The organism is Amycolatopsis keratiniphila subsp. keratiniphila, assembly GCF_001620365.2.
Lineage (GTDB): Bacteria > Actinomycetota > Actinomycetes > Mycobacteriales > Pseudonocardiaceae > Amycolatopsis > Amycolatopsis keratiniphila.
Genome location: NZ_LQMT02000019.1, coordinates 283,436 through 328,556, shown reverse-complemented (window position 1 = coordinate 328,556; position 45,121 = coordinate 283,436). Strand labels below are relative to the sequence as shown.

General features: G+C 69.7%; 48 protein-coding genes (1 of these 48 only partly in view). 24 read left to right on the top strand and 24 right to left on the bottom strand.

Annotation, left to right across the window (positions count from 1 at the left end; all coding sequences use genetic code 11):
• Positions 1-228: 228 nt before the first annotated feature.
• Positions 229-1,104, bottom strand: coding sequence for a LysR family transcriptional regulator (locus tag AVR91_RS19580; protein WP_063275640.1), 876 nt, complete (start codon positions 1,102-1,104; stop codon positions 229-231).
• Positions 1,105-1,155: 51 nt separating this feature from the next.
• The gene (locus tag AVR91_RS19575) at positions 1,156-1,911 is read right to left on the bottom strand and encodes an SDR family oxidoreductase (protein ID WP_063275639.1); all 756 of its coding nucleotides are present in this window, start codon (positions 1,909-1,911) and stop codon (positions 1,156-1,158) included.
• A 151-nt stretch (positions 1,912-2,062) separates the two neighbouring features.
• On the opposite strand from AVR91_RS19575, the gene AVR91_RS19570 reads away from it, so the two are divergent.
• Positions 2,063-3,283 carry a hypothetical protein gene (locus AVR91_RS19570; RefSeq protein WP_228709245.1) on the top strand — a complete coding sequence of 407 codons (1,221 nt, stop codon included), beginning with the start codon at positions 2,063-2,065 and terminating at the stop codon, positions 3,281-3,283.
• On the opposite strand, the gene AVR91_RS19565 is transcribed toward AVR91_RS19570, so the two are convergent.
• Positions 3,280-3,792 (bottom strand): CGNR zinc finger domain-containing protein, encoded by a 513-nt coding sequence (locus tag AVR91_RS19565; protein ID WP_063275637.1) that lies wholly within the window; start codon positions 3,790-3,792, stop codon positions 3,280-3,282. The genes AVR91_RS19570 and AVR91_RS19565 overlap by 4 nt on opposite strands.
• Positions 3,793-3,817: 25 nt before the next feature.
• Here AVR91_RS19565 and AVR91_RS19560 point away from each other — a divergent pair, with 25 nt between their 5' ends.
• Entirely contained in the window at positions 3,818-4,006 is a 189-nt protein-coding gene (locus tag AVR91_RS19560; RefSeq protein WP_016334265.1) for a hypothetical protein, read from the top strand.
• A 108-nt stretch (positions 4,007-4,114) separates the two neighbouring features.
• On the opposite strand, the gene AVR91_RS19555 is transcribed toward AVR91_RS19560, so the two are convergent.
• Both AVR91_RS19555 and AVR91_RS19550 read right to left on the bottom strand, forming a co-directional pair.
• Positions 4,115-4,540: a nucleoside deaminase gene (locus tag AVR91_RS19555; protein ID WP_063275636.1), complete on the bottom strand. Its 426-nt coding sequence runs from the start codon at positions 4,538-4,540 to the stop codon at positions 4,115-4,117.
• Complete coding sequence (locus AVR91_RS19550; RefSeq protein ID WP_063275635.1) at positions 4,537-5,406, bottom strand: LLM class flavin-dependent oxidoreductase; 870 nt, start codon at positions 5,404-5,406, stop codon at positions 4,537-4,539. The genes AVR91_RS19555 and AVR91_RS19550 overlap by 4 nt, the downstream gene beginning before the upstream one ends.
• 92 nt (positions 5,407-5,498) lie before the next feature.
• Between AVR91_RS19550 and AVR91_RS19545 the strand changes: the two genes are divergently transcribed.
• Positions 5,499-5,945: an Lrp/AsnC family transcriptional regulator gene (locus tag AVR91_RS19545; RefSeq protein WP_063275634.1), complete on the top strand. Its 447-nt coding sequence runs from the start codon at positions 5,499-5,501 to the stop codon at positions 5,943-5,945.
• A gap of 25 nt (positions 5,946-5,970) precedes the next feature.
• Here the strand turns inward: AVR91_RS19545 and AVR91_RS19540 are convergent, their stop codons facing one another.
• Together AVR91_RS19540 and rox are read right to left on the bottom strand one after the other, a co-directional pair.
• The gene (locus AVR91_RS19540) at positions 5,971-6,351 is read right to left on the bottom strand and encodes a VOC family protein (RefSeq protein ID WP_063275649.1); all 381 of its coding nucleotides are present in this window, start codon (positions 6,349-6,351) and stop codon (positions 5,971-5,973) included.
• Between the two features lie 68 nt (positions 6,352-6,419).
• Positions 6,420-7,847, bottom strand: coding sequence for a rifampin monooxygenase (gene rox, locus AVR91_RS19535; protein ID WP_063275633.1), 1,428 nt, complete (start codon positions 7,845-7,847; stop codon positions 6,420-6,422).
• Between the two features lie 184 nt (positions 7,848-8,031).
• Here rox and AVR91_RS19530 point away from each other — a divergent pair, with 184 nt between their 5' ends.
• Both AVR91_RS19530 and AVR91_RS19525 read left to right on the top strand, forming a co-directional pair.
• Positions 8,032-8,706, top strand: coding sequence for a TetR/AcrR family transcriptional regulator (locus AVR91_RS19530; RefSeq protein ID WP_063275632.1), 675 nt, complete (start codon positions 8,032-8,034; stop codon positions 8,704-8,706).
• Entirely contained in the window at positions 8,703-9,836 is a 1,134-nt protein-coding gene (locus AVR91_RS19525; protein ID WP_063275631.1) for an FAD-dependent oxidoreductase, read from the top strand. The genes AVR91_RS19530 and AVR91_RS19525 overlap by 4 nt, the downstream gene beginning before the upstream one ends.
• On the opposite strand, the gene AVR91_RS19520 is transcribed toward AVR91_RS19525, so the two are convergent.
• Positions 9,827-10,423 carry a CGNR zinc finger domain-containing protein gene (locus AVR91_RS19520; protein WP_083737650.1) on the bottom strand — a complete coding sequence of 199 codons (597 nt, stop codon included), beginning with the start codon at positions 10,421-10,423 and terminating at the stop codon, positions 9,827-9,829. The genes AVR91_RS19525 and AVR91_RS19520 overlap by 10 nt on opposite strands.
• A gap of 107 nt (positions 10,424-10,530) precedes the next feature.
• Here AVR91_RS19520 and AVR91_RS19515 point away from each other — a divergent pair, with 107 nt between their 5' ends.
• From AVR91_RS19515 to AVR91_RS19505, 3 genes are all read left to right on the top strand, one after another.
• Positions 10,531-11,304 carry an MBL fold metallo-hydrolase gene (locus AVR91_RS19515; protein WP_063275647.1) on the top strand — a complete coding sequence of 258 codons (774 nt, stop codon included), beginning with the start codon at positions 10,531-10,533 and terminating at the stop codon, positions 11,302-11,304.
• A gap of 43 nt (positions 11,305-11,347) precedes the next feature.
• Complete coding sequence (locus AVR91_RS19510; protein WP_063275648.1) at positions 11,348-12,094, top strand: dienelactone hydrolase family protein; 747 nt, start codon at positions 11,348-11,350, stop codon at positions 12,092-12,094.
• Between the two features lie 72 nt (positions 12,095-12,166).
• On the top strand, positions 12,167-12,874 hold the full coding sequence (locus tag AVR91_RS19505) for a class I SAM-dependent methyltransferase (protein WP_063275629.1): 708 nt from the start codon (positions 12,167-12,169) through the stop codon (positions 12,872-12,874).
• Here the strand turns inward: AVR91_RS19505 and AVR91_RS19500 are convergent.
• On the bottom strand, positions 12,871-13,758 hold the full coding sequence (locus tag AVR91_RS19500) for an SDR family oxidoreductase (protein WP_063275628.1): 888 nt from the start codon (positions 13,756-13,758) through the stop codon (positions 12,871-12,873). The two genes, AVR91_RS19505 and AVR91_RS19500, sit on opposite strands and share 4 nt — an antisense overlap.
• An 84-nt stretch (positions 13,759-13,842) precedes the next feature.
• Between AVR91_RS19500 and AVR91_RS19495 the strand changes: the two genes are divergently transcribed.
• A complete protein-coding gene (locus tag AVR91_RS19495) occupies positions 13,843-14,421 on the top strand; it encodes a TetR/AcrR family transcriptional regulator (RefSeq protein ID WP_063275627.1) in 579 nt (192 codons plus the stop codon).
• 10 nt (positions 14,422-14,431) lie between these two features.
• Here the strand turns inward: AVR91_RS19495 and AVR91_RS19490 are convergent, their stop codons facing one another.
• Complete coding sequence (locus tag AVR91_RS19490; RefSeq protein ID WP_063275626.1) at positions 14,432-15,670, bottom strand: tyrosine-type recombinase/integrase; 1,239 nt, start codon at positions 15,668-15,670, stop codon at positions 14,432-14,434.
• Between the two features lie 338 nt (positions 15,671-16,008).
• Between AVR91_RS19490 and AVR91_RS19485 the strand changes: the two genes are divergently transcribed.
• Positions 16,009-17,121: a coiled-coil domain-containing protein gene (locus AVR91_RS19485; protein WP_063275625.1), complete on the top strand. Its 1,113-nt coding sequence runs from the start codon at positions 16,009-16,011 to the stop codon at positions 17,119-17,121.
• 54 nt (positions 17,122-17,175) lie between these two features.
• Positions 17,176-18,171, top strand: coding sequence for a glycoside hydrolase family 6 protein (locus AVR91_RS19480; protein ID WP_063275624.1), 996 nt, complete (start codon positions 17,176-17,178; stop codon positions 18,169-18,171).
• On the opposite strand, the gene AVR91_RS19475 is transcribed toward AVR91_RS19480, so the two are convergent.
• Positions 18,108-19,754, bottom strand: a complete 1,647-nt coding sequence (locus AVR91_RS19475) for a YncE family protein (protein WP_063275623.1) — start codon at positions 19,752-19,754, stop codon at positions 18,108-18,110. The two genes, AVR91_RS19480 and AVR91_RS19475, sit on opposite strands and share 64 nt — an antisense overlap.
• 101 nt (positions 19,755-19,855) lie before the next feature.
• Positions 19,856-20,635: an SDR family NAD(P)-dependent oxidoreductase gene (locus AVR91_RS19470; protein ID WP_063275622.1), complete on the bottom strand. Its 780-nt coding sequence runs from the start codon at positions 20,633-20,635 to the stop codon at positions 19,856-19,858.
• A gap of 85 nt (positions 20,636-20,720) precedes the next feature.
• Here AVR91_RS19470 and AVR91_RS19465 point away from each other — a divergent pair, with 85 nt between their 5' ends.
• Positions 20,721-21,572: a helix-turn-helix transcriptional regulator gene (locus AVR91_RS19465; RefSeq protein WP_063275621.1), complete on the top strand. Its 852-nt coding sequence runs from the start codon at positions 20,721-20,723 to the stop codon at positions 21,570-21,572.
• Here AVR91_RS19465 and AVR91_RS19460 read toward each other — a convergent pair.
• Positions 21,531-22,754 (bottom strand): helix-turn-helix domain-containing protein, encoded by a 1,224-nt coding sequence (locus AVR91_RS19460; RefSeq protein WP_063275620.1) that lies wholly within the window; start codon positions 22,752-22,754, stop codon positions 21,531-21,533. The genes AVR91_RS19465 and AVR91_RS19460 overlap by 42 nt on opposite strands.
• A 109-nt stretch (positions 22,755-22,863) precedes the next feature.
• Between AVR91_RS19460 and AVR91_RS19455 the strand changes: the two genes are divergently transcribed.
• Positions 22,864-23,730 carry an SGNH/GDSL hydrolase family protein gene (locus AVR91_RS19455; protein WP_063823181.1) on the top strand — a complete coding sequence of 289 codons (867 nt, stop codon included), beginning with the start codon at positions 22,864-22,866 and terminating at the stop codon, positions 23,728-23,730.
• Positions 23,731-23,811: 81 nt separating this feature from the next.
• Here AVR91_RS19455 and AVR91_RS19450 read toward each other — a convergent pair whose 3' ends face one another.
• Positions 23,812-24,951 (bottom strand): S8 family peptidase, encoded by a 1,140-nt coding sequence (locus AVR91_RS19450; RefSeq protein ID WP_063275619.1) that lies wholly within the window; start codon positions 24,949-24,951, stop codon positions 23,812-23,814.
• A gap of 302 nt (positions 24,952-25,253) precedes the next feature.
• Here AVR91_RS19450 and AVR91_RS19445 point away from each other — a divergent pair, with 302 nt between their 5' ends.
• Positions 25,254-26,057, top strand: a complete 804-nt coding sequence (locus AVR91_RS19445; protein ID WP_063275618.1) for a pentapeptide repeat-containing protein — start codon at positions 25,254-25,256, stop codon at positions 26,055-26,057.
• 5 nt (positions 26,058-26,062) lie between these two features.
• Here the strand turns inward: AVR91_RS19445 and AVR91_RS19440 are convergent, their stop codons facing one another.
• Positions 26,063-26,701, bottom strand: a complete 639-nt coding sequence (locus AVR91_RS19440) for an SDR family NAD(P)-dependent oxidoreductase (protein WP_063275617.1) — start codon at positions 26,699-26,701, stop codon at positions 26,063-26,065.
• A gap of 116 nt (positions 26,702-26,817) precedes the next feature.
• Here AVR91_RS19440 and AVR91_RS19435 point away from each other — a divergent pair, with 116 nt between their 5' ends.
• A complete protein-coding gene (locus tag AVR91_RS19435) occupies positions 26,818-27,771 on the top strand; it encodes a helix-turn-helix transcriptional regulator (protein WP_063275616.1) in 954 nt (317 codons plus the stop codon).
• On the opposite strand, the gene AVR91_RS19430 is transcribed toward AVR91_RS19435, so the two are convergent.
• Entirely contained in the window at positions 27,750-28,688 is a 939-nt protein-coding gene (locus AVR91_RS19430) for an AraC family transcriptional regulator (protein WP_063275615.1), read from the bottom strand. The two genes, AVR91_RS19435 and AVR91_RS19430, sit on opposite strands and share 22 nt — an antisense overlap.
• Before the next feature lie 80 nt (positions 28,689-28,768).
• Between AVR91_RS19430 and AVR91_RS19425 the strand changes: the two genes are divergently transcribed.
• Both AVR91_RS19425 and AVR91_RS19420 read left to right on the top strand, forming a co-directional pair.
• Positions 28,769-29,596 carry a Rossmann-fold NAD(P)-binding domain-containing protein gene (locus AVR91_RS19425; protein WP_063275614.1) on the top strand — a complete coding sequence of 276 codons (828 nt, stop codon included), beginning with the start codon at positions 28,769-28,771 and terminating at the stop codon, positions 29,594-29,596.
• A 32-nt stretch (positions 29,597-29,628) separates the two neighbouring features.
• Complete coding sequence (locus AVR91_RS19420; protein ID WP_063275613.1) at positions 29,629-30,120, top strand: anthrone oxygenase family protein; 492 nt, start codon at positions 29,629-29,631, stop codon at positions 30,118-30,120.
• 59 nt (positions 30,121-30,179) lie between these two features.
• Here the strand turns inward: AVR91_RS19420 and AVR91_RS19415 are convergent, their stop codons facing one another.
• The 3 genes from AVR91_RS19415 to AVR91_RS19405 all read right to left on the bottom strand — a co-directional run bounded on the left by AVR91_RS19415 (position 30,180) and on the right by AVR91_RS19405 (position 33,390).
• Positions 30,180-30,953, bottom strand: a complete 774-nt coding sequence (locus AVR91_RS19415; protein WP_063275612.1) for an alpha/beta fold hydrolase — start codon at positions 30,951-30,953, stop codon at positions 30,180-30,182.
• Between the two features lie 74 nt (positions 30,954-31,027).
• Positions 31,028-32,260, bottom strand: a complete 1,233-nt coding sequence (locus tag AVR91_RS19410; protein ID WP_063275611.1) for an RNA polymerase sigma factor — start codon at positions 32,258-32,260, stop codon at positions 31,028-31,030.
• Complete coding sequence (locus AVR91_RS19405) at positions 32,257-33,390, bottom strand: glycosyltransferase (protein ID WP_063275610.1); 1,134 nt, start codon at positions 33,388-33,390, stop codon at positions 32,257-32,259. The genes AVR91_RS19410 and AVR91_RS19405 overlap by 4 nt, the downstream gene beginning before the upstream one ends.
• Positions 33,391-33,433: 43 nt before the next feature.
• Between AVR91_RS19405 and AVR91_RS19400 the strand changes: the two genes are divergently transcribed.
• From AVR91_RS19400 to AVR91_RS19380, 5 genes are read left to right on the top strand one after another with little or no spacing between them, the layout of a single operon-like run.
• Entirely contained in the window at positions 33,434-34,372 is a 939-nt protein-coding gene (locus AVR91_RS19400) for a hypothetical protein (RefSeq protein ID WP_063275609.1), read from the top strand.
• Between the two features lie 9 nt (positions 34,373-34,381).
• Complete coding sequence (locus AVR91_RS19395; protein ID WP_016334296.1) at positions 34,382-34,669, top strand: hypothetical protein; 288 nt, start codon at positions 34,382-34,384, stop codon at positions 34,667-34,669.
• On the top strand, positions 34,666-36,066 hold the full coding sequence (locus tag AVR91_RS42445) for a WXG100 family type VII secretion target (RefSeq protein ID WP_083737639.1): 1,401 nt from the start codon (positions 34,666-34,668) through the stop codon (positions 36,064-36,066). Before AVR91_RS19395 ends, AVR91_RS42445 begins: the two co-directional genes overlap by 4 nt.
• The gene (locus AVR91_RS19385) at positions 36,050-36,586 is read left to right on the top strand and encodes a hypothetical protein (protein ID WP_063275608.1); all 537 of its coding nucleotides are present in this window, start codon (positions 36,050-36,052) and stop codon (positions 36,584-36,586) included. The genes AVR91_RS42445 and AVR91_RS19385 overlap by 17 nt, the downstream gene beginning before the upstream one ends.
• Complete coding sequence (locus AVR91_RS19380) at positions 36,583-36,810, top strand: hypothetical protein (protein ID WP_063275607.1); 228 nt, start codon at positions 36,583-36,585, stop codon at positions 36,808-36,810. Before AVR91_RS19385 ends, AVR91_RS19380 begins: the two co-directional genes overlap by 4 nt.
• 153 nt (positions 36,811-36,963) lie before the next feature.
• Here AVR91_RS19380 and AVR91_RS19375 read toward each other — a convergent pair whose 3' ends face one another.
• Positions 36,964-37,758: a TetR/AcrR family transcriptional regulator C-terminal domain-containing protein gene (locus tag AVR91_RS19375; protein ID WP_063275606.1), complete on the bottom strand. Its 795-nt coding sequence runs from the start codon at positions 37,756-37,758 to the stop codon at positions 36,964-36,966.
• Positions 37,759-37,826: 68 nt separating this feature from the next.
• Between AVR91_RS19375 and AVR91_RS19370 the strand changes: the two genes are divergently transcribed.
• Positions 37,827-40,544, top strand: coding sequence for a DEAD/DEAH box helicase (locus tag AVR91_RS19370; protein ID WP_063275605.1), 2,718 nt, complete (start codon positions 37,827-37,829; stop codon positions 40,542-40,544).
• A complete protein-coding gene (locus AVR91_RS19365) occupies positions 40,541-41,701 on the top strand; it encodes an SWIM zinc finger family protein (protein WP_063275604.1) in 1,161 nt (386 codons plus the stop codon). Before AVR91_RS19370 ends, AVR91_RS19365 begins: the two co-directional genes overlap by 4 nt.
• On the opposite strand, the gene AVR91_RS19360 is transcribed toward AVR91_RS19365, so the two are convergent.
• The 4 genes from AVR91_RS19360 to AVR91_RS19345 all read right to left on the bottom strand — a co-directional run.
• A complete protein-coding gene (locus AVR91_RS19360; protein ID WP_063275644.1) occupies positions 41,638-42,285 on the bottom strand; it encodes a DUF4865 family protein in 648 nt (215 codons plus the stop codon). The genes AVR91_RS19365 and AVR91_RS19360 overlap by 64 nt on opposite strands.
• Before the next feature lie 277 nt (positions 42,286-42,562).
• Complete coding sequence (locus AVR91_RS19355; RefSeq protein WP_063275643.1) at positions 42,563-42,994, bottom strand: hypothetical protein; 432 nt, start codon at positions 42,992-42,994, stop codon at positions 42,563-42,565.
• Positions 42,995-43,215: 221 nt separating this feature from the next.
• Entirely contained in the window at positions 43,216-44,835 is a 1,620-nt protein-coding gene (locus AVR91_RS19350; RefSeq protein WP_063275603.1) for an acyl-CoA dehydrogenase family protein, read from the bottom strand.
• Positions 44,819-45,121, bottom strand: partial view of a TetR/AcrR family transcriptional regulator gene (locus AVR91_RS19345; RefSeq protein WP_043848118.1) — the 3' end only. The gene runs 303 nt beyond the window's last position; 303 of the gene's 606 nt are visible here — the last part of the coding sequence; the start codon falls outside the window, past its right edge; it ends in the stop codon at positions 44,819-44,821. The genes AVR91_RS19350 and AVR91_RS19345 overlap by 17 nt, the downstream gene beginning before the upstream one ends.

Genomic DNA, 45,121 nt, shown 5'->3' with positions numbered 1-45,121 from the left:
CCGTTGATCAAGGTCGCGCCAGGCACGACCGGTGCTAGACGAGGTGACGGGGATTCCGGACGTTCAACGGCCGGAATTTTCCTCGTCGACCGCCAATCACAACCGGACATTCGGCCGCTAAACCGTGTCCCTGGTGGACATTCATGGCCGGGCCCTCTCATCTCATGCGATGAAGGACGCTTTACCCCCACCGCATGCGGTGAAAGTCCCCTTCAACCACTCAGGACACTAGAACCCTTGAGCGGAAGCCAGAAACGCCTGACGGGCGTCGGAAGTGCTGTGCTGCGGCCAAAGGGCCTGCAACGGCACGTGGACGGCCGGGTTCAGTTCCCGGACGAGGACGGCACCGCCCGCGGCCGGGCCGGGCGGCGCGGTCACGAAGGCGACCCCATCGGTGTCGAGGACGGCGGTGACCGGTGGCGTCCCCTGGATCGGATTGCGGCGCACGCGTGGTTCGAATCCCGCGTCGCGGCAGAGGTTGACCAGCAGATCCGTGTATCCGGAGCGGCCGGGGTGGCCCCAGACGGTGATCTCTTCGCCGTCGAGGTCGCTCAGCCCGAGGTTCTCGCGGTCGGCCAGCCGGTGACCGGCGGCGACGGCGACGTTCAGCCGCTGCCGGATCAGAGTGGTCCCGACCAGTCCGTGCGCGAGGGTCAGCGCGCGGCCGAGGCCGAGGTCCAGCTGCCCGCCGAGCAGCTGCGCGATGAGCTCGTCGGGGTAGCGCTGGTTGACGTCGATGATGAGCCCGGGGTCGGTCTGGTGTTTGCGCAGCAGGGCGGTGACCTCGTCGCCGGTGACGGCCGGGGTGTGGCCGACGCGGAGTCGTTCCGGTTCGCTCCGGCCGATGCGGCGGGCGCGCTGGACGGCGGAGTCGGCGATGCCGTGCAGGAGGTGCGCGTCGGCGATCAGCGCCTGCCCCGCGGGGAGCACGGTGACCCCGGTGGCGCTCCGCTCGAGCAGGGGGACGCCGACTTCCCGCTCGAGCGTGCGCACCGAGGTCGACAGCGCCTGCTGGCTCAGGTGCAGCCGGGTCGCCGCGCGGGTGAAGCTGCCTTCTTCGGCGACGGCGATGAGGTGGTTCAGCTTGTACAGGTCCAGGCCCACCCCGGGGTTCCCCTTCGTGTTTCGGCTACGGCGTCTTGGCCAGGGTAAGGGTCAGCGCGTGGTGTAGCCGCCGTTCGGGAACATCGTCTGGCCGGTGAACCAGCCGCCGTCGGTGGCCAGGAAGCGGATGATCGGCACGATGTCCTCGATCTTCGTCAGCCGTCCGCCCTTGGCCTGGGACTTGTGGAATTCGACCCGCTCGGGGGTTTCCTGCGGGTAGAAGAACGGGGTGTCCATCGGGCCGGGTGCGACGACGTTGACCGAGATACCGCGGTCGGCGAACTCCTTGGCGGCCGCCCTGGTGAAGTGCTCCAGCGGGGCTTTGCCGCCGGCGTAGGTGGAATAGCCGTCGGTGAAGGCCGCCAGCAGCGAGGTCCCAAGGCTGATGATCTTGCCGTTGTCGGACAGGCGACGTCCGGCTTCCTGGATGAAGAAGTAGGCGGCTTTCGCGTTGACCGCGAACATGCGGTCGTAGTCCTCTTCGGTGGTTTCGAGGATCGGCTTGCGCAGGACCATGCCGGTGGTGTTGACCGCGATGTCGGCGCCGCCGAAGGTGTCGACGGCGGTGTCGAAGAGGCGGCGCACGTCGGCGACCTTGGTCAGATCGCCTTGGACGGCGACGGCTTCGGAGCCGGTGCCGCGGATGGCCTCGACGGTCTTCTCGGCGTCGGCCGCGGAGGCGTCGCCGTGGTAGTGGACGACGACCTTGGCGCCCGCTTCACCGAGTGTGGTGGACAGGAGCCCGCCGAGGTTCTTCGCGCCGCCGGCGATGATCGCCACTGTTCCGTTCAGGTTCTGTTCGCTCATGACTTCGAACGTAGGAGCCCGGGGCGGGGGCTGGGAAACACAAGATCGAGGTGGGGTCACAAGCCCGGCTTGTGGGCTTCCCCACCTGCGCGAAGCCGGGAATCTTCGGGATCGAACGGCGAGCTGACCTCACATTGTGGACACTTTGATCGTGCTCCGAGAAGTCGACGACCTTGATCAGCCCGCCGCTCCCGAGAAGGCGCCCCGGCAGGGGCGTCCGGCGCGTGTGCTCGACAGAGTCCTCGACAGACTGGCCCGGTCGCCTTATCCCAGGGCGATCCTGCTGTATCTCGTGATCCGCACGGCCAGTGTCCAGTTGCTCGATCTCCTGGCCGCGCGGCGCGGTACGACGTTGACCGATCGGCTGACCGCGTGGGACGGGCAGTGGTATCTGCGGCTGGCGGTGCACGGTTACGCGGATCTTCCGGGGACGCTCGACGCGGCGCGACAGCCGTATCCGGACGCGCCGATGGCGTTCTTCCCGCTGTATCCGAAGCTCGTCGGTGCGGTGATGTGGCTCGGGGCCGATGTCGTGACGGCGGCGTTGGCGGTATCGGTGCTGGCCGGTCTGGTGCTGGCGTGCGGGCTGATCCGGATCGGGCGGGCGGTGTCGCCGGATCGGGGCGACGGGACCGGGCTGCTGCTGGTGGCGTTGTGGGCCGGGGCGCCGATGGCGATCGTGTTCTCGATGGCCTACACGGAGGCGGTGTTCTGCGCATTCGCCGTCTGGGCGCTGGTGGGTGTGCTGGAACGACGTTGGCTGCTGGCCGGCTTGTGCACCTTCGCGGCCGGGTTGTCGAGGTCGACGGCGGTGGTGCTGGTCGCGGTGGTCGTCGTGGCGGCGTTGATCACGGTGTTCCGGCGTGACGAGAAGCGCTGGTGGGCGCTCGCGGGTGCGGTGATCGCTCCGTTGGGAGTGGCGGGCTATCTGGGGTTCGTCGCGTACCGGACGGGGAGTTGGACCGGCTGGCAGGACATCGAGTTGCGGGGCTGGAACACCGAGTTCGACTTCGGTGCGGAGACCGCGGATTCGGTGCTGGCGCGGTTGACCGGGGACGAGTCGGTGTTCAGCACGCTGACGGTGTTGCTGCTGCTGGGTGCGGTGGCGTTGGTGCTGGTGGCGGCGTTCATCCGGGTGCCGTGGCCGTTGACGCTCTACGGGGCCGGGGTGCTGTTGCTGGCCATCGGCACCCGGGGGCTGCCGGACGCGAAGATCCGGTTCATCCTGCCCGCATTCCCGGTGCTGGTGCCGATCGCGATCGGGTTGTCGAAGCGGCGGACCGTGACAGCGGTCGCGGCCGCGTCGGCGTGGGTGGTGCTGGGTGCGTGGTTCTCGGCGCACGCCCTGACGGCGTGGCGGTACGCGATCTAGCTCGCTTGCCGGTTCCGGTGGTCGGCGACGTGGACCCTGGTCGCGCACCGGGTCGAGCAGAATCGGCGGCGGCCGTTGCGGGAGACGTCGACGTAGACGGTTTCGCAGCCTTCGCGTGAGCAGACGCCGAAGCGGTCTGGGGCGTCGCAAACGAGATGTGTGAGCCCGCCGGCGGTGTAGGCCCGGACCCTGGGCGCGGTGCCCGCCTGCGCGTCGACGTAGTGCAGGTGAGGTGCCTTGCCGTCGTGGGTGGAGATGTAGGGCTTGGACGCCGAATCGTGGAGCAGGGCGTTGACCAGGTCGACGCGGGTGTCCGGGTCGGCTTCGAAGACGCGCCGGAGCCGCTTGGTCCAGGCGATGATCTCGGTCGCTTCGTGGTCCTGTACGGCGGAGACGGTCATGCGGTCCTTGAAGATCGCGGTGAGCGTGGCCGGATCGGCGGCGTCGCCCAGGTTGACCAGCTCGGCGGCGATCTGCGCGGCCGCCCCGCCGTAAGGGTTGAAGTGCATTGACTCATTACAGCACGATCGGGGTATGGAAGCGAACAAGTGCCCGCGGTGCGGCTGGCCGCTGGCCGAACTGCCTGGAAGCGCGACGACGTCCCAGCGGGTCTCGCAGGGGAGGCTGGAGTACGTCCGGTGCCTGTGCGGGAGCTGGCTCGCGCGGGTGGACGGTGTGGTGATCGGGGCGACGAAGTCCCAGCTGGGGTCGGCTCGGCTTTGACGGGGTCGTGAGTGTTTCGCCTGACCGGGTGCCGACCTTGACCGGAGGTTGCGAAAGCCACTTTCGCAACGTCGGCCGCGGCCGGGTCCAATCGAGGACCGCGCCGCTCTAGGTGTAGTAGCCCTCGACGGGGACACGAGCCTCGTCGTACAACGCGGGGCCTTCGAGCCGCACGCCCGGCCCGGTCGCGGGCGGCTTGAGCGCGGTGACCTGCTCCCCGGAAAGAGCGAACACGACACGACCCAGTCCGGAACGTTCGATGGCGCCCTGACACATCCCGCACGGCTGGCAGCTGGTGTACATGGTGGTCGCCGCGGCGACGGCGGGTTCGAGTTCGCGAGCGGCCCACACGGCGAGCTTCAGCTCCGGATGCAGGCTGATGTCCGATTGCGACACCGTGGTGTTGTGATCCTCGGCGAGCACCGCACCGTCGGGGCCGACGAGCAGTGAGCCGAAGGGCGGGTCGCCGTCCTCGCGGGACTTCGCGGCCAGCTCGATGGCGCGGCGGAGGAACTTCTCGTCTTCGTCGGTCATGGTCGGTCCTGTCCGGTTCGGTAGTGGCCCAGTTCCCAGTGCGCCGCCACGGTCGCCAATGCCTGCCAGGCGGCTTCCGGGCGGAGGGTCTCGTCGGGATCGCCGGAGAACGGGTCGAGTACGACCGTCTCGGCGCCGAGGTGGCGAAGGCGGTCGAGGTCGTCGACGATCTGCTCGATCGTGCCTTCCCCGGCGGCGCGTTCGGGTGTGGTGACCGGGCGCTCGGTGACGTTCAGCAGGATCCGCGGCGTGAACGCGGGCACCGGCCGGTCATGGGCGTCGGCGATCGTCTTGACCCTGGTGAGCGCCTCGGTGAGCCAGGGGAGGGTGGCCCGCAGCGGATGCCAGGCGTCCCCGACCCGCACGGCCCGGCGGATCCCGGCGTCACTGTTGCCGCCGACCCAGATCGGGATGTCACCGGCGCGGTAGTCGGCGTCGTCGGCCCAGGCCTTCCGGACGGCGTCGAGGTGGTCGTCGGTCAGCCGTCCCCGTTTCCCGAACGGGACGTCGAGCGCCTCGAACTCCTGCCGGGCCCACCCCGACGCGACACCGAGCACCAGCCGTCCGCCGCTGAGCTGGTTCAGATTCGCGGCCATCCGGGCGATCAGCAGCGGATGCCGGTACGGGACGATGAGCACGGTGGTGCCCAGCCGGACCCGGTTCGTCACGCCCGCGAGCCACGACAGCGTCGTGAACGGTTCGTAGAACGGCGCCGGATACTGCTCGGCGACGTCGGGGGTGATGGCCACATGATCGGACACCATGAGCAGGTCGTAGCCGAGGCCTTCGACCGTGGTGGCCCAGCCGCGGAGGACCCCGGGGTCGGTCCCCGGGCCGAAATTCGGGACGTTGACACCTATTCGCACAGGTCAAGGCTATCGGCGAGGCGGAAACCCGGGAAGGGATCTTTCCCGGCGTATGGCGGCTTCGGCCGTGGATCTGCCGGTATTCTTCCCGAATGGCCGAGACTCTCGACGCGACCGACTGGGCGATCCTGGTGGAGCTCCAGAAGGACGGACGCCTCCCGCTCACCGAACTGGGAAAGCGGGTCAGCTTGAGCGCGTCGGCGACGACCGAACGGGTCAAGCGGCTGGAGGCGGCCGGGGTGATCACCGGCTATCGCGCCGAGGTCGACCTGGAGAAGGCCGGGTACGTGGTGCTCGCGGTGGTGCGGTTGAAGTACCCGGGCAGCAAGCACGCGCCGTTGCACAAACTCCTGGCCGAGCGGACCGAGATCCTCGAATGCCTCCGCACGACCGGTGACGACTGCTATTCGCTGAAGATCGCGGCCCCGTCGATGGGACGGCTGGAGGAGATCGTCAACGAGCTCGCGCTGTTCGGGAGCACGAACACCAACATCGTCTACAACCAGACGTTGCCCTATCGCGGGCCGCAGGGCCCGTGACCACGCAGGCCACGGGCCCCCGGGCTCACGCGGTCTCCCAGAGCCCCATGACGTTGCCTTCCGTGTCCTTGAAGTAGGCCGAGAAACCCATGTCGCCGACCGCCGTCCGGCCGACCAGCGTCGAACCGCCCTGCTTCTCGATGACCGCGAGGGTGTCGTCGACGCTTTCGACGTCGAGCACGATCACCGGACCCGGCGAGGGGCTGAGTTCCTTCGCCAGCATGCCGCCGTTGATGTACCCCGGCTCCGAGGGCATGCCGGTCTCGGCGGTCGGCCCCGAAGCGACCATCGTGTAGTCCATCCCCGGCATCGTGTCGGCCTTCCAGCCGAAGACCTCCCGGTAGAAGCCGCGTGCGCGCTCGCCGTCCTCGAACGGAATCTCGAAGTGCACGACCCGTCCGGCCATGGTCATCAACTCCTGTCGTGGCATCGGATTCGGAACGCCACCAGCCAATAGCCGCCGGACCTGGCGCGCTAGAGGACTTCGCCCTCTCCGAACCACCGGCGCAACGCCCCGGCCAGCTCATCCTGGTCCTCTCCCGCCCACGCCACGTGTCCGTCCGGGCGCAGCAGTGCCGCCGGCACCTCGAGTTCCTCGCTGACGTCGACGACGTGATCGACCCGGTCCGCCCAGCCCCGCACCGAAAGCGAACCGGTCTGGTCGAGCAGCAGACCGCGTCCGCCGCGGGTCAGCCCGTAGAGGTGGCCCTGCTTGAGTTCCAGGTCGCGCATCCGGCGGCCGAGCAGTTCGTGTCCCTCGCCGAAGTCGTAGCGGATCGCGGTCGCGGTGATCTTCTCGGTCAGGAATCGGCTGACGTCCTCGAAGTCCATCAGTTCCGCCAGCAACCGCCGGACCGCCTGCGAACCCGGGTCGAGCGACATCAACTGCATCTGCGCGCGGGTGTTGTCCAAGACCGAGGCGGCTACCGGATGCCGTTCCGTGTGATAGGTGTCCAGCAGGTCGTCCGGTGCCCAGCCGTTGATCGCGGCGGCCAGTTTCCAGCCGAGGTTGAAGGCGTCCTGGACGCCGAGATTGAGCCCCTGCCCGCCGACCGGTGGGTGGATGTGCGCCGCGTCGCCCGCCAGGAACGCACGTCCGTCCCGATAGCGCTCGGCCAGCCGCGTGGCGTCACCGAAGCGGGAGAGCCAGCGCGGTGAGTGCACGCCGAAGTCGCTTCCGGCGACCGCTACGAGCTGCCGTTTGATCTCGTCGAAGCTCGGCGGGATCCGCGGGTCCTCGGCCAGACCTTCGGCGGGCACGCCGACCCGGTACACCCCGTCGCCGATGGGGGAGAGGCCGAACCGCAGCTGGGTCTTGCGGACCTCGGTCATGACCGCGAGCACCGTTTCCCAGTCCTCGGTCAATTCCATCTCGCCCAGCAGTGTCTCGGCGGTGGCGGGCTCGCCGGGGAAGTCGATCCCGAGGAGCTTGCGTACCGCGCTTCGGCCGCCGTCGCAGCCGACGAGGTAGCGCGAGCGCAGCTTCGTCCCGTCGGCCAGTTCGACGTCCACGCCGTCCTCGTCCTGGGCCAGGCCGACCACTTCGCAGCCGCGCCGGATGTCGACGCCGACCTCGGCGGCGTGGTCGCTCAGCAGGCGGTCGGTGACGGTCTGGGGGATACCGAGGATGTAGGCGTGCGCGCTGTCCAGCACCGGCGCCGGCTTGACGATGCCCGCGAAGGAGCCGCCGACCGGGTACTTCTTGCCGTGTTCGAGGAAGCGCTCCAGCAGACCGCGCTGGTCCATCACCTCGATACTGCGCGCGTGCAGGCCCATCGAACGGACGACCTTGGACTGTTCCAGATCCTTTTCCAGGACGACGACCTGCACGCCGTGCAGTCGCAGTTCGGCGCCCAGCATCATGCCGGTCGGTCCGCCGCCGGCGATGATCACGTCGATCAAGAGTTCCCCCGATTGTCGAGCTCGTGTGGTCCGGCGGAGGATTCTGCGGCATGACCGGAGTCTTGCCGCAAGCCCCCAGCTGCGTTATACGTTGGAAGTGGCAGGGAGAGTCGATCTCCCTGCCATTGTCGTTTCCGGGCACGGCGAACTTGTTCGTAACGAACATGTTCGTTACAGTGGAGGCATGGCACCTGAGATGAGCCGCCGGGAGCGACCGGCCAAACCCGCGCTGACCCGCGACGGCATCGTCGCCGCCGCGGTCTCGATCCTGCGCGAAGAAGGCCTGCGGAAGCTCACGATGCGCCGGCTGGCGCAGGAACTCGACACCGGCGCGGCCTCGCTCTACGTCTACGTCCGCAACACTGCGGAACTGCACGCGGCGATCCTCGACGAACTCCTCGGCACCATCGCCCCGCCGTCCGCCGAAGGCTCGTGGCGTGACCGGCTCGAACGGCTGCTCACGGCCTACACCGCGACGCTGCTGGAGTACCCCGGTCTAGCGCTGTCCGCCCTGGTCGCCCGTCCGAGTGGTGAGAACTACCTCGGCCTGATCGAGAACCTGCTCGCCCTGCTCGCCGAGGGCGAGGTGCCCGCCGACCGGCGCGCCTGGGGGATCGACATCCTCCTGCAGCACGCGACCTCGACCGCGGCCGAGCACGCCGAGCAGGAATCGCAGGACGACTGGGACGCGCTGACCCGCGCCGTGCGGGACGCCGACGAGACGACCCACCCCCAGATCGCCGCCCACGCCGCCGACCTGCTCACCGGTCGGCCCGAGCAGCGGATGTCGTGGGGATTGCAGGTGCTGATCACCGGAATCACGCACACCGGCCTGCCGCCGGAAAGGAACCCGACATGACCACACACCACCCCATCGCGATCATCGGCGCCGGCCTCAGCGGGCTCACCCTGGCCCGCGTTCTGCACGTCAACGGCATCGAGGCCGCGGTCTTCGACCTCGACGCGTCGCCGTCTGCCCGGGCACAGGGCGGCATGCTTGACATCCACGAGGATTCCGGACAGGTCGCGCTGCGGGCCGCCGGTCTCCATGACGAATTCCGCGCGCTGGTGCACGCCGGTGGCGAGGCCATGCGCATCATCGACCGGCACGCGGTCGTGCACCTCGACGAGACAGACGACGGCGACGGCGGCCGTCCCGAAATCGCCCGAGGCGACCTGCGCGATCTGCTGCTCGGCTCCCTGCCCGAGGGCACGGTGCGCTGGGGCGCCAAAACCGTCGGCGCACGCCCGCTCGGCGACGGCAGGCACGAGGTGTCCCTTGCCGACGGCACGTCGTTCACCACGGACCTGCTGATCGGTGCCGACGGCGCGTGGTCCAAGGTCCGCCGCCTGATCTCCGACGCCGAACCGGCCTACGAAGGCATCTCCTTCGTCGATGTCCACCTGCACGACGCCAAGGAACGCCACCCCGCGAGCGCCGCGCTCGCCGGCGACGGGATGTTCTTCGCACTCGGTGGGAACAAAGGGTTGCTGGGGCATCACGACAGCACCGGCAGCCTCCACGTGTACATCGCGCTCAAGATCGCCGAGGACTGGATCTCCACCATCGATTTCAGCGACACCGTTGCCGCGAAGGCCGCCGTATTGGACCACTTCGACGGCTGGGACGCCGGTCTGCGCGCCCTGATCACCGACGCCGACGGCGAACTGGTCCCTCGGCTGATCCACGCGCTGCCCATCGGTCACCGCTGGGATCGGGTACCCGGCGTCACCCTGCTCGGGGACGCCGCTCACCTGATGTCGCCGTTCGCCGGCGAGGGGGCCAACCTCGCGATGCTCGACGGCGCCGAACTCGGCCTCGCCCTCGCCGCGCATCCCGGCGACGTCGAAGCCGCGCTCAAGGCCTACGAGACGGACCTGTTCCCGCGCAGTGAGGCCTCGGCGACGGAATCCGCCGAAAACCTCGCCCTCTGCTTCGCCGACGACTCCCCGAAGCCGTTGCTGGAGCGGTTCGCGTCCTACCGCTGAGACGAGTCCGCCGGCTGGGCACGCCTGGCGTAGGCGCGGGCGGCGCGGGCCCGGTCGCCGCAGCGTACGGAGCACCACTGGCGTCGCCCGTTGCGCAGGAAGAACCGGGTGCACGGCGGAGAGCCGCAGGCGGCGATCCGGTCCGCGTCCTGCCCGGTCACCAGGTCCGCGGCGTTGGCGGCGAGTGTCGCCAACGCGTGCTCGACGATCTGGGTGATCGGATGCGACGCGGTGCGATACAGCCCGCGGACCGGGTCCCAGCGCAGGAGCTCGGCGGTGGGCGCCTTGCTCAGCGCCTCGTTGATGGCGTTGAGGGCGCTCTGCGGCGCCGGGGCCGAACAGGAGCGTGACGCGAGCAGCACCCGCACCTGCTCACGCAACGAGCGGACCAGCCCGGCGCACATCTCCTGTAGACCGGCGTCGACCGGGGCAAGGCCCTGTTCGGCGAGCCAGTCCGTCGCGGCGGCCGGAGTGCCGAGCAGATCGGTGAACTGACCGCCGGGCAGCGCGATCGTGGTGTTCGCGAGCGCCAGCGCGACGTACTGCTCGGCGCCCGGGGCAGGAGGTAGGGCAGCGGTGTCGTCCACGTTCTCATGGTAGGCGTTGGGTTCTCTCACGGAAGTAGTTGCAGTCTTCCGTGACAACTCGATAGTGTTGCTCACGGAAAGAAGCCTACCTATCCGTGAGGTGAATGATGGACCAGATCAGCGACCAGCTCTCCGTCCAGGTCGTCGGCGGGCCGACCGCGTTGATCGACTACGGCGGGCTGCGATTCCTGACGGACCCGACCTTCGACGAGCCGGGCGACTACGAAAGGCCCAACGGGAGACCCGGCCTCACCAAGATCGCTCCGCCTTCAGTGAACCCCGCGGACCTCGGCCGCGTCGACGCCGTCCTGCTCTCCCACGACGAGCACCCGGACAACCTCGATCACTCCGGCCGGAAACTGCTGGCGGACGTGCCTTTGACGCTCACCACGCCCAGCGGCGCGGGACGGCTCGGCGGTACCGCGAAAGGGCTGGAGACCTGGGAGACGGTCGAACTCGACCGGCCGGGCGGGGGAGTCGTGACCGTGACCGCCGCGCCCGCGCTCCACGGACCGAACGGCGCGGAGAAGGTCACCGGCGAGGTCGTCGGCTTCGTGCTCACCGGCGACGGCCTGCCGACGGTCTACGTCAGTGGCGACAACGCCTCGCTCGACGTCGTCCGGCAGGTGGCGGATCGGTTCGGGCCGGTCGACACCGCCGTGCTTTTCGCCGGGGCCCCGCGTCTGAAGCCGGTCTTCGACGGCGCCCTGCTGGTCCTCGACAGCGCCTTGGCCGCCGAGGCGACGCGCATCCTCGACGCCCGGACGGTCGTCCCGGTGCACATCGACAGCTGGAACCACTTCACCGAAGGCCGTGCCGAGTTGGAGGCCGCGTTCGCCTCGGCCGGGCTGGCCGATCGGCTGCGCCCGAGCCGGGCTTGATCGTCTACGTTCGAGGTACGTCGACGAGAAAGCGAGCACCGCCATTCCCTCCACCGCGCTGAGCATCCCCACTCCCGACGGCCAGTCCGACGCCTTCGCCGCCTATCCCGGCGAGGGCGGAACGCATCCGGGTGTCCTGCTGTACCCGGATGCGTTCGGCCCGCGCCCCGTCCTGTGGGACATGGCCCGGGAACTGGCCGATCACGGCTACTACGTCCTGGTCCCCAATGTCTTCTATCGGCACCGACCGGCGCCGGTGTTCGACCTTCCCGAGCACATCACCGCCGAACACCGCCCCGAGCTGTTCGGCCAGATCATGCCGCTCATCGAGGCACACACCACCGAACGCGTGCTGAGCGACGCCCGTGCGTACCTCGACTTCCTCACCACTCAACCCGAGGTCGCCGCCGGACCGGTCGCCACGATCGGCTACTGCCTGGGCGCCGTCCTCGCGATGCGCACCGCGACGGCCGACCCCGACCAGGTCGCCGCCGTCGCCGGTTTCCACCCGGGCGCCCTCGTCACCGACCAACCCGACAGCCCGCACCGGCAGATCCCGGGCCTCACCGCGAAAGTCCACCTCGGCCTCGCCGAGGGCGACATGACACCCGAGGTGATCACCGAGATCAGCCACGCGTTCGACGCCGCCGGAGTCGAGTACAGCTGCGAGATCTATCCCGGCACCGTCCACGGGTACACGATGTCCGACACCGATGCCTTCGACGCCGACGGATCGCGACGCCATTGGGAGCGGCTGCTCGCTCTCCTTGGGAGCAGTCTGAAATCTTGAACCGCACGCGAGGGTGGCGCGTTGCGAAAGCAGCTTCTGGCAAGGCACCACAGGACTGCCATATTGGTCTGTATGTCGAGCACTCCCGTCGAAAACGACTATGACACCTTCGCCGAGGCCTACGCGGCCGAGACCGAGGCCAGCCTGATCAACGCTTACTACACAAGGCCCGCGATCCTCGATCTCGCCGGCGACGTGACCGGCCGGCGGATTCTCGACGCCGGGTGCGGCGCGGGCCCGCTGTTCGAGGCACTGCGTGACCGGGGCGCCATCGTGACCGGCTTCGACTCCAGCGCCAGAATGCTGGAGCTGGCCCGGAAACGCCTCGGCGACGACGCGGCGCTGCGGATCGCCGACATCGGCAAGCCGCTGCCCTTCCCCGACTGCGCCTTCGACGACGTCATCGCCGCCCTCGTCCTGCACTATCTCGAAGACTGGACAGCGCCGCTGGCCGAGATCCGGCGCGTGCTGAAACCCGGCGGCAGGCTGATCATGGCCGTCAACCACCCGATCATCTACAAGCTGATCGACCCCGAAGCGGACTACTTCAAGACCGTGAAGTGGTCGGACGAGTACACCTTCGGCGGCCAGAAAGCCGTGCTGACGTACTGGCACCGGCCGCTGCACGCGATGACCGACGCCTTCACCGCGGCGGGCTTCCGGACGGCCGTCGTCAGCGAGCCGCCTCCGGCGCCGGGCGCGCGGGAACGCTTCCCGGAGGAGCTCGCGGGCAAGACCGCCTTCCTGAGTTTCCTGTTCTTCGTCCTCGAGGCCGTCTAGCCGGTTGGCTGGATGTTCTCCAGGTCCTTCAGCAGGCTCGGGTGCCGTGGAGTCCAACCGAGCGCCTCGCGGGTGTGGGCGCTGGATGAAGGCTGGTCAGCAGCGAAGATGACGCCGAGGGGGCCGTAGGTTTCCACCGGCACGGACTCGGTGGGCAGCCCCAGGCGCCTGCCGATGACCGCCGCGATGTCGCGCACCTGGTCGCCCTCGTCGGCCACGGCGTGCCAGGCGGTACCGGCTTCGGCCTTCTCCAGCGCGAGCCTGAAGAGCACTGCGGCATCGAGGGCGTGCACGGCGGGCCACCGCTGGGTGCCGTCACCCGGGTAGCCCGACACACCGCTCTGGCGCGCTATCCCGGTCAGTACACCGGCGAACCCGCCTGTGCCCTCGTTGTGGACCGTCCTCGGCAGGCGGACTGCCGAGCTCCGGACTCCGCGTGAAGCCAGTTCCAGGACCCCGGTGACCGCGCGACCGCGACCGCCGACCGGCCCGTCGGTCGGAATCGGGTCGATCTCGGTGGAGGCACGGCCCGGTGTGGCGGGCGTACCCGAACAGGTCACGAAAGGACGGCCGGTGCCGACGAGCGCCTCGCCCAGAGCGGCTAGGGCGGCGCTTTCCTCGGCGACCGCGCTCGCCAGGGCTTCGGGGCTGCTGAAGTCGTTGGCGAAGGCCAGATGGATCACGCCGTCGGCCTGGGTGGCGGCGGCCCGCAGGACGTCGAGATCGATCAGACCTCCCCGGATCGGCTCGGCGCCGGCAACGGAGACGGCCTGAGCCGAGGCCTCGGAGCGGGCGAGTGCCAGGACGGTGTGCCCGTTGCCGAGTAGTTCGGCGACCACGGCGGACCCGATCAGGCCGGTGCCGCCGGTGACGAAGACGTGCATGAGCTCTCCCGTAAGTGATGGGACTCTTGTCTCATCACCATACCAGCGTGATGGGACAAGAGTCCCATCACATAGAATGGGCCCATGGGCCGATGGGAGCCGGACGCGCGCGAACGCCTCGTCGTGGCCGCCGTCGACCTGTTCACCGAGCAGGGGTACGACGCCACGACGGTCGTGCAGATCGCCGAGCGTGCGGGCGTCACCAAGAGCACCTTCTTCCGGCACTTCCCCGACAAACGCGAACTGCTGGTCGCCGGACAGGAAACGCTGAGCCGGCTACTGGCCGAAGGGATCGCTGAGGCGGCCGCTGAAGCCAGTCCGCTCGAGGCGGTCGCGTCGGGCCTCGTCCGCGCGTCGACCGCGATGGGCCCGATGAGCCGGGAGATCGCCCCGCGGCTGAAGGCCGCGGTCGCCGCGAGCGCCGAGCTTCAGGAACGAGACGCCCTCAAGAGCGTCAGCCTCGCCGCCGCCATGACCGCCGCCCTCGTCGCCCGTGGCGTGCCCGATCCGACCGCCGCCCTCGCCAGCGAACTCGGCGTCCTCGCCTTCAAACGGGGATACGCCGAATGGTCCGAAGGCGATCGCGCTCCCGAGGACGACTTCGCCACCTACCTGCTCAAGGCACTCGACGAACTGCGAGCCGCGAGCGCGTCTCTCGGCTGACCGGATCAGGTCAGGCGCCGTCGACGTGCCAGGCGTCGGCGACGAGGTCGACGGCGCTGCGCGCCGGGTCGCGGGCCGCGTGGTCGTAGACGCCGCTGGTGGTGTCGATGCTGGCATGCCCCACGTCGGCCTGCACGTGTTCCAGCGAGGCTCCGGCCTCGACCGCGGCGGTCACGTAGAAGTGCCGTAGTGCGTGAGGGTGCATCGCCTCGGCGACGTCGGCCAGGTCCGGGCCGCCGGCCGCGGCGATACGGCGAAGGAGCTGCCAGATCGCTTGCCGGGAGAACCGGCGTCCGCCACGAGTCACCAGCAGGGGGAGGTCCGAGTTCCGGGTGCGACGGCCTGCACCGGTCACTACCTCTGTCCCGGTACCGTCCGTGCGCAGCGCCAGATAGTCCATCAGCGCGCGCTCGGCGGGCACACTCAGGTAGACGATGCGGACCTTCCCGCCTTTACCGTGTACGCGAAGTGCCCGCCGGCCGCGAGTGACGTGCAGGTCGGCGCCGTCGAGCCCGCACAGCTCGCTGACCCGCAATCCGAGCGTGAACAACGCGACGATCGCGACCGAGCGCGCGACATCGCAGGCACTCGCGCCCCGCCGCGGTGTTCCCGCCGCCTGGTGCAATGCCGCGACCTGCCGGGTCGTCAAGGTGATCGTCGCCGACGTGCTCGCCGCCGCCGCGGTCAGCCCCAGCCGCCTCCGGTCCAGTGCTGCCGGATTGGCCGCCACCAGACCCGTGTCGGCCAGTGACGAGTACATGGTCTTCACCGTCGCCAGCATCCGGTCCCGCGTCGACGGCGCTGCGCCCGCCGACTCCAGATCCCTCAGCCACGTCTTCACCTGTGCCGATGTCGCCACCGACGGATCCACCCCGTTGGCCGCGCACCACCGCAGCCAATGGCAGGCCCGTAACCGGCCCCGGCTCGCGGGGGGAGGTCCAGTCCTGCCCGCCGACTTGGCCGCCGGCGGGATGATGACGGCCTGGGCGTAGTCGGCCACTGCCTCAGCCCACTGATCGTGTGCACCGGTTCGTGGCCGCAGCCAGGCGCCGATGTCGGCGGCGGTCACGGGCAGCCCCAGCCCTTCCGCGTAGGTGCGGCGGGTCTGGTGGTTGCCGTATCCGGTCAGCCACTCGGTGATGCCGGAAAGCAGGCCGGCCGGATCCGCGACTCCCGGCCAGACTTCGCCGTCTCCCGCGGTTTCGCCGGGGGAGACGGCGGTGGAATCGAGGCCGGACAGAAGCTTCACTGTCGGCTGCCCTCCGGGCTCCGGTCGATCATGCGGATCACCGTAGTGGTTGTGCCAGGCACACGAGAACGCAGGAACCGAGCCCCATCGTCACCGTGACGAAACGGGGTGGCGTTCCGACATGACCGACCGACGGTGTTACCGGCGGTAACGGCAAACGCGTTTTCGGGGCGGCCGATCAGCCTCGGTTTCCAGGGCGATCGAGGCTCTTTTGGTGAGCCTGAGAGCAGGATCGGAACTTAGCTACAAAATGTATCTTCTGTAGCTAAGTTAGGTTGTAGTTTTAGTTATCGCTACCTAGGTTATGGGTTAGGTAACCATTAAGGTAAGCTCCGGACATGGTCGAGAACGCGAGCGCAGTAGCCGAGGAAAGTGCGCCAGAGCAGGCACGATGCGGGTTTCGCAAGTGCCGGGAGCCACTGCCGCCGCCCGGGCCGCGCGGCGGAAGGCCGTACGAGTTCTGCCCGGACCGGACGTGGCCCGGCGGGAAAACCTGCAAGCAATTGGCCGCGGCCGAACAGGCGCTACGGGAGGCTCTGGGCGACGAAGGCGTACCGTCGGCGGCGCTGGCGGACGCCGGACAGGCCTTCGACCAGGCCGCCGCCGCACTGACAGACCCTCTCCGCACGTTGAGCAACGCGCTCGACGCGGTCACCGCCCATCTGCGCGATGAGATCGCAGCTGCCGTCGGTCAAGCCGACGCCGCCCACGAGGCCGCCGCGGAAGCCGACCGGCAACGGGACGCCGCACTGGTACGAGCAGCCGAGGCCGAAGCCGCCGCCGAGGCAGCGAAGGAAGCCGCCCGGACGGCTCAGCAGGCCGAGCTTCTGGCCAAGGCGACCACGGACGAGGCGATCGAGGCCCGGGCAGCGGCCCAGCTGGCTCAGGCGAAAGCGGAGTCGGCCACCGCGGTGATCACCGAGCACGCACAGGAAGCAGCCGAGGAAGCGGCGACGCAGCGAAACCGCGCCGATCAGCTGGCAGCCACGCTCGCCGCCCGCGGCGAGGAGCTGGCGACCCGGACCGCGGAACGAGACGCAGCACGGACCGCGTTGGCCGAATCGGACGAGCGTCGCAAGACGTGGGAGCGACTCCTGGACACGCAGAAGCGCGAACTGACCGCAGAGCTGGACGCCGCCCGTGCGCAACTGAGCGATCAAGAGGCCCGCCATCGGGAAGCTCTTGCCGAGCAGGCGGCACGCGAGACCGCGTCACGGACACAACTCGGGAACGCCCAGACCGAACTGACCGCCGCGCGCGAGCAACTCGCCGCAGCTCAACTCCGGGTCGCCCAAACCCAGGCGGTGCACGAAGAGGTCACGGTGACCCTGTCGCGTATCCGTCAACGCGCCCTCGCCGCGACGGACGAACCATCGGCGCCGCTGCGGCACGACTTGCTGACGATTCTGCTTGGCGAAGACGCAACTGAGACGCGTGTGGTCCGGGAATAATCACCTGGTGAACTTGCACCAGCTCGGGACCGGACGAGACGGGTGGGGATGAGGATGAGGGACAACGAGTGCTGGTCGACCCTGGTGCTCCTCATCGTCCTGCTCACCGCGCTGGGAGCCTGCGATCCGGGCGGATACGCGATCGACCCACGCGGCGTCGCTGCGCCGGTTCCGATACTCGGCTCCGCGCGCGACTTCCGGGTCGACGAGGACAACCCGGCGGCGGTCTGGGTGCGCTCGGTGCCGACCGGGCCCGAAGCCGACGTCATTCGCGATCGGATCGCCTCACGCCCGGCCGCCCAGGTCGTACGCACGGCCGAACAGGTGAAACTTGCCGTCCGCCGGGCTGGTGCCACCAACACGATGTCGATCTTCACGATCGCCCCGGACCAGCCGGAAGCGTGCGGGATGGGGCACCGTGCATGGCTCGACGGGATCGCGGCCGGTATCGCCGGGGCACCGGCCTTGGTGGTGATCCGGGCGGCCAAGGGGTGCACCGTTACCGAATCACGGCAACAGTTGTTTCTCTCAGCCGCGGAAACCCTCGGCGCGCTCGCCCGCACCATCGTCCTTCTGGATGTCTCGGACGCGATCTCAGCATCCGCAGCCGCCGAGATGATTGCTTCGGCGGGACGAGCTGTGGACGGGTTCGCGGTCAACGTACGCGGCTACGCCAACGAGGCCGCCGCGACCGCGACGGCGAACGGTGTCCGAGACCGGCTGCTGGCTGCCACAGGACGGAACGACTACCTGATGGTGGCTGACAGCAGCCGCAACGGAGCACCGACAAACGGGGGTTGCAATCCGTCCGGTGCACAGGTGGGGCAGAACCAGGTCTTGAGGCCTGAGCGCGACAAGCTGCAACTGCTCTGGCTCACCACGCCAGGAGTCTCCGACGGGCCGTGTGGAGAAGCTCCCACCAGTCATGCAGGCGAGTTCGTGCCGTCACTCGCTTACATGCTGGTGGCGAGATCGCCGGAAACGAGCTACCTGACCAACCCGCCGAGCTTGTCCAGCCCTTCCTTGACTCCGTCCTCGACGCGCCGATAGGTGTCCGCCCCGGTGACCAGGCTGTCCGCGATGCCGCCGACCGCTTCCACCCCCGCCGTCAACCGGTCGCCCGCCGCCGTGACGTACTTGGTGAGCGTGTCGCTGAAGGTGGTGGCCGCCGGCACGTCGCCGAGGAGATGCGGCACCAGTTGCAGTCGTGACATCGCGCCGGCCGCGGTACTCAACGTCGACGTCGCGCCGTCCAGTACGCCCGCGGCACCGACGAGCGAGTCGGGATCGGTTTCGTATCCGGCGTCGCCGGGGGAGAGCGCGCCGTCGGGGTCGAGGCCGAGTTCGTCCAGGGAGATCCTGGTCAGCTCCGGTTCGTCCCACTTCGAGCCCGGGTTCTTCTGGTAGCCGTAGGCGCCGGATTCGTGTGCCAGCACGATCTCTCCGTCGATCTCGACGGCCTCCTCGACGCCATGGGAGTCGTAGCCGTCTTCGTTGCCCGGCTCGCCGCCCTTCAGCTCGATCTCTTCGCGATCGTTGAAGTCGTACCACTCCGGCGTCCGGTCCTGCCGGTAGAACCTGCCGCTGTGCCCGTCGGAGGACGAGAAGATGAACTCGTCGTCGCGTACCACGACGCCCTGGACGTTGTTCGGTGTCTCGATCGGGTCTCCGGCCTCGTCCGGTCGGGGTGAACCGTCCGGGCCGACGGGGATTTCGTAGAGCCGGTTGTTCTTGTAGTCGCCCACGAAGAGCTTGCCTTGGGCGTAGGTGACGTAGCTGTGGGCGGGTGTCGGAACCACGTCGATGGCGTCGACCGGCTTTCCGCTGTCCTGCGCGGCGTCGAGCTGGGCCTTGTCGTAGACGTACACGTACTTGTCGGATGACACCCAGACATGCTTGCCGTCCGTCGCGACACCGCCGGTGTGCGTGGGCGCGCCGACCTCGCTGTTGCCGTTGAGGTAGACGTTCCCCGTTTCCACTCCGGTCTCGTAGTCGACGTAGGTCAGCCTGCTCGGCGTCAGTCCGGGTCCGATGGGGTTGTCGCCGGAGCCGTCCCCGTCACCGTCGTGGTACGAGCCCAGCAACAAATTCTCGCCGTCGTACGCCAGGCCTTGGGAGGTCCATGGCTCGCCTGGGTTGACGCCGCTGATGTCGGCGTTGCCGTCGCTGTCCCAACCTTCACCACCGCCGTCGGTCGTGGCCGCCAGCGCGGTGAGCCTGCTTTCGTAGGTCTGCTGGGCGACGGTCAGCGCCCGGATGGTCTTCATCGCGATCTCCGGCGCTTCGAGGAGGTCGGTCAGGCCGAGTTTGCGCCATGGTCCGATCGCGGTGTCGGCCGACGTCCGCAGCGCGGAGTACGCCTTCGCGGCGCCCTTGACCGCGGCCTCTGCGGCGTTGAGCTGGGCATACACCTCGGCGACGGTGTGCGAGGACTGTTTCGCCTTGCCGACGAACTCGGCCGCCGCCGTGCCTCGCCAGGATTTGGCCGCGCGGAGGGCGCCGTCGGAGATCCCGTCCGCCACGGTCTGCAACGACGTCTTCGCGTCGGCGATGGTGGCGCCGACCTCAGCGATGCCCGGCGCGTCCCCCGACGTGAGCTTGGCGTAGAGCGGTTCGGGATCCAGGAACGGCATCGGCTTCTCCTCGGGCAACCCCAGGTCAGGGTGGGTCGTGCGCGTTCAGACGCCGGAAGGCCGACGCCGGTTCCCCCGCATCACCCACCCCTGCCCGGGGCTCAGGACAGCATGCCGCCGTCCACCCGCAGGACCGTTCCGGTCACGTAGGAGGCGCGATCGCTCAGCAGCCACGCCGCGGCCTGCGCGATCTCCTCGGGCTCGGCCACGCGCCCCAGCGGGGTCTGCGCGTTGAGCCGCTGCAGGATGTCCGGCGAGCGCTCGACCCACTCGGTGAACATCTCGGTCAGCGTCGTGCCGGGTGCGACGGCGTTGATCCGGATCCCCTCTGGACCGTAAGTGGCGGCGGCGGAGGCGGTGAGGCTGTTGACGCCGCGTTTCATCGCGCCGTATGCGGGGAGCTCCGGGTTGGCCATCAGGCTGCCGACGCTGGTGTTGTTGACGATGGCCCCGGTCTTCGCGGTGGCCCGGATCGCCTCGATCTCGGCGACCATCGCCAGCCACGGACCCTTCAGGTTCACCGCGTAAATGTGGTCGAAATCGGCCTCGGTCACCTGGTGCATCGGGCCGGGCGGCACGTTGGTCGCGCCGTTGTTGAACGCGACGTCGAGCCTGCCGTGCAGCTCCACCGCACGGTCGACGGCCGCGCGGATGCTCGACGCGTCGCCGAGGTCGCACACCACGTGGTCGGCGACGCCACCTTCCGCGCGGATCTCCTCGGCCACGGCCTTCAGCTGGGACTCGGTGCGGGCGGCGAGCACGACGCGCGCGCCTTCCCCGGCGAACAGCCGCGCGGCGGCGGCGCCGATCCCGCGGCCGGCACCGGAGACGAAGGCGACCTTGCCGTCGAGCAGGCCCGAAACAGTCGTTGTGTTGGTCATGGCACCGAGCGTTCTCCCGCCCTCGGCGCTTAACCAGGCATCGGCGGTACCTGGTTGACGGACCGCCATCGTCCACACTGGAGCGGTGGACAGACGACAACTGGCCGAGTTCCTGCGCAGCAGGCGCGAGCGGATCACGCCCGCCGATGTCGGCCTTCCCGCCGGGGCCCGCCGCCGCACCCCGGGCCTGCGGCGCGAGGAGGTGGCGCAGCTGGCGTTCATCTCGACCGAGTACTACACGCGGCTGGAGCAGGCTCGCGGTCCACGGCCCTCACGTGAGGTACTGAGCGGGCTGACCAGGGCGCTCCGGCTGTCCGATGTGGAACGGGATCACCTGCACCATCTCGCCGGCGCGCCGCCGGGACCACCTCCCGGCCCGTCACGGGAGGTCCGTCCGAGCATTCTCGCGCTGCTGCACCGCCTTCCGCAGGCGGCGGCGATCGTGCTGTCGGCGACCTACGAGGTGCTCGCCTGGAACGACCTCGCCGCGGCACTGATGGAGGACTTCTCCGCGCTGCCGCGGCGGGATCGCAACCTTGTGCGCCGCGCGTTCCTCGGGCTGCGGCCGGAGGGGCGGCGGCTGTACGGGGTGTCCGATGTGGACGAGTTCGCGGCGAGCGCGGTCCGGAACCTGCGGGCCACCGCCGCCCGGTATCCCGACGACCCCGAGGTCGCCGGCCTGATCCGGGAACTCCTCGACGGCAGTGAGGAATTCGCCCGGCTGTGGGCCGCGCACGACGTATGCGCCGCGCCCACGCTGTGCAAGACGTTCCGGCATCCGGTGGTCGGCCCGGTCAGCGTGAACTGCGACGTCCTCGACATCAGCGACCGGGATCAGCAGGTCGTGATCTACACCGCCGATCCCGGCACTCCGTCGGAGAGCGCGTTGCGGCTGCTATCGGTCGTCGGGACGCAGCGGATGGACGCTCCGCTCTGATGGTTTTGTAGGTTCCCTCGATACCAGCGGGTCGATCCTGAGTGCGATCGCGAGTGCGAAGCGGCCGGCCGGGTCGTCGATCGTGCCGCCGAACAACGTCCGCAACTGCCGGATGCGGTAGCGGACGGTCTGGACGTGGACGTGCAGTTCGACCCCGATCGCCTGTGGCTGATCAGGCCGCGCGAGCCAGGCGGCGAGGGTCGAGGTGAGCCGTTGCCGAGCCGGCTCCGGGAGACCGGCCAACGGCGCGAGGACGTCTTCCGAGAATTCGGCGGCGAGTTCGGGATCGGCGGTCATCAGCAGATCGATGCGGTGCTCGGTGGTGTGGACGAGAGGACTGTCGCCGAGTGCGCCGGTGCGGGTCAGCCGCCACAGCGCGCTCGCCCGGCGGGCACTGAGCGCGGCGGAGCGGAGCGGCACGATCGGGCCCACCCCGGCCTGGTCGTGGCCGAGCAGGTCCCGCAGGCGGCCGAGGTACCACTCGAGCCGGTCGGCGGGCATGACCACGGCGGTCAGGTCGTGGTGACGGCCGACCAGCACCCGCCCCGGCATCCGGTCCAGCAGCTGCGGGGCGACATCGGCGCTGGTGACGGCGACGACGAGCCTGCCGGGCAGGACCCACATGGCTTGGCTCGCGGCGTCTTCGAGCAGGTCGCGGGACGCGGCAGGCTCGGCGAGCAGGAGACCCAGGAGCCGGTCCCGCCGCGCTTGCCCGGCCCGCGCCGCCTGTGAGCGGGCTTCGGCGTACCCGTCGGCCGCCGCGGCCGAGAGTTCGGCGATGAAGGCGAAAAGCGCCTCACCGAGTTCGACGATCGCCTGGGTCGGCAGATCCACCGCCGGCGCCGCCGAGGTCAGCTGCCGCCACACGCCCAGCGCCGCGGACTGGTAGAAGCCGAGCATCTCCTCGAGGCTGCGGCCCGCGGTGTGCTGGGCCCGGCCTTGCGCGCGATAGAGCTCCCGGTCGGTGGTGACGTCGGGATGGCCGATCTCGCTGAAGAAGGCGTGCAACGCGACGCCGAGGGTGGCTTGGAGGTTCGCCGCCGTCCGCTCGTCGAGCGGGGTCCGCAGCCCGGCACGGACCTGGTCCATCGCGGCGGACGCGATCGCGGCGGTGTCGGGCTCCAGCCGGGTCAGCACCGAGGCGTCGAGCCTGCGCCAGGGCTGTGCCGACGCCTTCGTCATAGAGGGAACCTACAAAACTCCGATCAAGAACGCGCGCCTCCGTTCTAGTGGTTCTCCCCGGCGAAGCGGACGCTGACCGCAGCATTCGACGACGCATGCAGGAGGCGGCATGACACGCTGGGGAAGACTCGCCCGGATCGCCGCGGTGGCGGGCACCGCACTGACCCTCGTCGGAATCGGGACACCGGCCCTCGCCGCGGCGGAACGGCAGGTGTACGTCGCGATGGGTGATTCGTTCTCGGCGGGCTCGGTGGTCCTGCCGCAGTCCGATCTGTTCACCTGCGCCCGGTCGGCGATCAACTACGCCGGTCTGCTGGCGAAGCAGATCGACGTCGACGAACTGCGCGACGTCACCTGTGGTGCCGCGACCACATCCCATTTCACGAATCCGCAAAAGGGCATCATCTCCGGCACGAACCCGCCGCAGTACGACGCCCTCTCGGCCGACACGACATTGGTGACCGTCGGGATCGGCGGCAATGACGTCGGCTTGGTCGGGCTCGCGACCTCGTGCGTGAACCTGCTGCCGGTGGGCGCGTCGTGCAAGGCGGCCAACACCACGGGCGGGGTGGACAAGTACGCCACCAAGATCGACGCCTTCGCCGCGACCTACGGCACGGTGATCGAGACGATCCGCCAGCGCGCGCCGAAGGCCGAGATCGTCATGGTGGGTTATCCGACGGGGATCAAATCCGGCGGCTGCTGGCCGCTCGTCCCGGTCCTGCCCCAGGATGCCGACTACATCCAGGCCAACATCGACCGGCTCAACGCGCGGATGGCCGAGCAGTCCGCCGCGCACGGCGCGAAGTACGTCGACATCAGGACGCCGAGCATCGGGCACGACGCCTGCCAGCCGATCGGCGTCAAGTGGATCGAAGGGCTCATCCCGTCGGTGGTGAACAACAGCTTCGCCCCGCTGCACCCGAACGCCGCCGGGCTCGCGGCGGTGGTGCCGAGTATCCGGAAGGTGCTGTAGCGCCGTCGAGTGTCATGAAAGGGTCGTTCCTGACGAAAAACGTCAGGAACGACCCTTTCATGACATATGCGAGGACTCAGGTCAGGCGGACGGCGACCAGTACAGGAGCCGGTTCGGGGAACCGGAGCCCGGGTTGGTCACCTTGCCCGGCGTGGCCGCGTTGATCAGCGCGGTGGCCACTTGCGCGGGCGTGGCGCTCTTGTTGTTCTGCAGGAAGCGGGCCGCGACGCCGACCACGTGCGGGGTCGCCATCGAGGTGCCGCTGATGGTCCTCGTCGCGGTGTCGTTGGTGTTCCACGCCGAGGTGATGTTCGTGCCCGGCGCGAAGATGTCCACGACGCTGCCGTAGTTGGAGAAGCTGGAGCGCGCGTCGGTGTTGGTGGCCGAGCCGACGGTGATCGCCTGGGTCACGCGGGCGGGGGAGAAGCCCGACGCGTTCGAGTTGGAATTCCCGGCGGCCACGCCGTAGGTGACACCCGCGGCGATCGACCGGCGGACGGCGTCGTCGAGGGTGCTGGAGGCGCCGCCGCCGAGGCTCATGTTGGCCGCGGCCGGTTTGACGTGGTTCTTGGTGACCCAGTCGATACCCGCGATGACCCCGGCGGTGGTGCCGCTGCCGGAGTTGTTGAGCACGCGGACGCCGTAGACGGTCGCGCCCTTGGCGATGCCGTACTGCGAACCGGCGATGGTGCCGGCGACGTGGGTGCCGTGGCCGTTGCCGTCCTGCGCGACGGCGTCGTTGTCGACGAAGTCGTAGCCGTTGCGGGCGCGGCCGCCGAAGGTCTGGTGGCTGATCCGCAGGCCGGTGTCGATGACGTAGACGTTCACGCCCGCACCGGTGCTGGTGTAGCTGTACTTGTTGTCGAGCGGGAGGTTGCGCTGGTCGACGCGGTCGAGACCCCAGGACGGCGGGTTGTTCTGGGTCGCGTCGGCGTGGACGACCTGGTTCTGCTCGACCGACGCCACCGACGGGTCGGCGGCGAGCCGCTTGGCCTGCCGTTCCGACAGCGTCGCGGAGAAGCCCTTGAGCGAGCTGCTGTAGACCTGCTCCACCTTCGCGCCGAAGCGGTTCGCCAGCGCGGCGACGACGCCGGTGTCCTTCAGCGTGACGATGTAGCTGTTCGGGATCGCTCCGGCGGATCCCGCGGCGAGGATCTGTCCTTCGGCGGCTTGAGCGGGAGCGGCGGTGACACTGATCGCGACCGCGACCGCGCTCGCCATTCCGGCACGTGACAGCCAACGCGCTTGTCTCGTCTCTCGCATGTGTTCGTCCTGTCGTTCGCAGGGGACCGGCCGGTCAAGACCACAGCGGCGGAAAGGCGGTCCAGCTCGACCGCATGGGACGGCACCTGCCGAATCCCACGGGGATCGAGGTTATTGAGCGCGTGACATGTCCGAATCGACTGAATGGGGCAGGGCCCGACCTTCGTCTGGCGGCCATTGGCGGCGGTGCCCTGCACGGAAAGTGTGCTCCGTACCCTGTGGCTGGAACACCTTGCCGAGCTTCTGGAGTCCGAACCACCGTGCCAGCCCTTTCCAGCCTGCGAGCCGACTGCGAGAACTGCTTCGGCCTGTGCTGTGTCGTCCCGGCCTTCGCGGCTTCGGCCGACTTCGCGATCACCAAACCGGCGGGCCAGGCGTGCCCGAACCTGGGCGAGGACTCCCGGTGCGGCATCCACGACAAGCTCCGCAAGAAGGGCTTCACCGGCTGCACGGTCTACGACTGCTTCGGCGCGGGCCAGAAGGTCTCCCAGGTCACCTTCGACGGTGAGGACTGGCGGAAGTCGCCGAAGACGGCGAAAACGATGTTCGCGGTCTTCCCGGTCATGCGGGATCTGCAGGAACTGCTCTACTACCTCACCGAGGCGGCCTCACTGCCGACGTCCGCGCCCATCCGTGACGACCTGGACGAGATGATCGACCGGACCGAGCGGATGACGCTGGACACGCCCGGCGTGCTGCGGAAACTGGACGTCCACTCGCATCGGGGCGCGGTGAACGGGCTGCTGCTGCGTGCGAGCGAACTCGCCCGCGCCGCCGTGCCGGGCAAGAAGAAGGACCGGCGCGGCGCCGACCTCATCGGTGCGAAGCTCAAGGGATCGAATCTGCGTGGCGCGCTGCTGCGAGGGGCGTATCTGATCGGCGCGGACCTGCGGGGAGCCGATCTCCGTCAGGCCGACGTCACCGGGGCGGACCTGCGGGACGCCGACCTCCGTGGCGCGGATTTCCGGGACGCGCTCTTCCTGCTCCAGTCGCAATTGGACGCGGCGAAGGGCGACGCGACGACGAAACTGCCGGACTCTCTTTCCCATCCGGCGCACTGGTAGATCCGTTATCCCGTGTGGACGATCTCCTGCTCCCAGTCGCCGCGTGCCTGGGTGTGCAGGCGCCAGTAGTGCTCGGCGATGTCGTCGGGGTCGAACGGGGTTCCCTTCGCGACGGGACCGGCCACGGTCACCGTGGCGACATGCACTCCTGAGCGGCCGAATTCCTTGTCCAGCAGCGAAACCAGCGCTCGCACGCCCGCTTTTCCGAGCGAGAGGCTCGTGTAGGCGGGTACGGCTTCGGGCATTCCGCCGGTCACGATGATCGTGCCCGCTCCGCGCTCGGCCATCCCCGGCGCGACATGGGCGGCGGTGGTGATCGCTCCGACGACGTTGACCGACCACGCCGCGAGATGCCGTTCGACGGACAGCTCGCCGGGGGTGTCGGCCTGGATGATCGCCGCGTTGTAGACCACGACGTCGGGCTCGCCGTGCTCCCGCGCGGCGGTGTCGAGTGCGGCTTTGAGGGAAGCCTCGTCGGTGACGTCGGCGGTGAGCGCCAGCGCGGTCCCGAGTTCGGCGGCCAGCGGTTCCAGGGTCGCCGACTGGCGGGCCAGCAGGGTGATCGGCAGCCCTTCCTTGGCGAAGCGGTGCGCGACCGAGCGGCCGATGCCCGGTCCCGCGCCGATGATCACTGCGCCTGCCATGTGCTTCTCCTTCTGGGTGGGGTGCGGTGACCGTAGGGCCTGACATCGGTGTGAAGGTCAAGGCCGCGCCGCAAAGTGTTCACTGGATGAGCGGTTTTCCTGCGAGACTGGGCGCCATGCGTGCCGATCGCCTGGTGGCCACCCTCCTGCTGATGCAGGCGCGTGGCCGCGTCACGGCTTCCGAACTGGCCGACGAGCTGGAGATCTCGGTCGCCACCGCCCGGCGTGACCTCGAGGCGTTGTCGGCCGCGGGGGTCCCGGTGTATCCGCAGCCCGGCCGGGGCGGCGGATGGTCGCTCGTCGGCGGCGCGCGGACCGACCTCAGTGGACTGTCGGCGCCGGAGGCTCAGGCGCTGTTCCTGCTCGCCGGTCCGGCCGCGTCGATCTCGCCCGAGGTGAAATCCGCGCTGCGGAAGCTGGTCCGGGCCCTGCCGGACACGTTCCGCGCCGACGCGCAGGCCGCGGCGGACGCGGTCGTCATCGATCCGTCGCGGTGGGGTGAACGGGAGAAGGAGCGGCCCGCACTGCTCACCGTGCTGCAGTCCGGGATCGTGCGCCGCCGCAAAGTCCGGTTCAGCTATGCGAAGAAGGGCGCGGAACCGGTGGTGCGGGTCGTCGATCCGTGGGGGCTCGTGGACAAGGACGACATCTGGTACCTCATCGCGGGCACCGAGAAGGGGCAGCGCACCTTCCGCGTCGATCGCATGTCCGACGCCGAGGTCAGCGACCTGCCCGCGGGACGGCCGGACGATTTCGAACTGTCGCGGGCCTGGGAGCAGGTGGTCGACCAGGTCGAGCAACGCCGTTCGGGGCTGGACGCGACCGTGCTCATCGCCGAGCGGCATCTGCCGATCCTCCAGGACCATTTCGGGCGGCAGGCGCGCGTCGAGGAGACGCTCGAAGACGGGCGTGTGCGGGTGACTGTGTCTGCGCCGGTGGCGTGGATGATCGCGCAGCAGCTCGCGGGCTGGGGCTCGATGATCGAGGTACTGGGGCCGGAGTCGGTTCAGGAGGAACTCGCCCGCATCGGCGCGGAACTGGTCGAGCGTTACGCGACGCCGGCGCGGTAACCCTGCGGGCTGACGCCGTGTTCGCGTTTGAACGCGGTGCTGAGTGCGAACGAGCTGCCGTAGCCGACCTGCCGGGCGACCGCGCCGATCGTGACGTCGGGATGCTGGCGTAGGAGATCGGCGGCGAGCGCGATCCGCCAGCTCGCGAGGTAGGCCATCGGCGGCTCGCCGACCGCGGCGGTGAACCGCCGGGCGAACGCGGCCCGGGACACGCCGGTGTCGGCCGCCAGGCTCGCCACGGTCCAAGGTTCGGAAGGCTTGTGCTGCAACAGTTTCAGCGCGCGTCCGACGACGGGGTCGCTGTGCGCGCGATACCAGGCGGGGGCCGCGGCGTCGGGCCGGTCGAACCAGGTCCGCAAGGCGGCGACCAGAAGCAGGTCGAGCACGCGGTCCAGGACGGCTTCCTGGCCGGGCGTGTCCTTGACGATCTCGCCGGCGAGCAGCGTCACCAGCGGGTTGTCCCATTCGTCGTCCCGGACGACCAGCAACGACGGAAGCGCGTTGAGGAGCCGTTTGCTGATCTCGCCCTCCAGCGGATAGGTGCCGGTGAGCAGGTTGACGGGGCCGTCCGGATCGTCGCCCCAGGTGCGGACGCCGAGATCCGACAGCTCGGTGAGGTGTTTCCCGTCCGGGGTCAGACATTCCTGTCCCGGCAGGATCATCGCCTGCGGTGGGGTGGCCGGGTCGTCCGCGACGAGATACGGGTCCGGACCGCGGGCGATGGCGATGTCTCCGGTGCCGAGGCGGACGGCGTCCCCGTGGTCGGGCACCACCCAGGACTCACCGCGCACCTGTGCCATCACCGTCAGCGGCGCCTCGTCCTCGATCCGCAGCGACCACGGCGGGGTCATGACCGACTTCAGCAGGAAAGCACCGCGGGCGCGGGGTCCGTCGAGCAGACCGGCGAGGGGATCCATCCCGCAAGTGTAGACGATGAAACATGGAATAGAGCCTTTGAACTATGTTCCGTCTCATTTGTAGGCGTTTGACTGGTGCCATGACGAACACGAAGAACAACGAGACGGTCCTGGTCCTCGGCGCGACGGGCAAGACCGGGAGCCGGGTCGCGCAGCGGCTGACCGACCTCGGGATCGACGTCCGGAAGGCCTCGCGGCCGGTGTTCGACTGGGACGACCGCTCGACCTGGACGGCCGCGGTCACCGGAATCGGCGCCGCCTACCTGACCTATTACCCCGACCTCGCCTTCCCCGGTGCCGCCGAGGCGATCCGCGATTTCTCCAAGCTGGCCGTGGACCACGGTGTGCGGCGGCTGGTCCTGCTGTCCGGTCGCGGCGAAGAGGAAGCAGTGGTCAGCGAACAAGGGGTACGGGACTCCGGTGCCGAGTGGACGGTCGTGCGGGCCAGCTGGTTCGCGCAGAACTTCAGCGAGCACTTCCTGCTGGAGCCGGTGCTCGCCGGGGAGATCGTGCTGCCCGCTGGGGAGGTGACCGAGCCGTTCGTCGACGTCGAGGACATCGTGGACGTGGTGGTGACGGCGCTGACCACCGACGGGCACGGCGGTGAGGTGTACGAGCTGACCGGTCCCCGGTTGCTGGGTTTCGCGGACGCGGCGGCGGAAATCGGTAAGGCTTCCGGGCGGGATGTCCGGTACGTTCCGGTCTCCGCCGCGGAATTCGCCGCGGGCGCGGCCGAACAGGGCGTGCCGGAGGAGGAGATCGAGGGCCTGACCGACCTGTTCACGCGCATCCTCGACGGCCGGAACTCCTCGCTCACCGGTGACGTCGAGCGGGTGCTGGGCAGGCCCGCGAGGGACTTCTCCGAATACGCCGCGAAAGCGGCGGCCACCGGGGTCTGGAATCGATGAGACGGGCTGGAATCGGAAGGGAGGCGACAGGAATGGCGATGCTGAGCGAAATCGTCCTGATCGCGGCCGTCATCACGGCGGGGTTGATCGCCGGCTTGTTCTACGCCTACACGTGCTCGGTGATGCCGGGGCTGGGGCGCGCGGACGCCAGGACGTACGTGACGGGGATGCGGGAGATCAACATCGCGATCCTCAACGGCTGGTTCGGGCTGAGCTTCGGCGGTGCTCCGCTGCTCGCGGCGGTCGCGGCGGCGTTGCACTTCCGGTCGGAACTGCGGCCCGCGCTGCCGTGGCTCATCGCGGGGTTCGCCCTGCTGGTGGTGATGCTGATCGTGACGATGGCGATCAACGTGCCGCTGAACAACGCGCTCGAAGCGGGGTTCGACGGCGACAGCACCGACTTCGCGGCGCTGCGGGCGAAGTTCGAGGGTGTCTGGGAACGGTGGAACCTCGTGCGGACCTTGGCCGCGATCGGTGGCTTCGGCGCGCTGGTGGGCGGGCTGATCGTGCACGTCCGCGCCTGACGCGTGTCAGGAAAGGGTCGTTCAGGACGAAAAACGTCTTGAACGACCCTTTCCTGACATCAGGCGTCGAGAAGTGCCAGGACCTGCGGAGCGAACGCGGCGGCCTCGGCGGCGAAACCACCGTGGTCGCCGGGGAAGTAGACCGGCTCGACGCCGAGACGGGCGGCCGCGAGCACCGCCGCCTCGTGCGCGGGCTGCCCGGCCGAGTCCTTCCCGACGCCGACGACGATCCGGGTGTCCGACGCCTTCAGCGCTTCGTAGTCCGGGGTGTAGGTCCCGATCATGTTCATCAGGTGCACGACGAAGAACTCCATGTTCTTCCGCATTTCCGGCGGGAGCGCGCTCCCGTCCATCTCGAAACCGGCGTCGGCCATGAACTTCGCCATCGCCGCCTCGATGCCGTGTTCACGATGAAGGCGCTGCAACTCGTCCGGATCACCGTCGGGTTGTCCCGGCAGGAGCGCCCTCAGCGGCGGTTCGTGCGCCAGGAGCGTCTTCACCCGCCCGGGATGGCGGGTGACGAGATCGAACGCCTGCATGCACCCACCACTGGACGCGAAGATCACCGCCGGTTCCGCGCTCACGCTGTCGAGCAGGCGCAGCGCGTCGTCGGTGTGGGCCTCGATCCGTTGCTCCCCGTCCGGATCGTCGAGGGTGCTGCGGGAAATGCCGCGCGGGTCGTAAGTGATCACCGTGTAGTGCTCCGCGAGCAGGCTCGCGATCGGCGCGAACATGGCGGAATCGGCCGCGCCACCGGGAATGCACAGCAGCACCGGACCGCTGCCGGTCACGGTGTGGTGCAGCCGGGCGCCGGGGACGTCGAGAACGGCCATCGGATGACCCCTTCCTCTTTTCGGGACTTGTCGCCCACCGACGAACGGCGACGCCGCGGACAGACAACCGGGCGTCAGGAGATTTCGGCGAGTTTTCCCGACAGGTAGGTGCGCTCGGCGTCGGTGCCGGCGAGCGCGAGTGCCTCGCGGTACGCGTCGGCGGCTTCGTCGAGCCGGTCGAGCCGCCGGAGCAGGTCCGCGCGGGTCGCGGGAAGCAGGTGGTATCCGGGGAGAGCGCCGTCCGCGGTGAGCTTGTCGACCAGTTCGAGCCCGGCCTCGGGGCCCTCGGCCATGGCGACGGCGACCGCGCGGTTCAGTTCGACGACGGGCGAGGGCACGAAACGCAGCAGTTCCCCGTAGAGGGCGGCGATCTGTGCCCAGTCGGTGTCGGCGGCGCGGGCGGCCGTCGCGTGGCAGGCGGCGATCGCGGCCTGGATCTGGTACTGCCCGGCGACACCGCGGCGGAGCGCGGTCTCCAGCAGTTCCGTGCCCTCGGCGATCTCGGCGGTGTTCCAGCCGTCGCGGTCCTGGTCTTCGAGCGAGACGAGGGTGCCCTGGTCGTCGACGCGGGTGGCGCGGCGGGCGTCGTGCAGGAGCAGCAGGGCCAGCAGCCCGAGGACCTCCGGTTCGCCCGGCATCAGGTTCGCGAGGATCCGGGCGAGCCTGATGGCCTCCGCGGACAGGTCGGGCCGGAGCAGGTCTGTACCGGCGCTGGCCGAGTAGCCCTCGTTGAACAGCAGATACAGCATCCCGAGCACCGCGGCCGTGCGTTCGGGCAGCAGTTCCGCGGGCGGGACCCGGTACGGGATGCCCGCCGTGCGGATCTTCCGTTTCATCCGGACCAGGCGCTGCGACATCGTCGCCTCGGAGACGAGGAAGGCGCGGGCGATCTCGGCGGTGGTGAGCCCGGCCAGGGTCCGCAACGCGAGCGCGATCTGCCCTTCGAGCGGCAGCGCGGGATGACAGCAGGTGAAGATCAGCCGGAGCCGGTCGTCGTGGACACCGCTCTCGTCCCACTCCGGTTCGGCGGGGACGTGCAGTTCGGCGGCCTCGCGCAGTTTCGCCGCGCCGACGGCCTCTCGCCGGATCCGGTCGGTGGCGCGGTTGCGTGCCGCCGTCGTCAGCCAGGCGCCGGGTTTCGCCGGGACGCCGTCGCGGGGCCAGGTGCGCAACGCGAGCGCGAACGCCTCTTGGAGGCATTCCTCGGCGAGGTCCCAGTCGCCGGTGACGCGGATCAGGGTGGCGATCACCTGTCCCGACTCCTCACGGAACGCCCGCGTGATCGCGGCGTCGAGTTCGGTGGTCATCCGACCAGTCCTTCCAGCAGCGGCACGATCTTCTCCGGCGCCGGATACGCGGTGATCTCGTCCCGCAACCGCCCGGCCGCCTCCCGGTAGGACGGTTCCCGCAGCACCGTGGTCACGGCGTCGCGGATGTCCTGCGGTGTCGCGTCGATGACGTCGAGGACGGTCCCGAGCCCGAGTTCGGTGACCCGATCGCCGTTGTGGGGCTGGTCGGCGCCCATCGGGAGCAGCACCATCGGCAGCCCGTGGGCGAGCACGCCGAGCAGGCTGCCCGAACCGCCGTGGCTGAGGACTGCGTCGCAGTACGGGAGGACGTCGTCCTGCGGCAGGTAGCGCGTGAGGTGGATGTGCTCGGGCTGAGGGCCGAACTCGGCGGGATCGATGAGGTTCCCGACGGTGACCACACAGGTCGCGTCGACCTCCCGCAGTCCTGCCAGTGCCCGGGCGAACAGGTCGCCGGATTCGGTGTTGAAGATGGTGCCGAGGGTGAAGTAGACGGTGGGGCGCCCTTCGACGTGCCACGCCGGTGCCGGTCCGCGAGCGGGAAGCGGGTTGTGGAACGGGCGTGCGGTCGGCGGCAGCGGGAACCGGGGATCGCGGAAGCTCGCGGGGAACGGCGAGAGCACGAGGTGGCGGTATGCCATCTCCAGATTTCGCTGCGGTGGGAGGCCGTGTGCGGCGCGGACCTCGTTGAGCGCGTCGTCGATCAGTTCGGCGCGGATGAGGACTCCGGCCGCGGTCACCAGGACGGTGGCGTGTGGGAGGCCTCGCCGTTCGGCGGTGATCATCGCGCCGTGATCGGCTTCGTCGCATACGAGCAGATCCGGTTCCCAGCCCTCGCAGAGCGCCGTGACGTCCTTCGCGCGCAGGGGCGCGGTGCGGCGGACGAAGCCGTCACGGAGGTCGCTGTCCTCGCGGTCCCTGTCGACGGGGAGCAACGGGCGGCGTGCGCCGTCACTGCCGAGGTCCGGTCCCGACGGGAACGCGGTGAACCCGGCCGCCTCGACGATCGGGACCATCAGCGGCTCGCCGGTGAACGCGATCGTGTGCCCCGTGCCGGCGAGCGCGTGGGCGAGGGGGAGCAACGGCCGGAAGTGGCCGTTACCGCCCGCGAAGGTGAACAGGACACGCATGTCAGCGACCCTATCGGCGGAGCGTCGGCGCTACCCTGCTGCGGTGATCGATACGGACGCCGACGAGGTCCGGCTGTGCGCACTGGAAGGCTGCGAGAATCCCCTGCCCCCACCCGCGGTGGACGCCGAGGGGAAACGCAAGGGAGGCCGTCCCACGGCCTATTGCGGCAAGGCCCACGCCGACGCCGCCTCGCGTGCCCGGCGGGCGGCCGCGGTGGCGAGCGTGGCCGATCCGCTGCTGGAGGTCCGCCGGATCGCCGACGAGTTCACGCCGACGGCGGCGTCGCTCGTGGAACTGCTCGACGCGATGCGTTCGCGGTTCGACGACGCCGGTGAGGCGGCGCTGGGCCGGGTGACCGAGGCCGAGACCGACGCGGCGACGGCCCGGCGCGAGGCCGAGGACGCGCAGCAGGCGGCCGCGAAGGCCGACACCGCGCGCGCGGCCGCGGTGGCCGCGTCCCGCGACGACAAGGCGGCCAAGGTCAAGGCGGAACGCGTCGCCGAGCAAGCCTTGAAGGACGCGGAGGAGACCCGGCAGCGTTCGTGGGCCGAGGTCGCCGCCCACGAACGAGCCCGCGGTGCCGCGGAAGCCGCGACCGTCGCGGCGGAACGTGCCCGCGATGAGCTGCTCGCGGAGCTCCGGACGCTGCGTGAGGAGAAGACCCGGCTGACGACGGAGCTGGCCGAGCGCGACACGGCATTGGCCCGGGCGGCCGCGGAAGTCGCGGCGCTGCGGGACCGGCTCGACGAGGCCAAGACGCGCGCGACGGTGTCCGAAAAGGACTCGGCCGGGCTTCGGACGTCGCTCGCGGAAGAACACACGGCCAGAAGCCTCGCCGAAGCCCGGGCGACGGCTCTCGCCGAGGAACTGGAGCGGGCACACGCCCGCGCGGCCGCCGACCAGGCGCGGTACGACGACGTCGTCCGCCGGCTTGCCACGCCTTCGCGCGAATCGGCTGTGGAGCCTTCCGAGCTGACGTAAAGTCCCGCTGTGAGCGGATACGAGGTCGAGATCGGTCAGCTGCGGGCCGCGGCCAAGGCGGCGGGATCCGCCGCGGACCAGGCCAGAGCCGTGGAACCGGGCACCGGCTTGGGCGCGATAGCGACGGCGTTGCCGGGCGGAGAGGCCGCGAAGAGCGCGCCCACGCTGGCGTCGACGTGCACCGAGCGCGCGAAGGGGTGGGCAGGCGAGATCGACCGCTGGAGCGAATCGATCACCAAAGCCGCCAAGGCGTACTCCGAAAACGAGAACTCCGCGGAGGAGGCTTTCGGAGGATGACGGTCGGCTACGACGACGTCCGCAAATGGGACGCCGAGGTACTCAACGCGACGGCCACCGACCTGGGTGGCCGTCGGGACAAACTCGTCGGGCTGCAGGACGAACTCGACGACGCCAGGAAACTGCCCGACTGGCGCGGCCCCGCCGGCGAGCGTGCACGCGGTTCGCTGGGCGACACACGGAACAAGGCCGAGATCCTGATCGCGGAGCTGTCCGCCGTCGAACGTGCCCTGCAGAACGCGTCGGACGACGTGTCCGCGCTGAAGACCAGGGTCGCCAACAACGACTCCCTCGCCGGCACCTACCAGTTCAGCATCGCCGCCGACGGCGCGATCGTGGACGGCAAACCCGCCGGCCCGCCGCCGAAGTCACGGTTCGAGGCCGAAGAGCGCGCCGAGTCCCAGCGGCACCGCGAAACCATCCGGAAGCAGCTGGAGCAGGAAACCAAGGCGATCCTCACCGCGGCGAACAGCATCGACGCGGCGCTGGCCCGGGTGATGGGGCTCGTGCAGGACGGTCAGATCAGCGACCACGAGGCGACCGATCTGGCAGGTGCCAAGAAGGCCGGGCAGATCGACGCCGGAGTCGTCGAGATGGAGCAGGCGCTGCGCGACGCCGGGCTGCTGAGCGGGCCACCCGCGTCCGGGCACTACCGGCAGTGGCTCGAGAACGCCGTACGCCGGGGCGTGTCGATCGACACTGTCAAGAAGATCGCCGACGAGCACGACATCACGCCGGAGGACTTCAAGGTCCTCGACCGGATGGAAGAGATCCGCGAGGACGAGGACGGCGACGGGACCTACAAGTCGTACTTCCTGATGCCGGCCGACGTCAGCGGGGACGACGCCGCCAAAGCGGTGCGGATGACCTACATCCTGAACGCGGGCACCGACTACGGCACCGAAGGCGAGAAGACCGACTTCGCGCCGACCCCGTACGGATCCGAGGAACTGCGGCGGATCACCGACCGGCAGCGGGAGAACTCCTGGAGCTACGACGACGACGTGGGTTTCGTGCACGGCAACGGCGGGCGGCTGGTGACCACCCCGAACGGCATGATGATGGGCCTGGGCGGGAACCTCATCCAGGACCAGTTCAGCCAACAGGGCGGGACCGCCTGGGGCGACACGTTCATGCTGAACATCGACGACGCGAAGGATCCGGCGCAGCAACTTCGCGAGGTGGTGAAGTCGGGGCACGCCTGGTACGAGGACGACAACGGCGCGTCCCAGGGCTCGCTCGACCTGGACCGGTTGCTGCACCACGAGGAGCGCCACTCCCAGCAATGGGCACGCGAAGGCTATGCCGGCTTCCTCGCCTCCTACGCGTGGGAGCGGGTCACCGGCGGCAACGAAACCGAGGAAGACGCGGGACTCACCGATGGCGGATATCACTAAGCGGGCCTGCGCCGCGTTGCTCGTGATGGCGGTGACCGCGGCGTGCGACACCAAGGCGCAGTTCGCGCCGTCCCTGCCGCCGGAGGCCGGGTTCCGCATCGACGGCGGCGTCTTGAAACTGTGGACGGGCACCCCGTGCGAGGGCGTCACCGGCCTGAGGCTGACCTTCGACTCCGGCACGCAGAACAGCACGGAACAGGTGTGGGCCGCGCCGAAGCCGGGCGTGCGGGTCGAGCGGCTGGACCTGCTGGGCGGTTCCACCGCGGACGCCGGTGGCCTCCAGGTCCGGACACCGCTGCCCGCGGCGTACGACTGGACCAAGGCGGGCTCGGTCAACATCTCCGTCGACGGCCCGAAAGCCTTCGGTGCCAAGGCCGATCTGGCCCAGGTGCTGCGTGAGTCGGCCGGGCATCCGGCCGGGAGCTACCTGTTCGGCCGGAGCGGCTGGATGGAGGCCGCGGACGTGCAGCGCGAGAACCGGAAGTCGTTCCTGACCATCTGCACTCCCGATCCGGCATGACGGCCTCGCGGACGGTGGTGCGACGTGTCGTGCTCGGCGCGTTCGTCTGTGTCGTGGGGGTGATCGTGCTGCTCGTCGGCAGGGTGGTGCTCAGCGCGACCGGGCTGTCGTGGGACCCGCATGGGTACGGGATGTTCGCCGGGGTCCTGTTCACGGCGGTTCTGACGCCGGTCGCGCTGGCGCTGTGGCTGCTCTACCGCCGACTCCGAGAACGCGGTAACTGAACGCGATTCGGGCGGTTCGCGTGATTGGAGGGACGACACACGTGACTACGTGGACGGCATGCGTGATTGGAGGGACGACACGCGGTGGGACTCGGCCGCGACAGTGTCGTCCGTCCAGTCACACGTGTCGTCCACTCAATCACGCGAGAACGCTCAGGAGGGAAGTTCGGTCCCCGACTTACCGGAACCACCGGTGACCAGCTGCTCGACTCCGTCCAGGATCCGTGCCAGCCCGAACCGGAAGGTGTGCAGCGGCGCGCTCGCCGCACCGTGCGTTTCCCCGGCCGCCTGCCCGATGCGTGCCGCCAGCGGGAACAGGCCGGCGTCGGCTTCGGGGATCTCCGCGAGCACGGGCGCGCTGGCCGTCCACCATTCCATGTCCGTCAGGCCGGAGCGCCGCACGAGACTCGCCGATTCCACCGAGCCGCGTGCGATGCCCTGGACGAAGCCGTTGACCATCGCCACGACGGCGTCCATCTCCAAGTCGGTGAGCCCGATGGCGTCGACGGCCTTCAGCTCGCGTTCGTGCTTCGCGAAGGTGTGCGGGCCGAGGGGGAGACGGCCGGTGGTGAGCTGCAGCATCCAGGGATGCCGGTGGTACATCTCCCAGGCGTCCTCGGCGAGGATCGTCATCGTGACCCGCCAGTCGTGACTGGCCGGGGGATCGGTCAGTTCACCGTGGACCCGGTCCATCATCAGGTCGAGCAGTTCGGCGCGGCTGTGGATGTAGGTGTAGATCGTCATGGGGGAGACGCCGAGCTTGTCCGCGCCCCGGCGCACCGACAGCGAGGTGATGCCCTCGGTGTCGGCGATCTCGATGGCCGTTGTGACGATCTCGTCCACGGTGAGCTTGGGTTTGGGGCCGCGGCGGGGTTTGTCGCGCACGCCCCAGAGAAGCTCGATGGTCCGCCGCGGGTCGCCCGCACCGGTGTGTTCCGCGTCCGTCATCACGTTCTCTCTACGGTGTACGGAGTTGTGTTATCCTGAACTGTACACCGTACAGAGATTGGGGTTGAGTGGCGTCTCACGACGGTTTCGGCAGTGTTGCTTTCGAACCGAAAAATCCCCCTCGGGCCAGCGGATTCGTCTTCTGGAACGCCGACGGGAACATGCCGGGGACCGGGGAGGTGACCGTCGCCCTCCCCGAGATCGTCACCGTGCCGTGTGTCCGGCTGCCGATGGCCGAAGCGCTTCCCGCGCTGCTGCGTCTCAAGGAGAGCGACGACCCCTCCGCGCGTTTCTGGAGCACGGCCGCCACGGCGGCGTTGAAGCTCGCCGAGGCGGGCAGGCTGCTTCCCGGGCTCACGGAGTCCGATGTGGACGCTTGGCGCGCAGGCCCGCTGGAACCGGCCGACGCCGCCTGGCTGCGCGAGTTGTCCGAAGCGATGCCCGCGCTCGCGCGGGCCATCCCGGGTGAGGGAAACCTGCTTCCGGCACGGTATCCGTTGCTGCGCGCGTTCCTGGACGCCGTGGTCGACACCCTTCCCCGCACGCCCGCCGCCGCGCAAGCCGCTGGGGTGAAGGCGTTCGCCGCCGCGCCTTCGCACCGCGTTCCGCAGTTGCGGGACTGGGCGGCCGAGGTCGCGGCCGGGCTGGATTCCGGCGTCCGGGTCTCGATCCGGATCGAAGCGCCGGGAGACGACTTCACGATCGGCCGGTTCAACGGGGTCGTCCAGGTGCACAGCCTCGCCGACCCCGGCGTCCTGATCGACGCCGCCGCGCTCTGGGCGGGCGACGACCGGTTCGGCCCGAGGGCGCGGATCGACGTGATGCTGGCGTTGCGCCGGGCCGCGCAGTTGTGGCCGCCGCTGGAGCCGCTGCTCGGTGCGGCGGTCCCCGACGAGGTCGGGCTCGGGGATGCCGACATCACCGAGCTGCTCACCACCGCGGCCCCGCTACTGGCCACGGCGGGCATCGATGTGCACTGGCCCGCCGATCTCGCCCGCGACCTGAGCGCCAAGGCGGTCGTCGGTGGCGGGGACGCCCCACCCGCCGATCTTCCGTCGTTCTTCGCCGGCGGCACGCTGCTGCAGTTCGACTGGCAGCTGGCCCTCGGTGGCGCGCCGCTCACCGCGGCCGAGATGGACGCGCTGGCCGAGGCGCACCGTCCCGTCGTGCGGTTGCGGGATCAGTGGGTGCTCGTCGACCCGGCACTCGCGGCGAAGGCGCGGGATCGCGAGCTGAAGCCGCTCACGCCGATCGACGCGCTCGGTGCCGCCCTGAGCGGGACCACCGAGATCGACGGTGAACGCGTCGACGTCCTCACCGACGGCTGGCTCGCCGCGTTGCGGGAGCGGCTGCTCGCCCCACCGGAACCGCAGGCTCCGCCACGAGGCCTGGCCGCGACGCTGCGCGATTACCAGATGCGCGGCCTGCAGTGGCTCACCGCCATGACCTCGATCGGGCTCGGCGGCTGTCTCGCCGACGACATGGGGCTCGGCAAGACGATCACGCTGATCTCGCTGCATCTGCACCGCGCGGACGGCCCGACGCTGGTCGTCTGCCCGGCCTCGCTGCTGGGGAACTGGGAGCGCGAGATCACCAAGTTCGCCCCCGGTGTCCCGGTGCGGCGGTTCCACGGCACCGAACGCTCGCTCGACGACCTCGGCGACGGCTTCGTGCTCACCACCTACGGCACCCTGCGGGTGGATCCGGAACCGCTGGGGTCCGTCCACTGGGGACTGTTGGTGGCCGACGAGGCCCAGCACGTCAAGAACCACCGGTCCGGCACGGCGAAGGCGCTGCGGACGCTGACGTCGTCGGCGCGGGTGGCGCTCACGGGCACCCCGGTGGAGAACAACCTCGCCGAGCTGTGGGCGATCCTGGACTGGACGACACCGGGCCTGCTCGGCACCATGGCCGACTTCCGCCGCGTGTGGGCGAAACCGGTCGAGTCCGGAAAGGACCCGGACGCCGCGGAGCGTCTGTCCCGGCTCGTACGCCCGTTCCTGTTGCGCCGACGCAAATCCGATCCGGGGATCGCGCCGGAGCTTCCGGCCAAGACCGAGACCGACCGGCCGGTGACGCTCACGTCCGAGCAGGCGGCGTTGTACGAGGCGACGGTGCGCGAGCTGATGGCCGAGATCGCCGGCAGCGAGGGCATCGCGCGCCGTGGCCGGATCGTCAAGCTGCTCACCGGGCTCAAGCAGATCTGCAACCATCCCGCGCAGTACCTCAAGGAGCCGTCGGAATCGGTGCTGGACGGCCGGTCGGGCAAGCTCGAGCTGCTCGACGAATTGCTGGGCACGATCCTCGCCGAGGACGGCGCGGTGCTGGTGTTCACGCAGTACGTCGCCATGGCGCGGCTGCTGGAACGGCATCTCGCGCAGCGCGGGATCGGCACGCAGCTTCTGCACGGCGGCACCCCGGTGCCCAAACGCGAGGAGCTCGTGCGCCGGTTCCAGGCCGGTGAGGTGCCGGTGTTCCTGTTGTCGCTCAAGGCCGCGGGCACCGGGCTCAACCTCACGCGCGCCGATCACGTCGTGCACTACGACCGCTGGTGGAACCCCGCGGTGGAGGACCAGGCGACCGACCGCGCGTACCGGATCGGGCAGACCAGGCCGGTGCAGGTGCACCGGCTCATCGCCGAGGGCACGGTCGAGGACCGGATCGCGGCGATGCTGCGGGAGAAACGCGCGCTCGCCGACGCGGTGCTCGCGGGCGGCGAGGCCGCCCTGACCGAACTGACCGACGAGGAGCTGGCCGATCTGGTCGAGTTGAGGAGCCGCCGATGAGCACGCCAGATGACCGCGTCCGCGGTTTCCCCGCTTTCGGTGCCCAGGGCGGACGAGGTCAGTTCGCCCGCTCGTGGTGGGGCCGCGCGTGGATCAGCGCGATGGAGGACACCGCGCTGGATCTGCGGCAGCTCAAACAGGGCCGCAAGTACGCCGCGGCGGGCCGGGTCGGCCCCATCACGGTCAGCCCCGGACGGATCGCCGCGGTGGTCGACGATCAGGAGGGCCAGTACCGCACCGAGGTCCGCCTCGCGGAGCTGACCGGGGACGAATGGGACCGGTTCCTCGACCGGGTCGCCTCGCGTGCCGGGCATCTCGCCGCGTTGCTGGACCGGGACATGCCGCACGACCTCGTCGAGGCCGCCGACGACGCCGGGGTGCATCTGCTGCCCGGGATCGGTGACCTCGATCCGGACTGCGACTGCCCCGGCTGGGAGCTGCCGTGCCGTCACGCCGCGGCGCTGTCGTTCCAGGCGTCGTGGCTGCTCGATGCCGACCCGTTCGTGCTGTTGCTGATGCGCGGCAAGGGGGAGCGGGAGCTGCTCGACGAGCTGCAGCGACGTAACGCGCCCCGGTTCGTGCGCACCGGTGACGACGACATCGACGCCGAGCGGGCGTACGCCGATGAGCCCGGCCCGTTGCCGGATCTCGCCGCGTTCGCGCCCACCGGAGGCCCGACCGTGCCCGGGGCGCCCGACATCCCGGCCGAGGCCTTCGCCCTGCTGGTCGCCAACGCGGGACAGATGGCCGGTGCGCTCTTGGCGTCGGAGCCGAAGCTCACCCGCAAGCAGGACGCCGTCCGGCTCGCCGCGACTCGTCCGGAGGCCGCCGACAGGCTGCGCCCGGCCGAGAACGGCGAGGTCTTCGACCGCGCGGTGCTCGCCTGGCGGCACGGTGGCCGAGCCGGCCTCGACGTCCTGGAGACCACGTGGGCACCGCCGTCACAGGCGATGGGCCGGGCGCGGGCCGCCTTCGCCGAGGTCGTGGACGATCCCGGCGAAGGCCTGGACGTCGAACGCAACCACTGCACCGTCCACGGAACCGGGGTGCAGGTGCGGCTGGGCAAGGACGGGCTCTGGTACCCGTACCGGGATCAGTGGCCCGCCGGTCCGCCCGAAGCCGATCCCGGCGCGCTGTTCGCCGCGTTGCTCGGCTGATCCCACTGCCGTCCTCGCCGCAGCTGATCCAGGTGCGGCGAGGACAGGTGGAGGATCCGGTACCGGATCTCGTCCGACTCCGGTGCCTCGCCTGCCCAGAGGGTGTAGCGGACGACCTGCCAGGTCCGCGGGTCGACGGCCAGCGCGCCCGAATGCGCGCCGTCCTGGCGCAGGTGCTCGTGAAGCCCGTCGAGAGCTTCGCCGAGGAAGGCCACCGGGTCGGTCTCGTCGGGGATCCGCACGACGTGCTTTCCCGCCGCGACCGGGGAAGCGCCGAACGCGGGTCCTTCCTCGAAGCCGAGCACGGTCCAGTGCTGCACGGCGGGACGCCCGAAGGAGTCGACGATGCCGCTGAACGGGCCGCCGAAGAGGAAGGCGTTCATCCCGGCTTCGTCGTGCCACAGGTAGAAGGGTGAATACTGGTTCAGCGTCGAGCCGTCGACGCCGCGCTCACGGATCCCGTAGACCTTCAGCCCCAGACCGCCGAAGTCGTCGAGCAGATGCCCGCGGGTGGCGACGCGGTCGCGGATGATGCCCATGTCGTAGTCGGCGGGGAGGGTGATCTCGTACTGCATCGCATGCATGCCGTACATACTAGTAGGTACAGAGATCGACTTCGCCCGAAACTTGAAGCATGACAACAGGAAACGAGCGCGGACCCGTCCTGAGCCGGTTCCACCAGCGGTAAGGCAAAGGTGCCTTGTCGGGTGGCAAATCCGTGTCCAGGGAGGTGTTGCGAAAGCCCCTTTCGCAACGTTGAAGGTTGTGAAAGCCACTTTCACAACATCCGGAGCCGGCACGCCGGCGGGCGAGTATGACACCGGCTGCTGAGCGAATTCGTCGCCGGCTTGAACTGAGCGGCTATTTCCGGCTGAGCCGTACGATCCCTTCGTCGCCCTGCACCGCGACGACGACGATCACCTGCCGGTTGATCTGATGGGCCATCCCGGGCGGACCGGACACCGCGGCGCCCATCCCGCCCGAAGCCGGGGCGAGCCCCACCTTCCCGGCCTGGACCGCGACCGAGAGCGGTCCGGCGCCGCCGTCGTTGGGGATCTGGTCCCCGGTCCGGACGAACACCTCGCACTCACCGTCGGCGCAGGACCTCAGGTCCCGTCCGTCCGCCGCCACGAACGGCGCGCCAGACGGGGCCGCCGCCCCCAGCATCGGCGCGCTCTCCGCGGAAGTCTCCGGACTCGCCGCCGAGAAGATCGGCGTCGGGGCGGCCGTCGCGCAGCCGGCGGCGAACAGCGCCACGGGAACCAGGACCAGGCATCTTCGGCGATAAACCATGACCGAGGAACGTAGCCGACCCGCGAGCCCTTGCATGCACCCGAATTCCGCAATCCTGCGGCTGTTCGCAGTGCTGAGCGGCGGTCCGGCCGGGTGAATCGGCCGGACCGCCGCTGCACGTGGTCATACGGGTACCGAGAGTCCGGAACGTGTTCGCCGCCTGATCACGCGAGATACGTCTCCAATCACGCGAGATCGCCGTCCGCGCACGACGCCTCCGCTCAGACCTCCGCGCGGGAGATGATCGCCCGCGTGTCCACTCCGGACGGAAGCGTCCCGAATGCGACACCCCAGTCACCGCCCAGCCGCGACGCGCAGAACGCGTCGGCCACCGACGGCGTCCCGTGCCGCACCAGCAGCGAACCCTGCAGCACCAGCGCCATCGACTCGACCAGCCGCCGCGCCCGGTACTCGATGTCCGACAGATCGGACAGCTCCTTGCGCAACCTGCCCACCGCGTCGTCCAGCCGCGCGTCGGCGCCGGACGCCTGCTCGACCTCGGTGAAGTACGCCGCCACCGACTCCGGCTGCCTCGCCATCGCTCGCAGCGCGTCGAGCGCCGCGACGTTGCCCGAACCCTCCCAGATCGACATCAGCGGAGCCTCGCGGTAGAGCCGCGGCATCCCCGAGTCTTCGACGTACCCGTTCCCGCCCAGGCATTCCAGCGCCTCCACCGCGTGCGACGGGCCGCGCTTGCACACCCAGTACTTCGTCACCGCCAGGCCCAGCCGCCGGAAAGCCTGCTCCTGCTCGTCCTCCGGCCGGTCGGTGGCCGACGCCAGCCGCATCCCGACCGTCGTCGCCGCCTCGGACTCCACGACGAGATCCGCCAGCACGTTGCCCATCAGCGGCTGATCCACCAGGTTCGCCCCGAACGCGCGACGATGCCGCGTGTGGTGGATCGCCCGCACCGCGCCGTACCGCATCCCCGCGGCGCTCCCGACCGCGCAGTCCAGCCGGGTGTTGTTCACCATCTCGATGATGGTGCGCACCCCGCGCCCCTCCTCGCCGATCAGCCAGCCGATCGCGTCGTCGTACTCGATCTCCGACGACGCGTTGGACCGGTTGCCCAGCTTGTCCTTCAGCCGCTGGAGCCGGATCCCGTTGCGCGAGCCGTCCGGCAGGACGCGGGGGAGCAGGAAACACGACAGCCCGCCCGGCGCCTGGGCCAGCGTCAGGAACATGTCCGACATCGGCGCCGAGGTGAACCACTTGTGCCCGACGATCACGTAGCTGCCGTCACCCAGTGGACGCGCCGTGGTGGTGTTCGCCCGGACGTCGGAACCGCCCTGCTTCTCCGTCATCGACATCCCGGCGATGAGCCCGCGCTTCGAACTCGGCTCACGCAACCCGAAGTCGTACTCCGTCGCCGCCAGCAACGGCTCGTACCGCGCGGACAGCTCGGGGTTGAACCGCAACGCCGGAACCGCCGCGTACGTCATCGAAATCGGGCACGTGTGCCCCGCGTCGACCTGCCCCCACACGTACATCTTCGCCGCCCGCGCCGCGTGCGCGCCCGGACGGGGATCCCGCCACGGCGCCGCGTGCAGCCCATAGGACACCGCGACGTCCATCAGCTCGTGCCAGTACGGGTGGAACTCGACCTCGTCGATCCGGTTCCCGACCCGGTCGTGCGTCCGCAGCACCGGCTCGTTCTCGTTGACCAGCCTGCCCCACTCCTGCGCCTGCTCGCTCCCGGCGAGCCTGCCGAGCGCGTGCACCTCGGCCACCGCCCAGCCCGCGCCCGCCCGCTCCAGGCCCTCCAGCAGGGCCGGATCGGCGGCGACGTCGTACTCCGCCAGCGGCGGGACCTGATTGGTGACCTCATGAGTGACCGGCATCGGAACCTCCCAAGGAACGCAGGACGAAAGTGCGCAGCCCGGACACCTCGTCCGCGCCGCCGGTGGTCAACGGGCCGATCAGCACCTCGGCGGCCGCGCCGACGAGCGCCGCCGCGGTGACGTCCGCGTCCTGGGCGGGCAGGACCCCGGACCGGACACCGTCGGCCACGTGCTGGGCCACGACGTCACGGAACGCGCGCCGGAACACCAGCCGCTCGGCCTCGATCGGCGCGTCCACAGGCTCGGCCAGCAGCGCGTACGCCATCCGCGGGGTCTTCAACGCCCG

What these genes read in the sequence shown, in the direction of transcription:
- AVR91_RS19475 (WP_063275623.1), bottom strand. Translation starts at nt 19,754, where the DNA reads ATGCCGTTCCTGGATCCCGAACCGCTCTACGCCAAGCTCACGTCGGGG.
- AVR91_RS19565 (WP_063275637.1), bottom strand. Translation starts at nt 3,792, where the DNA reads ATGCACTTCAACCCTTACGGCGGGGCGGCCGCGCAGATCGCCGCCGAG.
- AVR91_RS19485 (WP_063275625.1), top strand. Translation starts at nt 16,009, where the DNA reads ATGGTCGAGAACGCGAGCGCAGTAGCCGAGGAAAGTGCGCCAGAGCAG.
- AVR91_RS19575 (WP_063275639.1), bottom strand. Translation starts at nt 1,911, where the DNA reads ATGAGCGAACAGAACCTGAACGGAACAGTGGCGATCATCGCCGGCGGC.
- AVR91_RS19515 (WP_063275647.1), top strand. Translation starts at nt 10,531, where the DNA reads ATGGACCAGATCAGCGACCAGCTCTCCGTCCAGGTCGTCGGCGGGCCG.
- AVR91_RS19440 (WP_063275617.1), bottom strand. Translation starts at nt 26,701, where the DNA reads ATGGCAGGCGCAGTGATCATCGGCGCGGGACCGGGCATCGGCCGCTCG.
- AVR91_RS19540 (WP_063275649.1), bottom strand. Translation starts at nt 6,351, where the DNA reads ATGGCCGGACGGGTCGTGCACTTCGAGATTCCGTTCGAGGACGGCGAG.
- AVR91_RS19410 (WP_063275611.1), bottom strand. Translation starts at nt 32,260, where the DNA reads ATGACCACCGAACTCGACGCCGCGATCACGCGGGCGTTCCGTGAGGAG.
- AVR91_RS19450 (WP_063275619.1), bottom strand. Translation starts at nt 24,951, where the DNA reads ATGGCGAGCGCGGTCGCGGTCGCGATCAGTGTCACCGCCGCTCCCGCT.
- AVR91_RS19430 (WP_063275615.1), bottom strand. Translation starts at nt 28,688, where the DNA reads ATGGATCCCCTCGCCGGTCTGCTCGACGGACCCCGCGCCCGCGGTGCT.
- AVR91_RS19355 (WP_063275643.1), bottom strand. Translation starts at nt 42,994, where the DNA reads ATGGTTTATCGCCGAAGATGCCTGGTCCTGGTTCCCGTGGCGCTGTTC.
- AVR91_RS19480 (WP_063275624.1), top strand. Translation starts at nt 17,176, where the DNA reads ATGAGGGACAACGAGTGCTGGTCGACCCTGGTGCTCCTCATCGTCCTG.
- AVR91_RS19530 (WP_063275632.1), top strand. Translation starts at nt 8,032, where the DNA reads ATGGCACCTGAGATGAGCCGCCGGGAGCGACCGGCCAAACCCGCGCTG.
- AVR91_RS42445 (WP_083737639.1), top strand. Translation starts at nt 34,666, where the DNA reads ATGACGGTCGGCTACGACGACGTCCGCAAATGGGACGCCGAGGTACTC.
- AVR91_RS19385 (WP_063275608.1), top strand. Translation starts at nt 36,050, where the DNA reads ATGGCGGATATCACTAAGCGGGCCTGCGCCGCGTTGCTCGTGATGGCG.
- AVR91_RS19350 (WP_063275603.1), bottom strand. Translation starts at nt 44,835, where the DNA reads ATGCCGGTCACTCATGAGGTCACCAATCAGGTCCCGCCGCTGGCGGAG.
- AVR91_RS19420 (WP_063275613.1), top strand. Translation starts at nt 29,629, where the DNA reads ATGGCGATGCTGAGCGAAATCGTCCTGATCGCGGCCGTCATCACGGCG.
- AVR91_RS19380 (WP_063275607.1), top strand. Translation starts at nt 36,583, where the DNA reads ATGACGGCCTCGCGGACGGTGGTGCGACGTGTCGTGCTCGGCGCGTTC.
- AVR91_RS19405 (WP_063275610.1), bottom strand. Translation starts at nt 33,390, where the DNA reads ATGCGTGTCCTGTTCACCTTCGCGGGCGGTAACGGCCACTTCCGGCCG.
- AVR91_RS19375 (WP_063275606.1), bottom strand. Translation starts at nt 37,758, where the DNA reads ATGACGGACGCGGAACACACCGGTGCGGGCGACCCGCGGCGGACCATC.
- AVR91_RS19555 (WP_063275636.1), bottom strand. Translation starts at nt 4,540, where the DNA reads ATGACCGACGAAGACGAGAAGTTCCTCCGCCGCGCCATCGAGCTGGCC.
- AVR91_RS19455 (WP_063823181.1), top strand. Translation starts at nt 22,864, where the DNA reads ATGACACGCTGGGGAAGACTCGCCCGGATCGCCGCGGTGGCGGGCACC.
- AVR91_RS19500 (WP_063275628.1), bottom strand. Translation starts at nt 13,758, where the DNA reads ATGCACGTCTTCGTCACCGGCGGCACCGGCCTGATCGGGTCCGCCGTG.
- AVR91_RS19360 (WP_063275644.1), bottom strand. Translation starts at nt 42,285, where the DNA reads ATGCATGCGATGCAGTACGAGATCACCCTCCCCGCCGACTACGACATG.
- AVR91_RS19525 (WP_063275631.1), top strand. Translation starts at nt 8,703, where the DNA reads ATGACCACACACCACCCCATCGCGATCATCGGCGCCGGCCTCAGCGGG.
- AVR91_RS19505 (WP_063275629.1), top strand. Translation starts at nt 12,167, where the DNA reads ATGTCGAGCACTCCCGTCGAAAACGACTATGACACCTTCGCCGAGGCC.
- AVR91_RS19425 (WP_063275614.1), top strand. Translation starts at nt 28,769, where the DNA reads ATGACGAACACGAAGAACAACGAGACGGTCCTGGTCCTCGGCGCGACG.
- AVR91_RS19545 (WP_063275634.1), top strand. Translation starts at nt 5,499, where the DNA reads ATGGCCGAGACTCTCGACGCGACCGACTGGGCGATCCTGGTGGAGCTC.
- AVR91_RS19495 (WP_063275627.1), top strand. Translation starts at nt 13,843, where the DNA reads ATGGGCCGATGGGAGCCGGACGCGCGCGAACGCCTCGTCGTGGCCGCC.
- AVR91_RS19365 (WP_063275604.1), top strand. Translation starts at nt 40,541, where the DNA reads ATGAGCACGCCAGATGACCGCGTCCGCGGTTTCCCCGCTTTCGGTGCC.
- AVR91_RS19435 (WP_063275616.1), top strand. Translation starts at nt 26,818, where the DNA reads ATGCGTGCCGATCGCCTGGTGGCCACCCTCCTGCTGATGCAGGCGCGT.
- AVR91_RS19460 (WP_063275620.1), bottom strand. Translation starts at nt 22,754, where the DNA reads ATGACGAAGGCGTCGGCACAGCCCTGGCGCAGGCTCGACGCCTCGGTG.
- AVR91_RS19470 (WP_063275622.1), bottom strand. Translation starts at nt 20,635, where the DNA reads ATGACCAACACAACGACTGTTTCGGGCCTGCTCGACGGCAAGGTCGCC.
- AVR91_RS19560 (WP_016334265.1), top strand. Translation starts at nt 3,818, where the DNA reads ATGGAAGCGAACAAGTGCCCGCGGTGCGGCTGGCCGCTGGCCGAACTG.
- AVR91_RS19415 (WP_063275612.1), bottom strand. Translation starts at nt 30,953, where the DNA reads ATGGCCGTTCTCGACGTCCCCGGCGCCCGGCTGCACCACACCGTGACC.